The sequence below is a fragment of the Nocardioides sp. GCM10023255 genome, assembly GCF_042653125.1.
In the GTDB taxonomy this organism is placed as follows: domain Bacteria; phylum Actinomycetota; class Actinomycetes; order Propionibacteriales; family Nocardioidaceae; genus Nocardioides.
On the sequence record NZ_JBHSHU010000003.1, the window covers coordinates 111414 to 168361 of the forward strand.

General features: G+C 71.8%; 52 protein-coding genes and 1 pseudogene (2 of these 53 cut by a window edge). 23 read left to right on the forward strand and 30 right to left on the reverse strand.

What is annotated here, in order from left to right; genetic code table 11:
• Positions 1–105, forward strand: partial view of a DNA polymerase ligase N-terminal domain-containing protein gene (locus ACFO9I_RS04300; RefSeq protein ID WP_379178152.1) — the 3' end only. It extends 402 nt beyond the left edge of the window; only the last 105 of its 507 coding nucleotides appear in the window; its start codon lies off the left edge, out of view; it ends in the stop codon at positions 103–105.
• Positions 106–202: 97 nt separating this feature from the next.
• On the opposite strand, the gene ligD (ACFO9I_RS04305) is transcribed toward ACFO9I_RS04300, so the two are convergent.
• The 6 genes from ligD (ACFO9I_RS04305) to ACFO9I_RS04330 all read right to left on the reverse strand — a co-directional run bounded on the left by ligD (ACFO9I_RS04305) (position 203) and on the right by ACFO9I_RS04330 (position 5116).
• On the reverse strand, positions 203–1099 hold the full coding sequence (ligD, locus tag ACFO9I_RS04305; protein ID WP_379178154.1) for a non-homologous end-joining DNA ligase: 897 nt from the start codon (positions 1097–1099) through the stop codon (positions 203–205).
• Positions 1099–2037 carry a non-homologous end-joining DNA ligase gene (gene ligD / locus ACFO9I_RS04310; RefSeq protein ID WP_379178156.1) on the reverse strand — a complete coding sequence of 313 codons (939 nt, stop codon included), beginning with the start codon at positions 2035–2037 and terminating at the stop codon, positions 1099–1101. Before ligD (ACFO9I_RS04310) ends, ligD (ACFO9I_RS04305) begins: the two co-directional genes overlap by 1 nt.
• Before the next feature lie 70 nt (positions 2038–2107).
• Positions 2108–3061 (reverse strand): electron transfer flavoprotein subunit alpha/FixB family protein, encoded by a 954-nt coding sequence (locus ACFO9I_RS04315; RefSeq protein ID WP_379178158.1) that lies wholly within the window; start codon positions 3059–3061, stop codon positions 2108–2110.
• A 13-nt stretch (positions 3062–3074) separates the two neighbouring features.
• A complete protein-coding gene (locus ACFO9I_RS04320) occupies positions 3075–3845 on the reverse strand; it encodes an electron transfer flavoprotein subunit beta/FixA family protein (protein ID WP_379178160.1) in 771 nt (256 codons plus the stop codon).
• A gap of 144 nt (positions 3846–3989) precedes the next feature.
• Positions 3990–4337, reverse strand: coding sequence for a hypothetical protein (locus ACFO9I_RS04325; protein ID WP_379178162.1), 348 nt, complete (start codon positions 4335–4337; stop codon positions 3990–3992).
• Positions 4337–5116, reverse strand: a complete 780-nt coding sequence (locus ACFO9I_RS04330) for an enoyl-CoA hydratase/isomerase family protein (protein WP_379178164.1) — start codon at positions 5114–5116, stop codon at positions 4337–4339. Before ACFO9I_RS04330 ends, ACFO9I_RS04325 begins: the two co-directional genes overlap by 1 nt.
• Positions 5117–5244: 128 nt before the next feature.
• On the opposite strand from ACFO9I_RS04330, the gene glgX reads away from it, so the two are divergent.
• Complete coding sequence (gene glgX / locus ACFO9I_RS04335) at positions 5245–7398, forward strand: glycogen debranching protein GlgX (protein ID WP_379178166.1); 2154 nt, start codon at positions 5245–5247, stop codon at positions 7396–7398.
• 6 nt (positions 7399–7404) lie between these two features.
• Here the strand turns inward: glgX and ACFO9I_RS04340 are convergent, their stop codons facing one another.
• The gene (locus ACFO9I_RS04340; RefSeq protein ID WP_379178168.1) at positions 7405–8088 is read right to left on the reverse strand and encodes a response regulator; all 684 of its coding nucleotides are present in this window, start codon (positions 8086–8088) and stop codon (positions 7405–7407) included.
• Entirely contained in the window at positions 8085–9731 is a 1647-nt protein-coding gene (locus ACFO9I_RS04345) for an ATP-binding protein (protein WP_379178170.1), read from the reverse strand. Before ACFO9I_RS04345 ends, ACFO9I_RS04340 begins: the two co-directional genes overlap by 4 nt.
• Before the next feature lie 123 nt (positions 9732–9854).
• Here ACFO9I_RS04345 and ACFO9I_RS04350 point away from each other — a divergent pair, with 123 nt between their 5' ends.
• From ACFO9I_RS04350 to ACFO9I_RS04360, 3 genes are all read left to right on the forward strand, one after another.
• Positions 9855–10706, forward strand: coding sequence for an ABC transporter ATP-binding protein (locus ACFO9I_RS04350; RefSeq protein WP_379178172.1), 852 nt, complete (start codon positions 9855–9857; stop codon positions 10704–10706).
• Positions 10696–11571, forward strand: coding sequence for an ABC transporter permease (locus tag ACFO9I_RS04355; protein WP_379178174.1), 876 nt, complete (start codon positions 10696–10698; stop codon positions 11569–11571). The genes ACFO9I_RS04350 and ACFO9I_RS04355 overlap by 11 nt, the downstream gene beginning before the upstream one ends.
• A gap of 73 nt (positions 11572–11644) precedes the next feature.
• Positions 11645–12700, forward strand: a complete 1056-nt coding sequence (locus tag ACFO9I_RS04360) for an ABC transporter substrate-binding protein (protein WP_379178176.1) — start codon at positions 11645–11647, stop codon at positions 12698–12700.
• 141 nt (positions 12701–12841) lie between these two features.
• Here the strand turns inward: ACFO9I_RS04360 and glgP are convergent, their stop codons facing one another.
• On the reverse strand, positions 12842–15421 hold the full coding sequence (gene glgP / locus ACFO9I_RS04365) for an alpha-glucan family phosphorylase (RefSeq protein WP_379178178.1): 2580 nt from the start codon (positions 15419–15421) through the stop codon (positions 12842–12844).
• Positions 15422–15525: 104 nt separating this feature from the next.
• On the opposite strand from glgP, the gene ACFO9I_RS04370 reads away from it, so the two are divergent.
• The 7 genes from ACFO9I_RS04370 to ppdK all read left to right on the forward strand — a co-directional run bounded on the left by ACFO9I_RS04370 (position 15526) and on the right by ppdK (position 29941).
• A complete protein-coding gene (locus ACFO9I_RS04370; protein WP_379178180.1) occupies positions 15526–18936 on the forward strand; it encodes a M36 family metallopeptidase in 3411 nt (1136 codons plus the stop codon).
• 128 nt (positions 18937–19064) lie between these two features.
• Complete coding sequence (locus tag ACFO9I_RS04375; protein ID WP_379178182.1) at positions 19065–21053, forward strand: alpha-1,4-glucan--maltose-1-phosphate maltosyltransferase; 1989 nt, start codon at positions 19065–19067, stop codon at positions 21051–21053.
• 11 nt (positions 21054–21064) lie between these two features.
• Positions 21065–22801, forward strand: coding sequence for a maltose alpha-D-glucosyltransferase (gene treS, locus ACFO9I_RS04380; RefSeq protein ID WP_379179384.1), 1737 nt, complete (start codon positions 21065–21067; stop codon positions 22799–22801).
• Positions 22798–24210, forward strand: a complete 1413-nt coding sequence (locus tag ACFO9I_RS04385) for a maltokinase N-terminal cap-like domain-containing protein (RefSeq protein WP_379178184.1) — start codon at positions 22798–22800, stop codon at positions 24208–24210. Before treS ends, ACFO9I_RS04385 begins: the two co-directional genes overlap by 4 nt.
• Positions 24207–26402, forward strand: a complete 2196-nt coding sequence (gene glgB, locus ACFO9I_RS04390) for a 1,4-alpha-glucan branching protein GlgB (RefSeq protein ID WP_379178186.1) — start codon at positions 24207–24209, stop codon at positions 26400–26402. The genes ACFO9I_RS04385 and glgB overlap by 4 nt, the downstream gene beginning before the upstream one ends.
• Positions 26403–26444: 42 nt before the next feature.
• On the forward strand, positions 26445–27224 hold the full coding sequence (locus ACFO9I_RS04395) for an NUDIX domain-containing protein (RefSeq protein WP_379178188.1): 780 nt from the start codon (positions 26445–26447) through the stop codon (positions 27222–27224).
• Between the two features lie 47 nt (positions 27225–27271).
• Positions 27272–29941 carry a pyruvate, phosphate dikinase gene (gene ppdK / locus ACFO9I_RS04400; RefSeq protein WP_379178190.1) on the forward strand — a complete coding sequence of 890 codons (2670 nt, stop codon included), beginning with the start codon at positions 27272–27274 and terminating at the stop codon, positions 29939–29941.
• 102 nt (positions 29942–30043) lie between these two features.
• On the opposite strand, the pseudogene ACFO9I_RS04405 reads toward ppdK, so the two are convergent.
• Positions 30044–30946 (reverse strand): annotated as a pseudogene (locus tag ACFO9I_RS04405) (EamA family transporter); the annotation flags it as partial.
• Here ACFO9I_RS04405 and ACFO9I_RS04410 point away from each other — a divergent pair.
• Positions 30945–31832, forward strand: coding sequence for a LysR family transcriptional regulator (locus ACFO9I_RS04410; RefSeq protein ID WP_379178192.1), 888 nt, complete (start codon positions 30945–30947; stop codon positions 31830–31832). The pseudogene ACFO9I_RS04405 and the gene ACFO9I_RS04410 overlap by 2 nt on opposite strands.
• 75 nt (positions 31833–31907) lie before the next feature.
• On the opposite strand, the gene ACFO9I_RS04415 is transcribed toward ACFO9I_RS04410, so the two are convergent.
• The 8 genes from ACFO9I_RS04415 to ACFO9I_RS04450 are packed head-to-tail and all read right to left on the reverse strand — an operon-like array spanning position 31908 to position 37614.
• Positions 31908–32867 carry a co-chaperone YbbN gene (locus ACFO9I_RS04415; RefSeq protein WP_379178194.1) on the reverse strand — a complete coding sequence of 320 codons (960 nt, stop codon included), beginning with the start codon at positions 32865–32867 and terminating at the stop codon, positions 31908–31910.
• A 10-nt stretch (positions 32868–32877) separates the two neighbouring features.
• Positions 32878–34095 (reverse strand): acetyl-CoA hydrolase/transferase family protein, encoded by a 1218-nt coding sequence (locus ACFO9I_RS04420; RefSeq protein WP_379178196.1) that lies wholly within the window; start codon positions 34093–34095, stop codon positions 32878–32880.
• Positions 34096–34107: 12 nt separating this feature from the next.
• The gene (locus ACFO9I_RS04425; RefSeq protein ID WP_379178198.1) at positions 34108–35817 is read right to left on the reverse strand and encodes an acyl-CoA mutase large subunit family protein; all 1710 of its coding nucleotides are present in this window, start codon (positions 35815–35817) and stop codon (positions 34108–34110) included.
• A gap of 22 nt (positions 35818–35839) precedes the next feature.
• Complete coding sequence (locus ACFO9I_RS04430) at positions 35840–36175, reverse strand: hypothetical protein (RefSeq protein WP_379178200.1); 336 nt, start codon at positions 36173–36175, stop codon at positions 35840–35842.
• 51 nt (positions 36176–36226) lie between these two features.
• Positions 36227–36406, reverse strand: a complete 180-nt coding sequence (locus tag ACFO9I_RS04435; protein WP_379178202.1) for a hypothetical protein — start codon at positions 36404–36406, stop codon at positions 36227–36229.
• A 2-nt stretch (positions 36407–36408) separates the two neighbouring features.
• Positions 36409–36900, reverse strand: coding sequence for a MarR family winged helix-turn-helix transcriptional regulator (locus ACFO9I_RS04440; protein ID WP_379178204.1), 492 nt, complete (start codon positions 36898–36900; stop codon positions 36409–36411).
• A 9-nt stretch (positions 36901–36909) separates the two neighbouring features.
• On the reverse strand, positions 36910–37434 hold the full coding sequence (locus tag ACFO9I_RS04445) for a PH domain-containing protein (protein ID WP_379178206.1): 525 nt from the start codon (positions 37432–37434) through the stop codon (positions 36910–36912).
• A gap of 9 nt (positions 37435–37443) precedes the next feature.
• Entirely contained in the window at positions 37444–37614 is a 171-nt protein-coding gene (locus ACFO9I_RS04450; protein ID WP_379178208.1) for a hypothetical protein, read from the reverse strand.
• Between the two features lie 124 nt (positions 37615–37738).
• On the opposite strand from ACFO9I_RS04450, the gene ACFO9I_RS04455 reads away from it, so the two are divergent.
• Complete coding sequence (locus ACFO9I_RS04455) at positions 37739–38602, forward strand: alpha/beta hydrolase (RefSeq protein ID WP_379178210.1); 864 nt, start codon at positions 37739–37741, stop codon at positions 38600–38602.
• Here ACFO9I_RS04455 and meaB read toward each other — a convergent pair.
• Entirely contained in the window at positions 38592–39575 is a 984-nt protein-coding gene (gene meaB / locus ACFO9I_RS04460) for a methylmalonyl Co-A mutase-associated GTPase MeaB (RefSeq protein WP_379178212.1), read from the reverse strand. The genes ACFO9I_RS04455 and meaB overlap by 11 nt on opposite strands.
• 23 nt (positions 39576–39598) lie before the next feature.
• On the reverse strand, positions 39599–40792 hold the full coding sequence (locus ACFO9I_RS04465; RefSeq protein WP_379178214.1) for an acetyl-CoA C-acetyltransferase: 1194 nt from the start codon (positions 40790–40792) through the stop codon (positions 39599–39601).
• 173 nt (positions 40793–40965) lie between these two features.
• Between ACFO9I_RS04465 and mce the strand changes: the two genes are divergently transcribed.
• Positions 40966–41409, forward strand: a complete 444-nt coding sequence (mce, locus tag ACFO9I_RS04470) for a methylmalonyl-CoA epimerase (protein WP_379178216.1) — start codon at positions 40966–40968, stop codon at positions 41407–41409.
• A 105-nt stretch (positions 41410–41514) separates the two neighbouring features.
• On the forward strand, positions 41515–41763 hold the full coding sequence (locus tag ACFO9I_RS04475) for a hypothetical protein (protein WP_379178218.1): 249 nt from the start codon (positions 41515–41517) through the stop codon (positions 41761–41763).
• On the opposite strand, the gene ACFO9I_RS04480 is transcribed toward ACFO9I_RS04475, so the two are convergent.
• Positions 41750–42136, reverse strand: a complete 387-nt coding sequence (locus ACFO9I_RS04480) for a hypothetical protein (RefSeq protein WP_379178220.1) — start codon at positions 42134–42136, stop codon at positions 41750–41752. The two genes, ACFO9I_RS04475 and ACFO9I_RS04480, sit on opposite strands and share 14 nt — an antisense overlap.
• A 247-nt stretch (positions 42137–42383) precedes the next feature.
• Between ACFO9I_RS04480 and ccrA the strand changes: the two genes are divergently transcribed.
• From ccrA to ACFO9I_RS04495, 3 genes are all read left to right on the forward strand, one after another.
• Complete coding sequence (gene ccrA, locus ACFO9I_RS04485; RefSeq protein WP_379178222.1) at positions 42384–43724, forward strand: crotonyl-CoA carboxylase/reductase; 1341 nt, start codon at positions 42384–42386, stop codon at positions 43722–43724.
• 132 nt (positions 43725–43856) lie between these two features.
• Complete coding sequence (locus tag ACFO9I_RS04490; RefSeq protein ID WP_379178224.1) at positions 43857–45125, forward strand: hypothetical protein; 1269 nt, start codon at positions 43857–43859, stop codon at positions 45123–45125.
• Positions 45125–46324, forward strand: coding sequence for an AI-2E family transporter (locus ACFO9I_RS04495; protein WP_379178226.1), 1200 nt, complete (start codon positions 45125–45127; stop codon positions 46322–46324). Before ACFO9I_RS04490 ends, ACFO9I_RS04495 begins: the two co-directional genes overlap by 1 nt.
• On the opposite strand, the gene ACFO9I_RS04500 is transcribed toward ACFO9I_RS04495, so the two are convergent.
• Positions 46321–47271 carry an EamA family transporter gene (locus ACFO9I_RS04500; protein WP_379178228.1) on the reverse strand — a complete coding sequence of 317 codons (951 nt, stop codon included), beginning with the start codon at positions 47269–47271 and terminating at the stop codon, positions 46321–46323. The genes ACFO9I_RS04495 and ACFO9I_RS04500 overlap by 4 nt on opposite strands.
• Before the next feature lie 48 nt (positions 47272–47319).
• Here ACFO9I_RS04500 and ACFO9I_RS04505 point away from each other — a divergent pair, with 48 nt between their 5' ends.
• Both ACFO9I_RS04505 and ACFO9I_RS04510 read left to right on the forward strand, forming a co-directional pair.
• Positions 47320–47856 (forward strand): CGNR zinc finger domain-containing protein, encoded by a 537-nt coding sequence (locus ACFO9I_RS04505; RefSeq protein ID WP_379178230.1) that lies wholly within the window; start codon positions 47320–47322, stop codon positions 47854–47856.
• 154 nt (positions 47857–48010) lie between these two features.
• Complete coding sequence (locus tag ACFO9I_RS04510; protein ID WP_379178232.1) at positions 48011–49288, forward strand: M23 family metallopeptidase; 1278 nt, start codon at positions 48011–48013, stop codon at positions 49286–49288.
• Here ACFO9I_RS04510 and ACFO9I_RS04515 read toward each other — a convergent pair.
• From ACFO9I_RS04515 to ACFO9I_RS04525, 3 genes are all read right to left on the reverse strand, one after another.
• On the reverse strand, positions 49285–50103 hold the full coding sequence (locus ACFO9I_RS04515) for an alpha/beta hydrolase (RefSeq protein WP_379178234.1): 819 nt from the start codon (positions 50101–50103) through the stop codon (positions 49285–49287). The genes ACFO9I_RS04510 and ACFO9I_RS04515 overlap by 4 nt on opposite strands.
• A gap of 84 nt (positions 50104–50187) precedes the next feature.
• The gene (locus tag ACFO9I_RS04520) at positions 50188–50964 is read right to left on the reverse strand and encodes a hypothetical protein (RefSeq protein WP_379178236.1); all 777 of its coding nucleotides are present in this window, start codon (positions 50962–50964) and stop codon (positions 50188–50190) included.
• Positions 50965–50968: 4 nt separating this feature from the next.
• Positions 50969–51925, reverse strand: a complete 957-nt coding sequence (locus ACFO9I_RS04525; protein ID WP_379178238.1) for a helix-turn-helix transcriptional regulator — start codon at positions 51923–51925, stop codon at positions 50969–50971.
• Between the two features lie 61 nt (positions 51926–51986).
• Between ACFO9I_RS04525 and ACFO9I_RS04530 the strand changes: the two genes are divergently transcribed.
• Complete coding sequence (locus ACFO9I_RS04530; RefSeq protein WP_379178240.1) at positions 51987–52568, forward strand: DinB family protein; 582 nt, start codon at positions 51987–51989, stop codon at positions 52566–52568.
• 1 nt (position 52569) lies between these two features.
• Positions 52570–53169 (forward strand): DinB family protein, encoded by a 600-nt coding sequence (locus ACFO9I_RS04535; RefSeq protein ID WP_379178242.1) that lies wholly within the window; start codon positions 52570–52572, stop codon positions 53167–53169.
• On the opposite strand, the gene ACFO9I_RS04540 is transcribed toward ACFO9I_RS04535, so the two are convergent.
• From ACFO9I_RS04540 to ACFO9I_RS04560, 5 genes are all read right to left on the reverse strand, one after another.
• Positions 53166–53420: a hypothetical protein gene (locus ACFO9I_RS04540; RefSeq protein ID WP_379178244.1), complete on the reverse strand. Its 255-nt coding sequence runs from the start codon at positions 53418–53420 to the stop codon at positions 53166–53168. The two genes, ACFO9I_RS04535 and ACFO9I_RS04540, sit on opposite strands and share 4 nt — an antisense overlap.
• A gap of 12 nt (positions 53421–53432) precedes the next feature.
• A complete protein-coding gene (locus tag ACFO9I_RS04545) occupies positions 53433–54917 on the reverse strand; it encodes an MFS transporter (protein ID WP_379178246.1) in 1485 nt (494 codons plus the stop codon).
• A 156-nt stretch (positions 54918–55073) separates the two neighbouring features.
• The gene (locus ACFO9I_RS04550; protein ID WP_379178248.1) at positions 55074–55361 is read right to left on the reverse strand and encodes a hypothetical protein; all 288 of its coding nucleotides are present in this window, start codon (positions 55359–55361) and stop codon (positions 55074–55076) included.
• 337 nt (positions 55362–55698) lie between these two features.
• Positions 55699–56064, reverse strand: a complete 366-nt coding sequence (locus ACFO9I_RS04555) for a rhodanese-like domain-containing protein (protein WP_379178250.1) — start codon at positions 56062–56064, stop codon at positions 55699–55701.
• Positions 56065–56335: 271 nt separating this feature from the next.
• Positions 56336–56948, reverse strand: the 3' end of a protein-coding gene (locus ACFO9I_RS04560; protein WP_379178252.1) for a 3-hydroxyacyl-CoA dehydrogenase family protein. Its footprint extends 1202 nt past the window's final position; the window shows 613 of its 1815 coding nt (coding positions 1203–1815); its start codon lies beyond the right edge, outside the window; its stop codon occupies positions 56336–56338.

Here is a 56948-nt window from a genome sequence, read left to right on the forward strand (position 1 = left end):
CTGGTCAAGGTCGACGACGAGGGCGCCGACCGGCGCCGCAAGCCGGCCACCACGCAGCCCGAGTCCGTCCTGAGTGGGAGGACGAACGAGGACTTCGAGGAGTAGCAGGGGCGGGGCCCGGGCACGTGCGCGGGCGGTGAGCAGGCCACCGTCCCGCCCCCGACAACGGTGGCTCACTCACCGCCAGACCCCGGACACGCGTTCAGAGATGCCCCACCTTGCTCCGCGCCCTGCCGAGTCCCTGCGCGTGCCGCCGCACTCCTGCCCACGGATCGTCACGCTGGGCCAGTCGCCGACGGATCGAGACGATCGTGTGCTGGTCGGGCTCGACCCGAGACAGCTCGTCCCACTCGATCGGCGTCGAGACCGGCGCACCGGGGCGTCCACGGACGGCGTACGGCGGGACGGTGGTCTGCGCGTACGCGTTGCGCAGCACGTCGACGAAGACCCGCCGCCCACGCTTGTCCTTGCGCTGCTCGAGGGTGAGCAGGTCCGGCTCCCGCGCGACCAGCACCTCCGCCACCTGACGGGCGAAGCCGCGGACCTCGTCGAAGTCACCGTCCGGTCGCAGCGGCACCAGCACGTGGTAGCCCCGGGACCCGGTCGTCTTGACGTACGACGTGAGGCCGAGGTCGTCGAGGAGCTCGCCCACCAGCCGGGTCGCCCGGCGCACCCCGGCGAGGTCCTCGACCGAGGGGTCGAGGTCGAAGACCAGCTGGTCGGGCGTGTCGAGGGCGGCGTCCCGGCTCAGCCACGTGTGCGGGGTGATGCAGGCCTGCTGGGCGAGGTGGACGAGCGAGCGGGCGTCCTCGACCATCACCTGCCGCTGCGGCCCGTCGCCGGTGCCCACCTCCACGGTCGCGAACCAGTCGGGGAAGTGGGAGGGCACCTTCTTCTCGTAGAAGGCGTCGGCCTCGATCCCGTCGGGGAACCTCTGCATGTTGACGGGCCGCCCGCGCAGGTGCGGCAGCATCACGTCCGCGACCGCGGCGTAGTACTCCGCCAGGTCCCGCTTGGTGACCGCCGGTCCGCGGTCGCTCGCCGGGAACAGCACCTTGTCGGGGTTGGACACCTCCACCCCGGCGACCTCGACAGCCATCAGGCCTCCCTCACGACGTCGGCAGCATCCTTGTCGGTGCGCAGCCCGAGGTAGCGCGGGTGCCGCAGCTGGCCCGCGCTCGTCCACTCGGTGAAGGCCACCTCGGCGACCAGCTCGGGCCGCGCCCAGTGCACGCCGGCCGTCGGCAGCTTCCCGCGCGTGCACGGGGAGGAGTCGCGCTCCAGCCGGGTGAGTCGCGCGTGCAGGTCGCGGAGCTCCTTCTGGGAGAAGCCCGTGCCGACCTTGCCGGCGTACACGAGGTCGTCTCCGTCCCAGTGGCCCAGCAGCAGCGCCCCGAGCGCCACCCGGGAGCCCTCCGGGTCCGTCCAGCCCACCACGACCAGCTCCTGGTCCGCCTCGCACTTGAACTTCAGCCACCGGTCGGTGCGGCCGGAGACGTACGGCGCGTCCGCGCGCTTCGCGATCAGCCCCTCCCAGCCCCGGCGGCAGATGTCGGCGAAGTACTCCTCCCCGGCGTTCACCCGGTGCGGCGTCCACCGCACCGGGTCCGCCCAGGTGAGCAGTCCGCGCAGGCGCCGCTTGCGGTCCAGCAGGGGCAGGCCGGTGGTGTCCTCGCCATCGGCCCGCAGCACGTCGAAGGCGTAGAACCAGACCGCGACACCGGACCTGCGCGCCTTGGCCGCGCTGGAGACGTGGATGCGTGGCTGCAGGCGGGCGAAGCTGGTGCGCGACCCCTCGAAGGCCACGATCTCGCCGTCCACGACGAAGTCGGTGGACGCCTGCTGCTCGAGGGCCTCGGCGATCTCGGGGAAGGCGACCGTCACGTCACGACCGGACCGTGAGTAGAGCCGCGTCCCCCGCCCCGTGCGCACCGCCAGGCAGCGCTGGCCGTCGAGCTTGCGCTCGTAGATCCAGCCCGGTCTCCAGAAGCGTTCGTGGCTGAGGGTGGCCAGGGCCGGCGCTGGGACGTCGCTCACGACGGACCCGTACCCCGAAATGGCACCGACCCGCCCAGGTGTCCTGGACGGGTCGGCGTACGACGAAGGGTCAGCCCTTGCGCTTGTTGATCTCCTCGGTGGCGGCCGGGAGGACCTTGTGCAGGTCGCCCACGACACCGAAGTCGACGAGCTCGAAGATCGGGGCCTCCTCGTCCTTGTTGACGGCCACGATCGTCTTCGAGGTCTGCATGCCGGCGCGGTGCTGGATCGCACCGGAGATGCCGTTCGCGACGTAGAGCTGCGGCGAGACGGTCTTGCCGGTCTGGCCGACCTGGAAGCTGTGCGGCATCCAGCCCGAGTCGACGGCGGCGCGCGAGGCACCCACGGCCGCGCCGAGCGCGTCGGCGAGACCCTCGATCGGCTCGAAGTCACCACCGGTGCCACGACCACCGGAGACCACGATCGCGGCCTCGGTGAGCTCGGGACGGCCGGTCGCCTTGCGCGGCTGGGAGGCCACGATCTGCGCCTTCTTCGCGGCGTCGGAGATCGTCACGGCGAACTCCTCGACCGTGCCGGCACCGTCGGCCTCCTCGGGAGCGGCCGAGTTCGGCTTCACCGTGATGATCGGGGTGCCCTGGGTGACCTTGCCGGTGAGCGTGTAGTTGCCGGCGAAGACGCTCTGCGTCGCCACGCCGCCCTCCTGCACGTCGACGGCGTCGGTGATCAGGCCCGAGGAGAGCTTGATCGCGAGACGGGCGCCGATCTCCTTGCCCTCCGCGGAGGAGGGGATCAGGATCGCGGCGGGCGAGGCCTTCTCGGCCAGCTGCTGCAAGGCCTCGGCCTTGGGAGCCACCAGGTAGCCCTTGATCTGCGCGTCGTCGACGACGTAGACCTTCTCGGCGCCGTACTTCTTGACCTTCTCGGCGACGTCGGCGGCCTGGTCGCCCGCACCGATGAAGACCGCGGACGGCTCGCCGAGGCGCTTGGCGATGGTCAGGAGCTCGTACGTCGGCTTGCGGACCGCGCCGTCGACGTGGTCGATGAGAACCAGAACTTCAGACATGGGTCAGCGCTCCTCAGATGAACTTCTTGGAGGCGAGGAACTCGGTCAGCGCGGTGGCGCCGGAGCCGTCCTCGTCGGTCACGATCTCGCCGGCGGTACGCGGCGGACGGGCGGTCGTGTCCTCGACCGCGGTCCATGCGGCGTCGAGGCCGACCTCGCTCGCGTCGACCCCGATGTCGCTCAGCGACCAGGTCTCCAGCGGCTTCTTCTTCGCGGCCATGATCCCCTTGAACGAGGGGTAGCGCGCCTCGCCCGACTGGTCGGTGACCGACAGCACCAGCGGCAGCGTGCCACCGATGACCTCGGTCGCGGTGTCGCCGTCGCGCTTGATGCGGACCTGGTCGCCCTGGGCCTCCACCACCGAGGCCAGCGTGACCTGCGGGAGGTCGAGCCGCTCGGCGAGCATGGCGGGCACCACGCCACCGGAGGCGTCGGTCGAGGCCATGCCGCACATCACGACATCGGGCGAGCCGATCTTCTCGATGGCCTTCGCGAGCACCAGCGAGGTGGCGGCGTAGTCGGAGCCGGCGATGGCGTCGTCGCTGACGTGGACGGCCTTGTCGGCCCCCATCTGCAGCGCCTTGCGGACGGCGTCGACAGCCTTCTCCGGGCCGATGGTCAGCGCCGTGACCTCGGTGTCGTCGCCCAGCTTCTCCTTGAGCTGGAGCGCCTGCTCCACGGCGTACTCGTCGAGCTCCGACAGGAGCCCGTCGACGCCCACGCGGTCGACGGTGTTGTCCGACTCGAACTGCCGGTCGGCAGTGGCGTCGGGCACGTACTTCACACAGACAACAATGTTCATGGTGGTGTGGCCGTTACGGCCCCTCCTGTGCACTCGGTGTGTGTGGCGAGGTTACTAGCGAGTCACCCACCGGGGAACGGGTCCCCCGGTGGGGTCAGTCACAGCGTCGGATGGGTCACACGCCCCTCAGGGACGCACGAGCCGCTCCAGGACCCGACCGACGACGAGCCAGGCGATGGCGCCCAGGCCCCAGTTGACGAGGGCGTTCTTGGTGGCGGCGTCCTTGCCGGTGAACTCCTTGATCCCGTCGGAGCGGGAGAAGACGCCGAGGTCCAGCTTGTCGGCGGTCTCCAGGACGAACTTCACCAGCGCGTTGTCCTGGTTGGCGTCGAGGGCGACCAGCAGCGCGCCCACTGCGAGGAAGAGCGCGGCCAGCGCGCAGACGAGCCACAGGAGGCGGGCCACCTGCACCCGGACCTTCGCGACCGTGACCTTGCGGGTGGACGGTGAGTCCACCTCGGCTCTGCGCTTCATCAACGCCCCTTGAACTCGGCCTTGCCCGGACCGTTCTGGACGAAGGATTGCATACCGATGGTCCGGTCCTCGGTGGCGAACAGCCCGGCGAACTGCATGCGCTCGATCTCCAGCCCGGTCTCCAGGTCGACCTCGAGCCCGCGGTCGATGCACTCCTTGGCCGCCCGCAGCGCGTACGACGCGGCGCCGGCGAACTGGCGCGCCCAGGCGACCGCCTCGTCGTACACGGACCCGGCCGGGAAGAGCCGGTCGACCATCCCGATCGCCAGCGCCTCGTCGGCCTGCACGAAGCGGCCGGTGAAGATCAGGTCCTTGGCCTTGCTCGGGCCCACCAGCCGGGTCAGCCGCTGGGTGCCACCGGCGCCGGGGATGATGCCGAGCAGCACCTCGGGCTGGCCGAGCACCGCGTCGTCCGCGGCGAAGCGCAGGTCGGCGGCCAGCGCCAGCTCGCAGCCGCCGCCGAGGGCGTAGCCGGTCACCGCGGCCACGACCGGCTTGGGGATCCGCGCGACCGCGGTCACCGCGGACTGCAGCGGGCCGGAGCGCTTGACCATGTCGACGTGCGACATGTCGGCCATCTCCTTGACGTCGTTGCCGGCCGCGAAGACCCGCTCCCCGCCGTACAGCACGACAGCCTTGACGTCGTCACGCTCGGTGGCCTCGGCGGCCGCGGCCCGGAGCTCCTCCTGGACCTGCACCGAGATCGCGTTCATCTTGGGCCGGTCCAGCCGGATCGTGCCCACACCGTCAGCGACCTCGAGCCGCACGAATTCACCCATCGGGTCTTCCCACCTCATCGCTCGTCGGATCGGGCGCGCCGGGCGCGCCCACCCCGGCATTATTCACAGGTGGCCGTTCGGCGGGGACCCGGCCTCGATCGTGGAGAATGACCCGGGTGATACCGGGAATGTGGAGCCACCTGGGGCAGCAGGCGCTGGTGTGGCCCGGCCGCAACTACCCGCTGGGGTCGGACTGGTCGGAGGAGTCGACGAACTTCGCCGTCTACGCGCCGGCCGCGACGCAGGCCTGGGTCTGCCTGTTCGACGACGACGACGTCGAGACCCGCCACCAGCTCACCGAGCGGTCGCTGGGCATCTGGCACGGCGCGCTCCCGGGCATCGCACCGGGCACGCGCTACGGCTACCGGGTCGCCGGGCCGTGGCGACCCGACGAGGGGCTGCGGTTCAACCACCACAAGCTGCTGCTCGACCCCTACGGCCAGGCCGTCTCCGGGTCGTTCACCCCGCACCCCGCCGTCTTCGGCTACGTGCAGGGCAGCCCGAACGAGCCCAACCTCGAGGACTCCGCGCCGTACGTCCCCCGCAGCGTGGTCGTGCACGACTCGTTCGACTGGGGCGACGACACCCCGATGCGCCGTCGCTGGCGCGACACCGTGATCTACGAGATGCACGTCAAGGGCATGACCGCGCTGCACGACCGGGTGCCCGAGCACCTGCGCGGCACGTACGCCGGGCTGGCGACACCGGCGGTGACCGACTACCTGCGCGACCTCGGCGTCACCGCCGTCGAGCTGCTGCCCGTGCACCAGTTCGTGTCCGAGACCGCGCTCGTCGCGCGCGGCACCTCGAACTACTGGGGCTACAACTCGATCGGCTACTTCGCCCCGCACAACGCCTACTCCTCCTCGGGCGACCGCGGCCAGCAGGTCACCGAGTTCAAGCAGATGGTCAAGGCCTTCCACGAGGCCGGCCTCGAGGTGATCCTCGACGTCGTCTACAACCACACCGCCGAGGCCGGCGTCGAGGGTCCGACCCTATCGTTCCGGGGGCTCGACGATCGCGGCTTCTACCGTCGCGTCCTCCCCCAGCGCGACAAGAAGACCTCCGTCCTCGCCTTCGACGACACCTACTGGGACGTCACCGGCTGCGGCAACACCGTCGACACCTCCAACCCGCTCGCGCTGCGGATGATCCTCGACTCGCTGCGCTACTGGGTCACCGAGATGCACGTCGACGGCTTCCGCTTCGACCTGATGTCGGCGCTCACCCGCACCGGCTACGACATCGACATGCACTGCGCGCTGCTGGTGGCGATCGGCCAGGACCCGATCCTGCGGCACGTGAAGCTCGTCGCCGAGGCGTGGGACGCCTCGATGGACGGCTACCTCGTAGGCCGGATGCCGCCGCCGTGGGTCGAGTGGAACGACCAGTACCGCGACACCATCCGCGACTTCTGGCGCGGCCGCTCCTCCGGCATCCGCACGGTCGCGACCCGGCTCGCCGGCTCCTCGGACCTGTACGCCGACGACGGCCGGTCGGCGTACAACTCCGTGAACTTCGTGACCGCCCACGACGGCTTCACGCTGCGCGACCTGGTGTCCTACGACCACAAGCACAACGAGGCCAACGGCGAGGACAACCGCGACGGCACCGACAACAACCACTCGTGGAACCACGGGGTGGAGGGTGAGACCGACGATGCCGAGATCGTGTCGTTGCGGCGGCGCCAGGCCGCGAACCTGATGGCCACGCTGTGCCTGTCCAACGGCGTGCCGATGATCACCGCCGGCGACGAGCGCGGCCGCACCCAGCGCGGCAACAACAACGCCTACAGCCAGGACAACGAGGTCTCGTGGATCGACTGGCGCACCGACGACGCCTGGCTCGACGTCTACGAGGTCACCAAGGCCGCACTGCGGCTGCGCCGCGAGCACCCCGCGCTGCGCCAGCGGCACTGGTTCGAGGGGCGGCCCGCGATCCGGGGCGGCCCCAAGGACCTGGCCTGGCTGCACCCGTCGGGCCGGGAGATGACCGGTGACGACTGGCACGACGAGCAGCTCTCGGTGGTGTCGATGTTCGTGTCCGGGGCGCCGCTGCGCTCCCCCGGGCCGCGCGGCGAGCAGCAGGTGGACAAGTCGTTCCTGATCTACCTGAACTCCGGCGCCAGGCCGGTGCGCATCGAGATCCCCGAGCAGACCTGGGTGCAGTCCGGCGAGGTCGTGCTGTCCACCGACTTCAAGCTGCCGATCGGCACCGCGGTCAAGGTCGGCGACCGCTTCTCGCTCGGCTCGCGCTGCGTGCTGGTGCTCCGGGAGACCTGAGCGCTGTCAGTCGCGGCGGCCCAGCCACTCGAAGCAGTGCTCGGGACGGCCGGTGGTGCCGTAGCGCAGGCTCAGCCGGACGTGTCCGTCGCGGGCGAGGTCGGACAGGTAGCGCTGGGCGGTCGCCCGCGAGACCCCGGTCGCCTCGGCCACCTCGATCGCGGTGACCGCGTCGGTGGCGGCGCGCAGCACCTCGACGATCGCCTCGGACGTCACCGGGGAGCGGCCCTTGCGCGTCGAGGCCACCGGCGAGTCGGCCATCCGCAGCGCCTGGAGCGCCCGGTCGACGGCCGGCTGGTCGAGGTGGGCGCCGGCGCCCAGGAGGTTCCAGAACCGGGCGAACGCGACCAGCCGCTCGACCAGCACCGCGGGCGGAAAGGGCTTGAGCACGTAGTTGACGGCGCCCGCGGCCAGCGCGCGGCGCACCACCTCGGAGTCCTCGGCCGCGCTGACCATCAGCACCGCGGCGCCGAGGCGGCGCAGGATCTCCGAGCCGTTCGTGTCGGGGAGGTACTCGTCGAGCAGCACCAGGTCGGGCCGCAGCTCCTCGGACATGCGTACGGCGTCGGCCGCGGTGTGGGCCGTCCCGACGACCTCGAAGCCGTCGGCGGCCTCGACGTACGACGCGTGCAGCCGCGCGACCCGGAAGTCGTCGTCGACGACCAGCACCCGGATGGAACCTGTGCTCATGGGAGCCCTTCCTCTCGTGCCTCCCGGCCGGCGAGCGCCGAGGCCAGCCGGGCCTCGAACGCGGCCCCGTGGTCGTCGTTGCCGCCGTCGACCAGGCGCACGTCGCCGCCGTGCGCCCGTGCGGTGTGCCGGGCCAGCGCCAGGCCCAGGCCGTGCCCGGGCATGTCGCCGGGCCGGGTCGTGAAGCCGTGGTCGAACAGCTGGCCCGCGTGCGCCTCGGGGACGCCGTCGCCGCTGTCGACGACGTGGACGACCAGGTCGGCACCGTCGCCGAGCAGGGTCACCTCGACCCAGCGGGGGTGGCGCTCACCCTCGGCCGCGGCGCGGATCCCGTTGTCCAGCAGGTTGGCGACGACGGTCACCGTGTCCAGCGGGTGCGCCAGCCGCCCGTCCACCCAGCTGGCGTCGGACACCACGAGCGCCACGCCCGCCTCGGACGCAGCCGCGGACTTCGCCGCGAGCAGCCCGGCCAGGTAGGGGTCGTCGACCCCGGACACCCAGGTGCTGGCCTCGCTGAGGCCGGAGAGGTACTCCCCCGCTTCCGCGAGGTCGCCGTGGTGGAGCAGCCCGGTCAGCGTGTGCAGCCGGTTGCTGTGCTCGTGGGCCTGCGCGCGCAGCGCGTCGGTGAGCGCCCGGGTCGCCTCGAGCTCGCGACCCAGCTCGTCCAGGTCGGTGCGGTCGCGCAGCGTCAGGACCGTGCCGAGGTCGCGCCGGTCGCGGCGGACCGCCAGCCGGGTCACGAGCACGACCCGTCCGCCCAGCACCCGCAGCGCCCCCGTGGGTGGCGGTTCCTCGGCGAGGAGGGCGAGCACCTCGGGGCCGGCGCCGGTGTCGGTGAGCGCCGCCCCCCGGGGCAGGTCGCAGCCCAGCAGCCGGGCGGCCTCGGCGTTGGCCACGGTGATCCGGCCGGCCGGGTCGACGCCCAGGACGCCGTCCCGGACCCCGCCCAGCACCGCGGCGTGCTCACGCACGAGGTCGGCCATCTCCTCCGGCTCCAGCCCCAGGGTCGTCCGTCGCAACCGGCGGCCCAGCAGCACCGCGCCGGCCAGGCCGACCGCCAGCGGACCCAGCGCCACCAGCCCGAGCAGCACCACGAGCTTGTGCGTCTCCCGGTCCAGCTCCGAGATCGCGATGCCCACGCTGACCTCGCCGATCACGGCGCCGGCCTCGTCGCGCAGCGGCACCTTGCCCCGGGCGGAGTAGCCCAGCGTCCCCCGCTCGATCTTGACCACCTCGTGCCCCGCGAGCACCTCGTCCGGGCTGGTGCTGACCGGCTTCCCGATGTTGGCCAGCGTCGGGTGGCTGAACCGGATCCCCGCGTCGTCGGTGACGACGACGTAGAGCGCGCCCGTGGCGTTGCGGACCCGCTCGGCCTCGCGCTGGACCGGGCCCTCCACCGTGGGCCTGCCTCGCGCCACCCGCCGCGCCAGTCCCGGCGAGGACGCCATGCTGCGCGCGATCGCGAGCGCCCGTTGCTCGTACTGCTTCTCCAGGTCGTCGCGCAGCACCGCGGTCGACGCGGCCAGGGACCCCAGCACCACCACGACCAGCAGCAGCGCGAGCGCGACGATCGCCTGGGTGCTGAGGGCGAGCCGGGGGCGCCGGCGGAGCGCCTCGACGGGCGCTCGGAGGGGGCTGCGCACCCGGTCACTGTAGGACTCCCCGGACCGCGTGAGCACAACGCGCAGAACGTCGTTTGTGCGGGGATCGGCCACAAGCAGCACAAGGATGGTGACGGCCGTCACTCGCTCGTACGGTCCTGCGCCATGACCCAGATCACTTCGACGCCCCAACCCCCGAGCGGGGCGAGCGCAGGCCCGCCGGCGATCTCGCTGCGCGCCGCCACCAAGCGCTTCCCGACCAAGAGCGGCGGGGCGTTCACCGCCCTCCGCGACGTGACCCTCGACGTGGCGCCGGGCGAGTTCGTCTCGATCGTCGGCCCGACCGGCTGCGGCAAGTCCACGACCCTCTCCCTCGTGTCCGGGCTCGAGCCCGCCTCCCAGGGCACCGCCCACGTCCACGGGCGCCCGGTCGCCGGGATCCCCGACGGCGTCGGCTACATGTTCCAGGCCGACGCCGTGCTGCCGTGGAAGAACGTCCTCGACAACGTCGCGGTCGGGCTGCGTTACCGCGGCACCGCCAAGGCGGAGGCCAACGCCAGGGCCCGCGACTGGATCGAGCGCGTCGGGCTGGCCGGCTTCGAGGACCGGTTCCCCCACCAGCTCTCCGGCGGCATGCGCAAGCGCGTGGCGATGGCCCAGACGCTGATCACCGAGCCCTCCCTGCTGCTGCTCGACGAGCCGTTCGGCGCGTTGGACGTGCAGACCCGGGAGCTGATGCAGGACGAGCTGCTGCGGCTGTGGTCCGGCACCGGCGCCGCCTGCGTGTTCGTCACCCACGACCTCACCGAGGCGATCACGCTCGCCGACCGGGTGGTCGTCATGACGGCCGGACCCGCGACGGTCAAGGACGTCGTGGACATCGACCTGCCCCGCCCCCGCCGGGTCGAGGAGATCCGGCTGACCCCCGAGTTCATCGATCTCTACAAGCGGGTGTGGGACAGCCTGCGCGAGGAAGTCGAGATCACCCGCACGAGAGGAGCGTCCCGTGTCGCTTGACCTCCAGGCCCCCGCCGGGCCGGTCACCACCCCTGCGTCCGCCGAGACGCCCGCGCCGCGGCGACGTCGTACGTCGCGTCGCGCGCTGCTCACCCACGCCGTCCGGATCGCGCTCATCGTGGTCTGGCTCGGCTCCTGGGAGCTCACCGCCCGCACGGTGATCGACCCGTTCTACTACTCGATGCCCAGCCAGATCTGGGACAAGCTCGTCATCTGGTTCACCGAGGGCAGCTCGCAGGGCTCCATCTGGGGCACGATCGCGGTCACCCTCGAGGAGGCCGTGCTCGGCTTCGTGATCGGCACCCTCGCCGGTGTCGTGCTCGGCATCGTGCTCGGACGCAGCCGGTTCGTCGCCGACGTGCTCGCGCCGTTCATCAAGGGCGCGAACGCGATCCCGCGCATCGTCCTGGCCTCGCTGTTCGTCATCTGGTTCGGCCTCGGCATGTCGTCGAAGGTCGCGACCGCGTTCGTGCTGGTCTTCTTCGCGGTCTTCTTCAACGCCTTCCAGGGCGCCCGCGAGGTCGACAAGGTGCTGGTCGACAACGCCCGCATCCTCGGCGCCGGCCGCTGGGCGCTGATGCGCTCGGTGATCCTGCCCAGCGCCACCTCGTGGATCCTCGCCAGCATGCACGTGGCCTTCGGCTTCGCGCTGATCGGCGCGATCGTCGGTGAGTACACCGGCGCCGACAAGGGGCTGGGCCTGCTGATCAACCACTCGCAGGGCAACTTCGACGCCGCCGGCATCTACGCCGGGATGCTGATCACCACCGTGCTGGCCCTGGTCGCCGAGTGGCTGATCACCCAGCTCGAGGTGCGGCTGACCTCGTGGCGCCCGCCGGCGAGCGGCCAGGCCACCGGCCTCTGAAGGTCTCCACGCACGACCACCCCCACCCCCACATCCGTCCCTCCGGGCCCTGCCCGGGAAGGAGCACACCACCATGCAGCAGCACGCCCGACGCCTCGCCGTCGCCCTCACCACCGTCGCCCTCGCGTCCACCTCGCTCGCCGGCTGCCGCAGCAGCGGCGCCAGCGCCGAGAGCGGCGACCAGGCCAGCGGCCGTCCGAAGGTCACGATCATGGTCGGCGGCATCGACAAGGTCATCTACCTGCCCGCCATGCTCACCCAGCAGCTCGGCTACTTCGACGACGAGGGCGTCGACGTCAAGCTGCTCACCGAGCCCTCCGGCGCGAGCGCCGAGAACGTCCTGGTCGCCGGTCAGGTGCAGGGCGTCGTCGGGTTCTACGACCACACGATCACGCTCCAGGCCCAGGGCAAGTGCATCGAGAGCGTCGTCCAGCTGGCGAAGGTGCCGGGCGAGGCCGAGGTGGTCGCCACCGACGCCGCGAAGACGCTCACCGGCGCCGGGGACTTCGGCGGCAAGAAGCTGGGGGTCACCTCTCCCGGTTCGTCGACGGACTACCTGACGCAGTACCTCGCCACCAAGAACGGCCTCGAGACGTCGGACTACACGACCGTCACCGCGGGCGCCGGCTCGACGTTCCTCGCCGCACTGTCCAACGGGGGCATCGACGCCGGGATGACCACCGACCCGACCATCGCCACGGCGGTGTCCAAGGGCCTGGGCAAGGTGATCGTCGACATGCGCACCGAGGAGGGCACCCGCAAGGCGCTCGGCGGCCTCTACCCCGCGGCGTCGATGTACATGGACTGCGGCTACGTCGAGGAGAACCCCGAGACCGTGCAGAAGCTGGTCAACGCCTTCTCCCACACCATGACGTGGATCAGCGAGCACGACGCCGCCGACATCGCCGCGAAGATGCCGACCGACTACAACGGCGGCGACCCCGAGCTCTACGAGCAGTCGATCGAGGACTCCTCGCCGATGTTCACCACCGACGGCCGGATGCCCGAGGGCGGCCCCGAGACCGTGCTCGACGTGCTCGGCACGTTCAGCGACACGGTGAAGGCGAAGAAGGACGACATCGACCTGTCGAAGACCTACACCACGGAGTTCGTCGACAACGTCAGCTGACACCCGCAGACAGCGCAAGAGGCCGACAACCCCGAGGGGTTGTCGGCCTCTTCTGTTGCTTGTCGGCCGGTGCACTGGCCGACAAGCACAGGAGTCACCGGCCAGCCGGTGACTCCTGCACCACGATCACGCCACCACCAGCTACGGCAGGGCGATGACACCCAGCTCGGCGGGCGAGGTGAGCAGGTCGTTGCGCGGGATCACGCGCACCGTGTAGCCGAACGCGCCGCTGTGGTCGAGGACGACGTCACCGTCGAAGCGGTGCCGGCCGCCCTCGTAGCTCTCCGCGACGTGCAGGGTGTCCACGACGACGTCGGTGAGCCGGTCCTCGCTGTCGATGCGGCCGTGGACCAGCTGCACCGCCACGTCCTCGGGCGAGAGGTCGCCGAGCGCGATGAACGCACGCGCGCTCATCACGTCGCCGACCTCCGGAGCGTCGGTGACGCCGCTGCTCTCGACGTGCTCGACACGGACGCCCTCCCAGCCGCTGCGCACCTTCTTCTTCCAGGCGGCCAGCTCGGCGGCGCCGTGGTAGTCGGAGTTCAGCTGGCGCGCGATGCCGGCGGAGGGGGCGTAGAGCTGGCGCACGTAGTCACGCACCATGCGGGTCGCCAGGACCTTGGGGCCGAGCGACTTCAGGGTGTGGCGGACCATCTCCAGCCAGCGGGTCGGGACGCCCTCGCCGTCGGTGTCGTAGAAGCGCGGCGCGATCTCGTTCTCGATGAGGTCGTAGAGCGCGTTCGCCTCGAGGTCGTCGCGGTGGTCGGGGTCCTCGACGCCGTCGGCGGACGGGATCGCCCAGCCGTTGTTGCCGTCGTACCACTCGTCCCACCAGCCGTCGAGGATGGAGAGGTTCAGACCACCGTTGAGGGCGGCCTTCATGCCCGACGTGCCGCAGGCCTCGTAGGGACGCAGCGGGTTGTTGAGCCAGACGTCGCAACCGGGGTAGAGCGGCTGGGCCATCGCGATGTCGTAGTTGGGCAGGAAGACGATGCGGTGCCTGACCTCCGGGTCGTCGGCGAAGCGCACCATCTCCTGGATCAGCTTCTTGCCGCCGTCGTCGGCGGGGTGCGACTTCCCGGCGATCACCAGCTGCACCGGGCGCTCCGGGTCGAGCAGCAGCTTCTTGAGCCGGTCGGGGTGGCGCAGCATCAGCGTCAGGCGCTTGTACGACGGCACCCGGCGGGCGAACCCGATGGTGAGCACGTCGGGGTCGAGGGCGTTCTCGATCCAGCCGAGCTCGGCCTTGGCCGCCCCGCGCTTTTCCCAGGACCGGGCCAGGCGCTGGCGGGCGTCCTCGACCAGGCGCTCGCGGAGCTGGCGCTTGACCGCCCACACGTCCGCGCCGGGGATCTTGTCGACCGCGGCCCAGAAGCCGTCGGGGTCGTCGCTGTCGCGGTCCGCGCCGTGGGCCACGGCGAGGTCGATGACCTCGCGGGCGACCCAGGTCGGCGCGTGCACGCCGTTGGTGATCGACCCGATCGGCACCTCGGCCTCGTCGAAGGCCGGCCAGAGGCCGTTGAACATGCCGCGGCTGACGTGGCCGTGCAGCAGGGAGACGCCGTTCGCCCGCTGGGCGAGGCGGAATCCCATGACGGCCATGTTGAAGACCGACGCGTCGCCGCCGTTGTAGTCCTCGGAGCCGAGGGAGAGGATCCGGTCGATCGGGACGCCCGGGGTGGCACCGGCGTCGCTGAAGTACTGCTCGACGAGCGTCCGCGGGAACCGGTCGATGCCGGCCGGGACGGGCGTGTGGGTGGTGAAGACCGTGGAGGCACGGCTGACCTCGAGGGCGGTGTCGAAGTCGAGCTTCGGGCCACCCTCCTCCACGGTGAGCTCGCGGATCCGCTCGAGGCCGAGGAAGCCCGCGTGGCCCTCGTTGGTGTGGAACACCTCCGGAGCCGGGGCGCCGGTGATGCGGGAGTAGACGCGCAGCGCGCGCACGCCGCCGACGCCGAGCAGAAGCTCCTGGCGCAGGCGGTGCTCGCTGTTGCCGCCGTAGAGGCGGTCGGTCACGTCGCGGTAGTGGTCGGGGTTGCCCTCGACGTCGGAGTCGAGGAGCAGCAGCGGCACCCGGCCGACGCTGGCGACCCAGATGCGGGCCAGCAGGTCGGGACCGTCGGGCAGGGAGATGGAGATCAGGGCACGGGAGCCGTCCTTCTCGCGCAGCAGCGAGATCGGCAGGCCGTCGGGGTCGAGGACCGGGTAGGTCTCCTGCTGCCAGCCCTCACGCGAGAGGGCCTGCTCGAAGTAGCCGTGCCGGTAGAGGAGGCCGACACCGGTGATCGGCACGCCGAGGTCGCTGGCGGCCTTGAGGTGGTCGCCGGCGAGGATGCCGAGGCCGCCGGAGTACTGCGGCAGCACCGCGGTGATGCCGAACTCCGGGGAGAAGTAGGCGACCGCCCGCGGGCCCTCGTGCGCCTGGCGGCGCTGGAACCAGCGGTCACCGCTCAGGTACGCGTCGAGGTCCGCCTTGGCGGCGGCCAGCTGACCGAGGAAGGCCTGGTCGGAGGCCAGCTCCTCGAGCCGGCTCCGGCCGACGGCCCCCAGCAGCTTGACCGGGTCCCGCCCGGTCGACTCCCACAGCACCGGGTCGACGGCTGCGAAGACGTCCTGCGTCTCCGGGTGCCAGGACCACCTGAGATTGCCGGCCAGGTCCCCCAGGGCGGCGAGCGCCGCGGGGAGGACGGGCCGGACCGTGAATCGTCGAATTGCACGCACCCGAGGACGGTAGCGCTATTTCTTGGATCGATCCAAGCCTTGACGAAACCGTGACCAGGTGATGACGGCATAACGAACCCCACCCGAACAGCGTTGTCCGGCACATGACGACCCGCCCCGTGCGCCGCGGCCGACTCGCCGCCACCGTCGCCGTTGCGCTGACCGCCACCCTGGTCACCGGTCCGGCCCAGCTGCCCGCCCACGCGGCCGGACCCGCACCTGCGGCCGGCACGCCCACGCCGGTGACGCCCGGCGACCCGCTCCCCGGCCCCGCTGACCAGGACCTGCGGGGCACGGCGCTGCCGACGCTCGCCCAGCGCGCGGCGGTGTCGGAACTCGACGTCGTCGACGTCCGCTGGAACCAGTTCGGCACGCCCTCCTCGCTGCTGCCGGCGGACGGCAGCCTCGGCGCCGCCACCTCCGACGACCCGGTCGAGGCGGCCCGGTCGTGGCTCGCCGCGCACGCCGACGTGTTCGGCCTCACCGCGAGCGACCTCGGTGGTCTGGACCTGGTCAACGACCAGCGGCTCGCGCAGAGCGACGCGCACGCCGTCCTCTTCCGGCAGCGGTTCGGCGAGCTGACCCCCGCTCTCGACAGCATGGTCACCGTGGGCGTCGCCGACGGCCGGATCGCCTACGTCTCCTCGTCCCTGACGAGGACGACCGGCACCCCCGCCGCGGCGACCCTCAGCCCGCTCGAGGCCTGGCGCGCCGCGGCCGAGGCGGTGGACCTCCCCGTCGACGCCGGCGCCCTCGACGGTGTCGAGCCCGAGGTCGCCGGCGGCTGGACCCGGTTCTCCGTCCCCGGCCTGGCACAGGAGCAGCAGGTCCGGCTCCGCGCGCTCGCGATGGCCGACGGCTCGGTCCGGCCGGTGTTCGAGACCAACGTGCTCGACGTCGCGCAGGGCTCGGCCGTCGCCTGGACGGCGATGGTCGACGCCCGCGACGGCTCGGTCCTGCACCTGCAGGACCGCGTCGACAACGAGAACGACGTCCACCCGTTCCCCGGCGAGACCACCGCGACCGACTGCGGCCCGCGGCACGAGTTCGAGCTCGGCGACGACCGGACGCGGCGCCTCGACGCGGTCGCGGTGATGGCCAACGCCGCCGACGACGTCGTGGTCAAGCTGTTCGACCCGCAGGGCGAGCTGCTGGCGTCCGGCGACCTGGCCACCAGCCCCGAGACCGCGTCGTACACCACCGACGCCATCCCGGCCGGGAAGTACGCCGTCCAGGTCTGCCCGTTCGACGACCCGACCACTCCCCTGCTGCCGCCGTTCAACTACGCGGTCACGGTCACCTCGAGCGACGTCGCGACCCCCGGGGCCGACACCGCGCTCCCCGCCCCACTGTGGCGCTACTTCGCCACCAACCCGACCCTGGACTGGTCGCCCGACAGCACCCCCGGCAACAGCGTCGTCGGGTGCTGGACGGCGTCCGACACCTGCACGGCGCCGACCGGCCCCTTCGGGAACATCGCGGCCCCCGGACCGTGGGACACGGTCGTCAAGACCGGCCAGCCGACGCTCACGACGGTCGGCAACAACGCCAACACCCACGAGGCCTGGCTGAGCCCGGACAGCCCCGGCGGCACCCTGCAGGCGCCCGTCTCGCCGACCCGTGAGTACACCCAGGAGTTCACCGACGCCTGGAACAACTCCGGCTGCGACCCGACCCAGCTGCGGCCCGGGGGGAACGACATCAACCAGGCCGTGACCAACCTGTTCGTCGCGCACAACCGGATGCACGACTACTCCTACTACCTCGGCTTCACCGAGGCGAACTACAACCTGCAGCAGGACAACATGGGCCGGGGCGGGGTTGCCGGTGACTCGGAGACCGGCAACGCCCAGGCCGGCGCGATCGACGGAGGGGCCCCGTCCTACCTCGGCCGGGACAACGCCAACCAGATCACGCTGCAGGACGGCACCCCGGGCATCACCAACCAGTACCTCTTCCAGCCCATTGCCGGCGCGTTCTACTCGCCCTGCACCGACGGCGCCCTGGACATGAGCGTGGTCGGGCACGAGTACACCCACGCGATCAGCAACCGGATGATCGGCGGGCCCGACGAGGGGATCACCTCCGAACAGGGCGGCGCCATGGGCGAGTCCTGGGGCGACCTCACCGCCGCCGAGTACATGTTCAGCCACGGCTACTCCACCGGCACCAGCCCGTGGGTGGTCGGCCCGTACGCCACCGGGAACCGCAAGGCCGGCATCCGCGACTACCCGATCAACCGCAACCCGCTGAACTACTCCGACTACGGGTTCGACAGCACCGGCGTGGAGGTGCACGCGGACGGCGAGATCTGGAACGGCACCCAGTGGCAGGTGCGCCAGGCGCTGGTCCGGAAGTGGGACGCGAAGTACCCCTACGCCGACAAGCGGCTCCAGCTCCGGTGCGCGCAGGCCGGCGCCGGCCGCACCCCCCTCCCCCCGAACCAGTGCCCCGGCAACCGCCGGTGGATCCAGCTGGTGTTCGACGCCTTCCTGCTGCAGCAGGGCGCGACCTCCATGCTCGACGCCCGCGACGCCATGCTCGCGGCCGACCGGATGCGCTTCGGTGGGAAGGACCTGACGGTCATGTGGGACGCCTTCGCGCGGCGCGGCATGGGCCGCGGGGCCTCGACGCCGAACGCCGACTCGGGCGACCCGACGCCGAGCTTCGCCTCGCCGAGGGCACGCAACGCGACGGTCACCGTCAAGGCGCCCGGCCGCGGCAAGGTGTACGTCGGCCACTACGAGGCCCGGGCCACCCCGGTGGCGGACACCTCCCGGAGGACGAAGCTCGACGACACCGTGCGTCTCGTGCCCGGCCGTCACCAGCTGCTGTTCGCCTCCGCGAAGCGCGGCTTCCAGCGCTTCACGCTGACCGTGCGGCCCGGCGAGCACCGGACCGTGCGGGTGCCCGGCCCGAGGAACCTCGCGGCGGGCAAGGCGGGCGCGAAGGTGATCCGCTCGAGCCCCGGCTCGCTCAACCCCGGGGCCCTCATCGACGGCACCGAGCGGACCGCCTGGGGTGGGACGAGCGAGAGCAACGTCGACGCCACGCACCCGTACGTCGCCGTCGACCTGACCGGACGCGTCCACACGGTCCGGCGCGTGAACGTGAGCGCGATGCTCAACCCTGCGCCGGCGAGCCCCACCGACGTACCCCTCGCCGCCGACCCCGACTCCGGGTCGCGCTTCACGGCGCTGCGGAGGTTCGCCCTGGAGGCCTGCGTCCGGCACTGCCGGTCCACCCGGGCCACCTGGAAGCGGTTCTACACCTCCGGTCCCGCCGCCTTCCCGGCGATGCGGCCGCGGCCGGTGGCACCCGACCTTGCCCTGCGGTCCTTCGCGGTGCGGCCGACCAGGGCGGCCGCGATCCGGTTCGTCGCGCTGGAGAACCAGTGCACGGGCTTCGCGGGCTACGCCGGCGAGCAGGATGCCGACCCGCTCAACGACACCGACTGCAAGTCGGCCTCGGACCGCGGGTCGATCGTGCACGCCGCGGAGCTGCAGGTGTACTGACCGCGGTCGGCGGGTACGACCGCCCCGATCTCGACCAGCGGGTGGGCTCTCTCGGAGGAGTCCACCCGTTGGTCGTTCCGAACCCCGGTGGCTTGCGTCGTCAGGGGCGATTCCGAAAGTGTGGTGGCATGGTCGGTCGCATCCCCGTCATGAATGTCATGCCCGTCGTCGATCTGGGTCGACAGCCGGCGAAGGCCACGGTCGGCGAGCCCTTCCCGGTCTCCGCCACGGTCTTCCGCGAGGGTCATGACAGGCTCGGCGCCGAGGTGGTCCTGACCGGTCCCGACGGCCGTCGGCGACCGCCGGTGCGGATGGTCAAGCACGCCGACGTCCCGGACCGGTACGACGCCTGGGTCACCCCCGACGCCGAGGGTCCGTGGACCTTCGAGGTGCAGGCCTGGTCGGACCCGCTGGCGACCTGGGAGCACAACGCGGGCGTGAAGATCCCCGCGGGCGTGGACGTGGAGCTGATGTTCCTCGAGGGTCGGCTGCTGCTGGAGCGGGTCAAGGCCGACCTCGACCCCGCCGACCGGCACGGCCACGGCATCCTCGCCGGCGCCATCGAGGCGGCCGACGACCAGGACCGCCCCGCGGGCGCCCGGCTCGCCGCCCTCCAGTCGCCGGAGCTCGTCGACCTGCTGGCCGCCAACCCGCTGCGCGAGCTGGTCACGGTGGAGGGCCCCTACCCGGCGTACGCCGACCGCCAGCGCGCGCTCTACGGCAGCTGGTACGAGTTCTTCCCTCGCTCCGAGGGCGCGACCGCGGACCCGGTGACCGGCAAGGTCACCAGCGGCAGCTTCCGGACCGCCGCCAAGCGCCTCGACGCCGTCGCCGCGATGGGCTTCGACGTGATCTACCTGCCGCCGATCCACCCGATCGGCGAGGTCAACCGCAAGGGCCCGAACAACACCCTCACGCCCGGGCCCGAGGACACCGGGTCGCCGTGGGCGATCGGCTCGAAGCACGGCGGCCACGACGCCATCCACCCCGACCTCGGCGACTTCGACGACTTCGACGCGTTCGTCGACCGGGCCCGCTCCCTCGGGCTGGAGGTCGCGCTCGACCTCGCCCTGCAGGCGGCGCCCGACCACCCGTGGGTGACCTCGCACCCCGAGTGGTTCACGACCCGCGCCGACGGCTCCATCGCCTACGCGGAGAACCCGCCGAAGAAGTACCAGGACATCTACCCGATCAACTTCGACAACGACCCGACCGGCATCTGCCGCGAGGTGCTCCGCGTCGTACGCCTGTGGATGTCGCACGGCGTGCGGATCTTCCGCGTGGACAACCCGCACACCAAGCCGGTGGCCTTCTGGGAGTGGCTGCTCAAGGAGATCCGGCGCACCGATCCCGACGTGCTGTTCCTCGCCGAGGCGTTCACCCGCCCCCCGATGATGCGCGGCCTGGGCGCGATCGGCTTCCACCAGTCCTACACCTACTTCACCTGGCGCAACGCCAAGTGGGAGCTGGAGGAGTACCTCCGGGAGCTGGCCGCCGAGACCGACCACATGATGCGGCCGAACTTCTTCGTCAACACCCCCGACATCCTGCATGCCTACCTGCAGTACGGCGGCCCGGCGGCGTTCAAGATCCGGGCCGCGATCGCCGCCACGGGCTCGCCGAGCTGGGGTGTGTACGCCGGCTACGAGCTGTTCGAGCACGTCGCGGTCAAGCCCGGGAGCGAGGAGTACCTCGACTCGGAGAAGTACCAGATCCGGGTCCGGGACTGGGACGCCGCGGACCGCGAGGGCCGCACGCTCGCGCCGTACCTCACCCGGCTCAACGAGGTCCGACGCGCCCACCCCGCCCTGCAGCTGCTGCGGAACGTGCACATCCACCACAGCGACGACGAGAACATCCTCGTCTTCAGCAAGACGCACGTGCTGCCGGACGGCCACCGCGACACCGTCGTCGTCGTGGTCAACGTCGACCCGCACGCCGCCCGCGAGACGACGGTCCACCTCGACCTGCCGGCGCTGGGCATGTCGTGGGGTGACTCGTTCGTGGTCCACGACGAGATCACCCACGACGACTGGAGCTGGAGCCAGCACAACTACGTGCGGCTGGACCCGGCGCACGAACCCGCCCACATCCTGACCGTGAGGAGCCCCCGTTGACGGACCGCGAGATCGACCTCCACGACTCGACGGCACCAGACGGGGATCCCTTCCCGGACTCCGTCGGCAGCACCCCTGACTGGTTCAAGACCGCGGTCTTCTACGAGGTGCTGGTCCGGTCCTTCCGGGACTCCAACGGCGACGGCACCGGTGACTTCAAGGGGCTGACCGAGAAGCTCGACTACCTGCAGTGGCTGGGCGTCGACTGCCTGTGGATCCCGCCGTTCTTCTCCTCGCCGCTGCGCGACGGCGGGTACGACGTCGCCGACTACACCAACATCCTCCCCGAGTGCGGCACCGTCGAGGACTTCCACCACCTCCTCGACGAGGCCCACAAGCGCGACATCCGCGTGATCATCGACTTCGTCATGAACCACACCAGCGACCAGCACCCGTGGTTCCAGGCCAGCCGCGAGGACCCGGACGGTCCGTACGGCGACTTCTACGTCTGGTCCGACACCGACGAGCTCTACCAGGACGCGCGGATCATCTTCGTCGACACCGAGCCGTCGAACTGGACGTGGGACCCGGTGCGCCAGCAGTACTACTGGCACCGGTTCTTCTCCCACCAGCCGGACCTGAACTTCGACAACCCCAAGGTCCACGAGGCCATGCTCGACGCGATCTCGTTCTGGTTCGACATGGGGCTCGACGGCTTCCGCCTCGACGCCGTGCCGTACCTCTACGAGCGGCCGGGCACCAACGGCGAGAACCTGCCCGAGACGCACGCGTTCCTGAAGAAGGTCCGCAAGTTCGTCGACGACAAGTACCCCGGCAAGGTCCTGCTGGCCGAGGCCAACCAGTGGCCCGCGGACGTGGTCGACTACTTCGGCGACTTCGAGTCCGGTGGCGACGAGTGCCACATGTGCTTCCACTTCCCGGTCATGCCGCGCATCTTCATGGCGGTGCGCCGCGAGTCACGCTTCCCGATCTCGGAGATCCTCGAGCAGACCCCGCCGATCCCCTCGGGCTGCCAGTGGGGCATCTTCCTGCGCAACCACGACGAGCTCACGCTCGAGATGGTCAGCGACGAGGACCGCGACTACATGTGGGGCGAGTACGCCAAGGACCCGCGGATGAAGGCCAACATCGGCATCCGCCGCCGACTGGCGCCGCTGCTGGACAACGACATCAACCAGATCGAGCTGTTCACCGCGCTGCTGCTCTCGCTCCCGGGCTCCCCCGTCCTCTACTACGGCGACGAGATCGGGATGGGCGACAACATCTGGCTGGGCGACCGCGACGGCGTCCGCACCCCGATGCAGTGGACGCCCGACCGCAACGCGGGCTTCTCCTCCGCGACCCCCGGCAAGCTGCACCTGCCCGCGATCCAGGACCCCGTCTACGGCTACCAGAGCGTCAACGTCGAGGCGCAGCTGGAGAACTCCTCCTCGCTGCTGCACTGGACGCGCCGGATGATCCAGGCGCGGCGCCGACACGAGGCCTTCGGCCTCGGGTCGTTCGTCGACCTCGGCGGCTCGAACCCGACGGTGCTCTCCTACGCCCGTGAGCACGAGGGCGACGACGGCCGCCACGACGCCATCGTGTGCGTCAACAACCTCTCCCGTTTCCCGCAGCCGGTCGAGCTGGACCTGCGGCGCTGGGAGGGCATGGTCCCGGTCGAGCTGCTGGGCGGCGTGCCCTTCCCGGCCATCGGGGAGCTGCCGTATCTCCTGACGCTCGGCGGGTACGGCTTCTACTGGTTCCGACTGACCGCACCGGACACCGACGAGGGGATGACCCAGTGACCGAAGCAGCGCCTCAGGCGCACGAGGCCCTCAAGCCGTTCATCGAGAACGCCCGCTGGTTCGGCGGGAAGGGGCGCGAGTTCTCCATCACCGGAGGGCGGCGGCTCGGCGAGGTCCCCGGTCATGTCGCGGACGGCCCCCGGGTGGCCATCGACCTGGTGACCCTGTCCTACGAGGACGGCGGTGAGGACGAGTACTACCAGGTCCCGCTGTCGTTCTACCCCGGCGCACAGTCGCGCCTCGAGCACGCGCTGGTCGGCGTCTGGCACGACGAGGACTTCGGGACCAGCCACGTGTACGACGCGGTGCACGACCGCGAGGCGATGGCCTGCTGGCTGCGCTCCTTCGACTCGACGCCGGAGGGTCCGCTGGCCTTCCACCGGCTCCCCGGTCACGAGCTCGACCTCGAGGCCCACTCCACGCTCTTCAGCGGGGAGCAGTCCAACTCCTCGGTCGCCTTCGGCGAGGACTCGCTGCTCAAGGTCTTCCGCAAGATCACGCCAGGGGTCAACCCCGACATCGCCATCCACGAGGTGCTGACCCGGGCCGGCTCGCCGCACGTCGCCTCGCTCTACGGGTGGCTGGAGTGCCCGGCCCTGCTCGAGGAGGGCGACGACCGGGACGCCGTGCTGCAGCTGGCGATGCTCCAGCAGTTCCTGCGCACGGCCACCGACGGCTGGGACCTCGCGCTGGCGAGCGTGCGCAACCTGTTCGCGGAGGCCGACCTGCACGCCGACGAGGTCGGCGGCGACTTCGCCGGCGAGGCGGCCCGGTTGGGCCAGGCGCTGGCGGAGACCCACGTCGCCCTGGCCGGGCACTTCCCCGTCGAGGACCGCGACTCCGCGGCCCTGGGAGCGCTCGCCGACGCGATGAACCAACGGCTCGACGCCGCGCTCGAGGTGGTCGCGCCGCTGCGCCCGTACGCCGACGAACTGCGCCGCGCCTTCGACGCGCTGCGCGAGCTCCCCGGCGTGCGCGTCCAGCGGATCCACGGCGACCTCCACCTCGGCCAGACGCTGCGCACGGTGCGCGGCTGGAAGATCGTCGACTTCGAGGGCGAGCCGGCCAAGCCGCTCGCCGAGCGCTCGCTGCCCGACTCCCCCTGGCGCGACGTGGCCGGGATGCTCCGCTCCTTCGACTACGCCCCGCGGGTCGTCGAGCGGACCTGGGCCGGGGACCTGGAGGACGCCACCGAGCAGCGCGCCTACCGCGCGGCCGAGTGGTCCGCGCGCAACCGCGAGGCGTTCCTGTCCGCCTACGCCGGGCGCGACCTGACCGACGACGAGAGGACCCTGCTGGAGGCGTACGTCGCCGACAAGGCCGTCTACGAGACCGTGTACGAAACCCGCAACCGTCCGACCTGGGTGGCGATCCCGCTCGAGGCCGTGGCGAGGATCGGAGTGTCATGACCACACCCACCGCCAAGCCCGTCGACACGCACGAGCTCGACCAGATCGTCCGCGGCGAGCACGGGCACCCGCACGCCGTCCTCGGCGCCCACCCGCACGACGGCGGCGTCACCGTGCGCGTCCTCAAGCCCCTCGCGTCCGAGGTCGCCGTCCTGCACGGCGGCGGGCGCACCGAGCTGACCCACGAGCACGAGGGGATCTGGTGCGGGGTGCTCCCCGTCGCGGAGGTCCCCGACTACCGCGTCTCCGTCGCGTACGACGGCGCGCCCACCGAGCTCGACGACCCCTACCGCTTCCTGCCCACGCTCGGCGAGGTCGACCTGCACCTGATCAACGAGGGCAGGCACGAGCAGCTCTGGGACGTGCTCGGCGCGCACGTGCACCACTACACGACGCCGTTCGGCGACACGATCAGCGGCACCGCGTTCGCCGTCTGGGCACCGTCGGCGCGCGGCGTACGCGTCAAGGCCTCCTTCAACAACTGGGACGGCCGCGAGCACCCGATGCGCCAGCTCGGTACCTCCGGCGTCTGGGAGCTCTTCGTCCCGGGCGTCGGCAGCGGCACCGGCTACAAGTTCCTGATCCTCGGGTCCGACGGCCAGTGGCGCGAGAAGGCCGACCCGATGGCCTTCCACACCGAGGTCCCGCCGGCCACCTCCTCGGTCGTCTTCGAGTCGTCCTACACCTGGGGCGACGAGGAGTGGATGTCCGCGCGCGCCGGCAAGCAGCCCGTGCACGAGGCGATGTCGGTCTACGAGGTGCACCTCGGGTCCTGGAAGAAGCACCACGGCGGCGGGCTGTACTCCTACGCCGACCTCGCCGACCACCTCGTCCCCTACCTGACCGACCTCGGCTTCACCCACGTCGAGTTCCTGCCGGTGATGGAGCACCCGTTCGGCGGCTCGTGGGGCTACCAGGTGACGTCGTACTTCGCCCCGACCGCGCGCTTCGGCGACCCCGACGGCTTCCGCCACCTCGTCGACCGGCTGCACCAGGCCGGCATCGGCGTCATCGTCGACTGGGTGCCCGCGCACTTCCCGAAGGACGAGTTCGCGCTGTCCCGCTTCGACGGCACCCCGCTCTACGAGGACCCGAACCCCTCGCGCGGCGAGCACCCCGACTGGGGCACCTACGTCTTCGACTTCGGGCGTCGCGAGGTCCGCAACTTCCTGGTCGCCAACGCGCTCTACTGGCTCGAGGAGTTCCACATCGACGGGCTGCGCGTGGACGCGGTCGCCTCGATGCTCTACCTCGACTACTCGCGCGAGCCCGGCGAGTGGTCGCCCAACGTGCACGGCGGCCGGGAGAACCTCGAGGCCGTCCAGTTCCTGCAGGAGATGAACGGCACGGTCTACAAGCGGGTGCCCGGCGCGATCACCATCGCCGAGGAGTCCACCTCGTGGGAGGGCGTCACCCGCCCGACGTCCGACGGCGGCCTCGGCTTCGGCTTCAAGTGGAACATGGGCTGGATGCACGACTCGCTCGGCTACATGCAGCACGAGCCGGTGCACCGGTCCTACCACCACGGCGAGATGACGTTCTCGCTCGTCTACGCCTGGTCGGAGAACTACGTGCTCCCGATCAGCCACGACGAGGTCGTGCACGGCAAGGGCTCCCTGCTGCGCAAGATGCCGGGCGACCGGTGGCAGCAGCTGGCCAACCTGCGGGCCTACCTGGGCTTCATGTGGGCCCACCCCGGCAAGCAGCTGCTGTTCATGGGCGCGGAGATGGGCCAGGAGTCCGAGTGGGCCGAGGCCCGCGAGCTCGACTGGTGGCTGCTCGACCACCCCGAGCACCGAGGCGTCCAGTCGCTGGTGCGCGACCTGAACCGCGTGTACGCCGAGACGCCCGCCGCGTTCACCCGCGACAACGAGCCCGGCACGTTCCAGTGGATCGACGCCAACGACGCGAGCCGCAACGTCTTCTCGTTCATCCGCCGCGGCTCGGCCGGCCCGGACCTGGTCTGCGTGTCCAACTTCGCCGCCGTCCCGCACGACGGCTACCGGCTGGGGCTGCCCTCCGCCGGGGTGTGGGAGGAGGTGCTCAACACCGACGCGGACACCTACACCGGCTCGGGCGTGGGCAACATGGGCGCGATCAGCGCGGTCGACGGCGAGTGGTCCGGCCAGCCGGCGTACGCCGACATCGTGGTGCCGCCGCTGGCCACCGTCTGGTTCCGGCGCCGCGACTGAGGGTCGGGCGAAGCGGCACCATCCGGTCGCTAGGGTGGAGCCGTGCCCGACCAGACCACCACCACGACCGTCGCCGACGGCGTCGCACGGGTCGAGTGGGTGGCCGACCTGCACGACGCCGGTTTCTCGGCCGCCGTCGAGGTCGTACGCCGTGAGGTCGAGGACGCGCTCGCCACGCACGGGCGGGTGGAGGCACTGGTCTCCCCCGACGACGAGCTGGGGCAGCGGGTCGCCACCTGGTCGGGGCTGCGACGTGAGGGCGTGATGCGCGGCATCACCGTCGAGGGTGAGAGCGTCGACCGGATCGTCTACGCGCGACTGTCCACCGACGCCCCCGCGCACGAGCCCGACGGCTTCCGGGCCCTGCTCAACTCGTTCCTCCCCCGCAAGCGCGCGATCAGCCAGATGCTGATCCGCGACCACGAGGAGCGGGTGCTGCTGTGCCAGCTCACCTACAAGCAGGACTGGGACCTGCCCGGCGGCGTGGTCGAGGTCGGCGAGTCACCCCAGCTGGCCGTGGCCCGCGAGGTCGAGGAGGAGCTCGGGCTGCAGATCGAGGCGGCCGGCCTGCTGCTCACCGACTGGCTGCCCCCGTGGGGCGGCTGGGACGACGCGCTGTGCCTGGTCTTCGACGGCGGCCGGCACGCACCCACGATCCTCGAGTCGGTGGTCAAGCAGACCCGGGAGATCCGGTCCGCCGAGTTCTGCACCCTCGAGCAGGTGGAGAAACGGTGCGCCGACTTCACCGCACGGCGGGTCCGGGCCGCCCTCGACCAGGTCGCCGGCGGCGGCCCCTCGGCGTACACCGAGTCGGGTTTCTGACCCGTTGCCCCTGCCCATCGGGGCCGAAACGGGGTACAGATTGCCCTGTGACCACCTACGTCTTCGACTTCGCCCAGGGCAACAAGGACCAGAAGGACCTGCTCGGCGGCAAGGGGGCCAACCTCGCCGAGATGACCAACCTGGGCCTGCCGGTGCCGCCAGGGTTCACCATCACGACCGAGGCCTGCCGCGCCTTCCTCGAGCAGGGGGACCTGCCGGACACGCTCGGTGAGGAGGTCAGCACGCACCTCGCCGCGCTCGAGAAGGCGATGGGCCGCACGCTCGGCGACCCCCAGGACCCGCTGCTGGTGTCCGTGCGGTCGGGCGCCGCGCACTCGATGCCGGGCATGATGGAGACGGTCCTCAACATCGGCCTGAACGACGAGTCGGTGCACGGTCTCGCGACCCAGAGCGACGACGAGCGGTTCGCGATGGACTCCTACCGTCGGCTGCTGCAGATGTTCGGCACCACGGTCCTCGGCATCCACGACGAGGTCTTCTCCGAGGAGCTCGACCAGCTCAAGGAACGGCGCGGCACCACCGACGACGTGGCTCTCGAGGTGGGCGACCTGCGCGAGCTGGTGGCGACGTTCCAGAAGGCGATCGAGGAGCACGCCGGCCGACCGTTCCCCCAGGACCCGCGCGAGCAGATGGACCTCGCCGTGCGCGCGGTCTTCGAGTCGTGGAACACCGAGCGCGCGGTGCTGTACCGGCGCCAGGAGCAGATCCCGGAGGACGGCGGGACCGCGGTCAACATCCAGGCGATGGTGTTCGGCAACCGCGGCATGTCCTCGGGCTCGGGGGTCGCGTTCACCCGCGACCCCGCCTCGGGCAAGCAGGGCGAGTACGGCGACTACCTGCAGAACGCGCAGGGTGAGGACGTCGTCGCCGGCATCCGCAACACCGTCTCCCTCGCCGACCTCGGCGACATCGACAAGAAGTCGCACGACGAGCTGCTCGAGATCATGGCGACCCTCGAGAACCACTACCGCGACATGTGCGACATCGAGTTCACCATCGAGCAGGGCAAGCTCTGGATGCTGCAGACGCGGGTCGGCAAGCGCACCCCCGAGGCCGCCTTCCGGATCGCGGTGGACATGGCCGACGAGGGCCTGATCGACCTCGACCAGGCGCTGGGCCGGGTCACCGGCGCCCAGCTCGCCCAGCTGATGTTCCCGCGCTTCGACCCGAAGGCCGAGCGCACGCTGCTGGCCAAGGGCATGAACGCCTCTCCCGGCGCCGCCGTGGGCAAGGCGGTGTTCGACTGGGACACCGCGGTGGAGTGGGCCGAGCGCGGCGAGGACGTGATCCTGGTCCGCAAGGAGACCAGCCCCGACGACCTGCACGGGATGATGGTCGCGCGCGGCATCCTCACCAGCCGGGGCGGCAAGACCTCGCACGCCGCCGTCGTCGCCCGCGGCATGGGCCGCACCTGCGTCTGCGGCGCCGAGGCGCTCGAGGTCGACACCCGCAACGGCGAGTTCACGGTGCGCGGCGGCAAGACCGTCCGCGAGGGCGACGTGATCTCCATCGACGGCACCACCGGCGAGGTCTTCGACGGAGCCGTGCCCGTGGCCGACTCGCACGTCGTGCGCTACTTCGAGGGCGACGAGCAGACCGGCGACCCGGTGGTGACCGCCGTCGCCCGGCTGATGGAGCACGCCGACGCCGCGCGGCGGCTCGCGGTCCGCACGAACGCCGACACGGCCGGGGACGCCGCGCGCGCCCGGAGGTTCGGCGCCCAGGGCATCGGGCTGTGCCGCACCGAGCACATGTTCCTCGGGGAGCGACGCGAGCTGGTCGAGAACCTCATCGTCGCCGAGGGCGAGAAGGGGCAGGCGAAGGCGCTCGACGCCCTGCTCCCCCTCCAGCGCCAGGACTTCACCGAGATCCTCGAGGCCATGGACGGCCAGCCGGTCACGATCCGGCTGATCGACCCGCCGCTGCACGAGTTCCTGCCCGACTTCACCGAGCTGTCCGTCGCCATGGCGCTCGCCGACACCCGCGGGCACCGCAAGAAGCGGGAGCGCAAGCTGCTCGAAGCCGTCCGCCGCCTGCACGAGCAGAACCCCATGCTCGGCCTGCGCGGGGTGCGGCTCGGCATCGTGATCCCAGACCTGTTCACGATGCAGGCGCGAGCGATCCTGGAGGCCGCCGCGGCGCGGGTCCAGCAGGGCGGCGACCCACGGCCGGAGATCATGATCCCGCTGGTCGCCTCGGTGCGCGAGCTCGACCTGGTCAAGAAGCGGATCGTCGAGGTGGCCCGCACCGTCCAGGACGAGACCGGCGTCGACCTCGCGTTCAAGGTCGGGACCATGATCGAGCTGCCGAGGGCCGCCCTCACCGCCGACCAGATCGCCGGCTCGGCGGAGTTCTTCTCCTTCGGCACCAACGACCTGACCCAGATGACGTGGGGCTTCTCGCGTGACGACGTCGAGGCGTCGTTCTTCGGGACCTACCTCGAGCAGGGCGTCTTCCCCGTCTCGCCGTTCGAGTCCCTCGACACCGAGGGGGTCGGCTCACTGGTGCGGACCGCCGTGGGGCTCGGGCGCGAGGCACGCCCCGACCTCCACCTCGGCATCTGCGGCGAGCACGGGGGCGACCCCGCCTCGATCCACTTCTTCCACGAGGTGGGGCTCGACTACGTCTCCTGCTCGCCGTTCCGGGTCCCGGTGGCCCGGCTCGAGGCCGGCCGGGCCGCGCTGGCCGGCCGCTGAGGACGCCGCGCCGGCCCGCGGGACGTCATGCGATCTGGTCGCCGCCGCGACCCGTTCGTACGACGTCGCCCGTGAACGGCGCGCGGGCCGCAGGGCGACCAGGACGCCGAGCACCAGCACCAGGCCGCCGAACGTCTCGGCAGCGTTCGGGCGCTGGTCGAGCAGCAGCCACGCCGAGGCCATTGCGACGACCGGCGCGAGCAGCACCCAGGGGACGACCGCGGCAGACGGGTTGCGGGACAGCAGGCCGTTGAAGAGCCCGTAGCCGACGAGCGAGGCCAGCCCTGCGGTGTAGAGCGTCGAGACCACCGCCTGCCAGGAGAACGACGCCAGCGCCGAGGACACCGCGGCGGGGCCGTCCAGCGCGACCGACAGGAGCAGCAGGGGCACCGGGACGACGAGCGCGGACCACACCGTCAGCGACAGCCCACCGGCGACGCCCGAGGCGCGGGAGACCACGTTGCCGATGCCCCAGGACAGCGCGCCGAGCAGGCAGAGCGCGAGCGCGGACGCGGGGACGTGGCCACCGCGCCCCACCGCGACCACGAGCAGCCCGGCCGAGCCGAGCAGCACCCCGACCACCTGGGCCGCGGTCGGCCGCTCCCGGAGCACGCCCGCGGCGATCACGACCGTGAAGATGACCTGTGCCTGCAGCACGAGCGCGGCGAGCCCCGGCGGCATCCCCGCCGCCATCGAGACGTACAGGAAGCCGAACTGGCCCAGGGACATGAACGCCCCGACCGCCGCGACCGTGCGCCACGGGGCGTTCGGCCTGGGCACCAGCAGCACCGCGGGCACGACGACCGCGGCGAACCGGATCGCAGCGAAGAGCAGCGGCGGCACCCCGTGCATGCCCCAGTCGATCACCACGAAGTTGAAGCCCCAGATCGAGGCGACCAGGGCGGCCAGGAGGGAGTCGCGACGGTTCACGGGACCACCCTGCCGGGTCGCGACCATGAAGCACCAGCGATGATTTCTCAGCCTGTCCATGTAGCATCGCTGCATGATCGACCTTCCGGCGCTCGCCTCGCTGCGCGCCGTGGCCGCGCACGGCTCGGTGGTCGCCGCCGCCGAGGCGCTCGGCTACACCCCGAGCGCGGTCTCCCAGCAGGTCAAGCGCCTCGAGCGCCAGACCGGCGTACCCCTCCTCGAGCGGGTCGGCAGGGGCGTCGTGCTCACCGGCCACGGCCGGCACCTCGTCGACACGGGCGCGCGACTGCTCGCGGACCTCGAGGAGATGGAGGCCGGCCTGCACCGGCGGGCCGGGGCGGTCGCGGGTCAGCTGCGACTCACCGCCTTCTCCACCGCCATGCGCGGCCTGGTCGCCCCGGTCGCGCGCGACCTCCGCTCCGCCCACCCCGACCTCGCGCTGGTCCTGACCGAGCGCGAGCCGTGGGACACCATCGACCTGGTCGCCTCCGGTCAGAGCGACGTCGGCGTCGTGCACCGCTGGGGCGACGTGCCGCTGGCGGTCCCCGAGCACCTCGCGACGACCCACCTCGCCCGCGACGTGGCCGAGGTGGTGGTGCGCGTCGACCACCCGCTCGCACGCCGACGCCGGGTCAGCCCTCGCGACCTCGTGGACGAGGACTGGATCGCCACCCCGGAGGGCACGATCTGCCGGCAGTGGCTGACCCGGATGTACGCCGGCACCGGCCGGCTGCCCCGGATCGCGCACACCTCGATGGAGTTCGACTCACACCTCGCGCTGGTGCGCGCGGGGCTGGGCATCGCCCTGGTGCCCCGCCTCGGCCGTCAGCCGCTCGGCGAGGAGCTGGTGGGCGTGCCCGCCCACGACCCGGAGCCCACCCGCGACGTGATCGCGGTGCACCGCCGGTCGATGTCCGACTCCCCCGCGGTCAGCGCGGTCCTCGCCGCGCTGGCCCGCTGAGCAGTGGCCCGCTGAGCAGTGGCCCGCTGAGCGCCGGTCCGCTGGGCGCCGGTCCGCCGGGCGCCGGGCCGACGGTCAGAAGAGCGCCGAGGCGAGGTTCTGGCGCCCGCGCAGCACCCGCGGGTCGTCGTTGCCGACGGCGCCGAAGAGGCCGAGCAGGTGCTCGCGCGCCTGGTCGCGCTCGTCACCGCTGCTGCGGCGGACCAGGTCGATCAGCCGGGTGAACGCGTCGTCCACGTGACCACCGAGCATGTCGAGGTCGGCGACCAGGGTCTGGGCATCCACGTCGTCGGGGTTCGCCGCGGCGGCCTCGCGCGCCTGCTGGAGGTCGACGCCCCGGGTCCGCTGGAGCACCTTGGCCATCGCGAGACCCGCGGCGGCCTCGGCGTCGGCCGGGTTGGCGTCCACCAGCTTCTGGTACTCCGCGACGGCCCGGTCGATGTCACCCTCGCCCAGCGCCTCCTGGGCGGGCGCGTAGCGCGGGTCGACCTGCTCCTCGGCGCCGGCGTCAGCCGCCTCGGGGGCGGTGCCGGCGCGCGGCTGGTGGCGGCCGGTGATGCCCTGCGCGGTGAGCTGCTGCATCACCTGGTTCAGCGCGGTGCGCAGCTCCTCGAGCGGCAGCACGTCCTGGAACAGCGGGGCCGGGCGGCCGTCGAGCACCGCGACCACGAGCGGGATCGACGGGATCTGCATGGCCTGCGCGATGCCGGGCGCGGCGTCGATGTCGACGAGGCCGAGCAGGAAGCGGCCCTCGAACTCGGCGGAGAGCGTCTGGAGGTCGTCGGCGAGCTGGCCGCTCTCCGGCATCCGGGCCCGGGAGTAGAACACCAGGATGATCGGCGCGGTCATCGACGCCTCGACGGTCGCCTGGAAGTTCTCCTCGGAGATCTCCACGGCGTACGGCGAGCCGCCGGCCGGCGCGCCGGCCGCACCGGCACCCGTGGGGGCACCCGCCGGGGGCGGGGTCGGCTGAGCGGGGCGCTTGAGGGCCGAGAGGTCGATCGCTCCGGGGCGGCTGAACGGCTGCTGCGTCATGCGGCCAATCCTAGAGAGCCGCGGCGAGGCCGAGCGCCACGGCCTCCTCGCGCAGCTCCTCGCGCACGTCGGGGTGGGCGGCGTTGTCGATGATCTGCCGGGCCTGCTCCTGCTGGTCGCGGCCGAACACCTCGGCGGCCCCCTGCTCCGTGACGATCGCGCTCATCTGGAACGACGTGACCGGCTCGTCCACGAGGGGGACGACGGTCGAGCAGTCGGCCTTGGGGTGCCAGGACCGCAGCGCCATCAGCGCCTGGCCCCCGCTGCTGTGCAGCGCCCCGACGATGAAGTCGGTCTGGCCACCGAAGCCGGAGTGGATGCGGGCCCGGATCCGCGACGCGTTCGCCTGGCCGAACAGGTCCACCTGGAGCGCGGTGTTGACGCTGACCATGGCCGGGTTCGCGGAGATCCGGGCAGGGTCGTTGGTGACCTCCGTGCGGACCATCTCCACCCGCTCGTTCCCGTCGACCCACTCCACCAGCTCCGGCGACCCGAAGAGGAACGAGGAGCGGACGGGCACGTCCACGTCGAGCGCCCCGGCCCGTTCGAGGGCCAGCACGCTGTCGGAGAACATCTCGGTCCAGATCCGCAGCCCGCGCCGCCCGACGAGGCCGCGCATGGTGGCGTCGGGCACGGCACCGATGCCGGCCTGCAGCGTGGCACCGTCACCGACCCGCTGCGCCACCAGGTCGCCGATCTGCGCCGACGCCTCGTCGATCGCCGCCACCGGCGCGTGCGCCAGCGGCTCGTCGGCCTCAACCATCAGGTCGATGGCGTCGGTGGGCACGAGAGCGTCGCCGAAGGTCCACGGCATGTGCCGGTTGACCTGGGCCACCACCCGCCCACCGCGACGCCGCACGGCCTCGAGGGCGGCGGGCAGCACGTTGACCTCGGTGCCGAGGGAGACCTGACCGCCACGGGGTGGGGTGGTGTGCACCAGCACCAGGTCCGGCGCCAGGGAGGTCTCGAACAGCCGGGGCACCAGCGACAGCCGCGACGGCACGTAGCTCAGCCGCGGGCTGCGTCGCATGCCGGGACCGACGAACGAGGTCTCGAGCACGACCCCGTCCCGGTCGGGCAGGCCGGCCTGCCCGTTGAGCGCCCAGAGCCGGTACGACGGCAGCGCCCCGTCGACCAGGGACAGGGTGTGCCAGGGCGTCGCGTGGTTGCCGGACACCACGACGCGCGGGTGGTCCGGCAGCCCGGCGAGCAGGCGGGTGGGGTTCACCCGACGATCACATCAGAACCGCGCGGGTTCGCGGTACTCCCCCCACTCGGCGCGCAGCGCGTCGCAGATCTCGCCCAGCGTGGCCTCGGCGCGCACGGCCTCGAGCATGGACTCGATGATGTTCTCGTCGGTGCGCGACACCTCGACCATCCGGTCGACCGCGGCCCGGGCCGCGGCCTCGTCCCGGCCCTGCCGGCGGGCGGCGAGCTCGCGGACCTGTTCGACCTCGACCTCGTGCGAGACCCGCAGGATCTCCAGGTCGTGGGTGACCGAGTCGGTGTGGCAGTTCACCCCGACGATCCGCTTCTCGCCCTTCTCGAGGGCCACCTGGTACTGGAACGCCGCCTCGGCGATCTCGCCCATGAACCAGCCCTCCTCGATGCCGCGCAGGAGGCCGCGGGTCACCGGCCACTCGGCGGCGTCGGCCGCGCCGGTGGACGCGCGCATCTTCTCCGCGAGCTGCTCGGTGTCGGCGTGGGTGAGCGTGGAGCCGCCCATGGCCAGGATCTTGTCGAAGATCGCGTTGGCCTCGGCCTCGATCCGGTCGGTGAGCGCCTCGACGTACCACGAGCCACCGAGCGGGTCGGCGACGTTGACGACGCCGGTCTCCTCCATGATCACCTGCTGGGTGCGCAGCGCGATCTCCGCGGCCTGCTCGGAGGGCAGGGCCAGCGTCTCGTCGAGCGCGTTGGTGTGCAGCGAGTTCGTGCCACCGAGGACCGCGGAGAGCGCCTCGATGCCGGTGCGCACCACGTTGTTGTAGGGCTGCTGCGCCGTCAGCGAGACACCGGCGGTCTGCGTGTGGAACCGCAGCCACTGGGCCTTCTCGGTCCTCGCGCCGTAGACGTCGCGCATCCAGCGCGCCCAGATCCGGCGGGCCGCGCGGAACTTCGCGATCTCCTCGAAGAAGTCGACGTGCGCGTCGAAGAAGAAGGACAGGCCGGGGGCGAACACGTCGACGTCGAGCCCGCGGGAGAGCCCGAGCTCGACGTACCCGAACCCGTCGGCGAGCGTGAACGCGAGCTCCTGAGCGGCCGTCGAGCCGGCCTCGCGGATGTGGTAGCCGGAGACCGAGAGGGGCTTGTAGGCCGGGATCTTCTCGGCGCAGTACTCCATCAGGTCGCCGATCAGGCGCAGGTGCGGCTCGGGGCCGAACAGCCACTCCTTCTGGGCGATGTACTCCTTGAAGATGTCGGTCTGCAGGGTGCCGTTGAGCTTGCCCGTGTCGACGCCCGCGCGCTCGGCGGCGACGATCATCATGCAGAACACCGGGACCGCCGGGCCGCTGATCGTCATCGACGTGGTGACGTCGCCGAGGTCGATCCCGTCGAACAGGATCTCCATGTCGGCGGCGCTGTCGATCGCGACGCCGCAGTGGCCGACCTCGCCGAGGGACTTGGGGTCGTCGGAGTCGCGGCCCATCAGCGTGGGCATGTCGAAGGCGACCGAGAGCCCGCCACCGCCGCGGCCGAGGATCATCTTGTAGCGCTCGTTGGTCTGCTGGGCGTTGCCGAACCCGGCGAACTGTCGGATCGTCCACGTGCGGCCGCGGTAGCCGGTGGGGTAGAGCCCGCGCGTGAACGGGAACTCGCCCGGCCACTCCGAGGTCTCGGTGCCGTACGCCGGCTCCACCTCGAGCCCGCTGAGCGTCGTGAAGTCGGCCTCACGCACCCGGGACTGCTCGTAGCGGGACTGCCAGCGGACGCGTGCGTTCTCGGTCATGGACAAATAGTAGGACGCCCTACTAATTCCGTGAAGTCGTCAGCGCACCCAGCGGCGCACCTGCCCGTCGAGGACCTCCACCCGCGCGGGCGGCCGCGGCGTCGGACCCGCTGCGCAGGTGCTCCAGCACCCGGGCGCGCCCACGCAGCCGCAGCGGCCCGTCCGACCACTCGACGTCGGGGTGCAGCAGCGTCCGCAGCCCGTCCCACTCCCCCGCGTCCATCGCCGCCCACGCCGCCGCGGTCGGCGCCGGCAGCTCCGGGAGGTCGTGCAGCATCGCCGGCGTGCACATCCGCCAGGCGTCGGTCACCAGCTCGCGCATCTCCTCGGGGTCCAGCCGGTCCAGGTGGGCACACACCCACTGGTAGCGCAGGTCCGAGGCCGGCGGGAGGAAGAACGTCCCGGGGTCCTAGGCGACCAGCCCGTCCCGCTCGGCCCGCGGGAAGCCGAACCCCATCGACGTCTCGTCGGCCGAGAACGCCACGAACACGATCTGGCGCACCTTGAGCTTCCAACGCCCCCGGACCAGCTGCTCGTACGCGCGCGGCAGCGCCAGCCCGACGCGGCGTACCTCGTCGGACGTGACCACGACTAGAAGTCGCCCGCTGCGTGCCGCACGGGCGCCAGCAGCTCGGACAGCGAGCGGAGCTCGTCGTCGGAGAGTGCCCCGAGCGCGAAGTCGGAGTCGACCAGGTCACCGGTGGCGGTCTCGACCAGCGCCCGGCCGGCGTCGGTGATCTCGGCCAGCACGGCCCGACCGTCCTCGGGGTGCGGGCGACGCACCACCAGCCCGGAGGCCTCCAGCCGCTGCACGATCGAGGTGACCGACGTGGGGTGCACCTGGAGCCGCTCGCCCATCTTGCCCAGGGGCAGCGACCCGCGCGAGGAGAACACGAGCAGCACCAGCGCCTCGTAGCGGGCGAAGGTCAGCCCGTGCGGCTTGAGGATCGCGTCGAGCCGTCCGATCACCAGCTGCTGCACGCGCATCAGCGACGTGACCGCGTGCATCGCGGGGACCCCCGGCCACCGCTGCGCCCACTGCCGGGCAGCCTCGTCGATCGGGTCGAAGGGCAGGCGCGACATGCGCGCACCCTAGTTCACCCGCTTCGGCCCCCGCAGGCCCGAGCGCTGCACCACCCGCTGGATGGAGAGGTCGCGCTCGTCGGGCCTCCCGACGTAGCGGATGTCGCGCAGCCCCTGCTCCTGCGCGGCGGACTCGAAGACGAAGTGCCCGAAGCCCAGGATCCGTCCGTGCAGCGGCTTGACCACGGTGATGTCGAGGATCCGGCTCAGCGGCATCGTCGCGAGGTTCGAGGAGAGGACGCCGTGCACCCGGAAGACCCGCATGTTCGTGATGACGAACCGGTCGCGGCGCTCGCGCGCTGCGCCCCACGCCGCGTGCGCGAACAGCGCCAGCGCGACGACGAACGGCACCGTGGACACCTGCACGGGGACCACCGACGTCGCCCCCAGCATCAGCACCGCGAGCGCGCTCTCGAGGACGGGGACGGTGTACGCCGCCCAGTGGTGGTGGACGATGTCGACGATCACCTCGCCCTCGTCACGCAGCAGGTGTCGACCGATGTCGGCGTCGGTCGGCCGGGCCAGCCTCACCACGACGTCGGCTCAGCTCATCTCGCCGATGAACCGGATCACGCCGCGGAACACCACCGTCAGCGCGTCCCACGAGCCGGCGCCGGCCGACTTGGCCGAGACTGCGAAGCCGTGCGGGTCCTGGAACATCCAGAAGCCCAGAAACAGCACCAGCAGGCCGAGGACCACTTTCTTGCCGTTCATCCCGAGAAAACTCCGTCCACTACCCCCGAAAGCACTGGTCCAGACGTGTCTAGCAGGGTCGGCGCGGCGGGTGCGCCAGGCGCGCCTGCGACACCGATGATGTGATCTGGGCCACCATGTGGACGTGCCCCCTGAGCCGATGTCCTTCTACTCCCCCACCGGCACCCTGCACGCGCTGCGCTTCGGCAGCGGCCCCCGCACGGTCCTGGCGGTCCACGGGATCACCGCCTCCGCGATGGCGTGGCCGGCGGTGGCCGCGGCCCTGCCCGACGACTGGAGCCTCGTCGCGCTCGACCTGCGCGGACGTGGCGCCTCGCGGGACCTGCGGGGTCCGTTCGGCCTCGGCGGCCACGTGACGGACGTGGCGACCGTCGCCGCTGCGCTCGGCGGTGACGTCGTGCTGCTCGGTCACTCGATGGGCGCCTACGTCTCGGTGCTGGTCGCCGCCGAGAGACCGGACCTCTTCACCCGGGTGGTGCTCGTGGACGGCGGCGTGCCACTGCCGCTCCCCGAGGGCGCGGACCCGGACGAGCTGCTGGCCGCCACCCTGGGGCCGGCCCTCGAGCGGCTCCACACGACGTACCCCTCGGTGACGTCGTACGTCGACTTCTTCCGCGCCCATCCCGCGCTCGGGCCCTCCTGGGACGCCACCATCGAGGCCTACGTCCGCTACGACGCGCTCGAGACGCCCGACGGCGTCCGCTCCCGTGCGGTCGAGGAGGCCGTGCGGGCCGACGGTCGCGACCTGCTCCTGTCGGCGCCGGCCATCGACCGCGCGCTGCGTGGCGCGACCCTGCCCACCACGCTGCTGGTGGCACCGCGCGGCATGTTCGGGGAGCCGCCGGGACTGCTGCCCGCCGAGGCCGTGGCGGCGTACGCCGAGGCTGTGCCGGTGCTGAGCGTCGAGACGATCGACAACACGAACCACTACACGATCCTGTTCGACCCGGGCGCGGCCCGGCGTGTGGCGGAGGCGGTCAGTCGGTGAAGGCGTCCAGCAGCTCGTCGGCGGCCGAGTAGGGGTCGGACTTCCCGGCGGCGACGGCCGCGGCCAGGTCGTCCAGCTCGGAGCGTCCGTGGACGTCGCCCCAGCGCTCGCGCAGCGCGGTGACGGCGATCGCCTCGATCTCGTCGCGGGCGCGGCGGGTGCGCCGATTCTCGAGCTCGCCCGAGGACTCCAGCCACGCGTGGTGGGCGTCCATCTGCTCGACCACCTCGTCGAGTCCCTCACCACGCTGCGCGACGGTCTTGACGATCGGCGGCTTCCACGCACCTTCGGGACGGTCCGCGAGCGCGAGCATCGACCGCAGGTCGCGACGGACCTGGTCGGCGCCGTCCCGGTCGGCCTTGTTCACGACGTAGAGGTCGCCGATCTCGAGGATGCCGGCCTTCGCGGCCTGGATCCCGTCCCCCATGCCGGGTGCGAGCAGCACCATCGTGGTGTCCGCGAGCCCGGCGATCTCGACCTCGCTCTGACCCACGCCCACGGTCTCGATGAGGATCACGTCGCAGCCGGCGGCATCGAGCACGCGCAGCGCCTGCGGGGTCGTCCAGGACAGCCCGCCGAGGTGGCCGCGCGAGGCCATCGAGCGGATGTAGACCTCACGGTCCAGGGCGTGGTCCTGCATCCGCACCCGGTCCCCGAGGAGGGCGCCGCCGGAGAACGGCGACGAGGGGTCGACCGCGAGCACCCCGACGCGCTTGCCGTGGCGGCGCAGCTCGGTGACCAGGGCGCTGGTCGAGGTCGACTTGCCGACGCCGGGCGAGCCGGTGATGCCGACGATCTGGGCGTGACCCGTGTGGGGGGCCAGCGCCGCCATCACCTCGCGGAGCAGCGGCGACTCGTCCTCGACCAACGAGATCAGCCGGGCGACCGCGCGCGCGTCCCCCTCCCGGGCCCGGGAGACCAGGTCGGGGACCGACGCCGCCCCTCGTCCTGCGGGGCGGCGCCGGCCGCCCACCGGCGCGCCTCCCGCGCTCGTGCTCAGGCCGGGACCCGGATGATCAGGGCGTCGCCCTGCCCGCCGCCGCCGCACAGGGCAGCAGCGCCCGTGCCGCCACCGCGCCGCTTCAGCTCGAGCGCGAGGTGCAGCACGATGCGGGCGCCGGACATGCCCACGGGGTGGCCGAGGGCGATCGCCCCACCGTTGACGTTGACCTTGTCCTGCGAGACACCGAGCTGGCGCGCGGACTCGATGCCGACGGCGGCGAACGCCTCGTTGAGCTCGAACAGGTCGATGTCGGAGACGGCGATGCCCTCCTTGGCCGCCGCGGCCTCGATGGCGCGCGCGGGCTGCAGCTGCAGCGTCGAGTCGGGGCCGGCGACCTGGCCCGAGGCGCCGATCTCGGCGAGCCAGGTCAGCCCCAGCTCCTCGGCCTTCGCCTTGCTCATGACGACCACGGCGCAGGCGCCGTCGGAGATCTGCGAGGCCGAACCGGCGGTGATCGTGCCGTCCTTGGCGACCGGGCGGAGGCCGGCGAGCGACTCCACGGTGGTGTCGCCGCGGACGCCCTCGTCCTGACTGACGGTGATGTCGCCCTTGCGGGACGGGATGGTGACGGGCACGACCTCGTCGTCGAACAGGCCGTTCTTCCACGCCGCGGCCGCACGCTGGTGCGACTGCGCCGAGAACGCGTCCTGCTCCTCGCGGGTGAGGTTCTTCCCGGCGGCGTTGCAGCTCTCCGTCAGGTTGATCATCGCCTGGTCGGTGAACTGGTCGTGGAGCGCGTCGTAGGCCATCGAGTCGACCAGCTTGGTGTCGCCGTACTTGAAGCCCTCGCGGGACTTCGGCAGCAGGTGCGGCGCCTGGGTCATCGACTCCATGCCACCGGCCACCACGATCTCGTGCTCCCCGGCGCGGATCAGCTGGTCGGCCATCGCGATCGCGTTGATGCCCGAGAGGCACACCTTGTTGATCGTGATCGAGGGGACGGTCATCGGGATGCCGCCCTTGACCGCGGCCTGGCGGGCGGTGATCTGCCCGGCGCCGGCCTGGATGACCTGGCCCATGATCACGTAGTCCACCTGGTCGCCGGCGACGCCGGCCTTCTCCAGCGCGCCCTTGATGGCGACACCGCCCAGGTCGGCGGCGGACTGGCCCTTGAGCCCGCCGAGCAGGCGTCCGATCGGGGTGCGAGCCCCGGCCACGATCACGGATCCGCCGGTCTTTGCTGCCATGGGAGGTGCCTCCATCGATGCGTCAACGGTGGGCCCTGAGGGCGCTGCAGGGCGCTCACGGGCTGATGAGTGCGACGATACCCACACCCGCGAGCGGCGAGGCAGTGGGCGGCCGGTGAGGAAAACCTCACACGCCCTCGCGAGCACTCCCCCGTCGTACGACGATGTGCGCCATGACCTCCGCACCCCAGATCCCCGCGCACCTCTTCACCGCCATCGACCACGTCGGCATCGCGGTTCCCGACCTCGACGAGGCGATCGCCTTCTACCGGGACACCTACGGCATGCGGCTGGCCCACCAGGAGACCAACGAGGAGCAGGGCGTCCGCGAGGCGATGATGGCCGTCGGCGAGTCCGGGTCCTGCATCCAGCTGCTCGCGCCGCTCTCGCCGGAGTCGACGATCGCGAAGTTCCTCGACCGGTCCGGTCCCGGCATCCAGCAGATGGCCTACCGGGTGACCGACGTGGAGGCGGTCAGCGCGATCCTCCGCGAGCGCGGGCTGCGCCTGCTGTACGACGAGCCCCGGCGCGGCACCTCGGACTCGCGGATCAACTTCATCCACCCCAAGGACGCGGGCGGGGTCCTCGTGGAGCTCGTCGAACCGGCGGCAAGGTAAAACCTTCGGCGTGCGCTCGTGCCCGGCGGCCCGGACGGGTACGGACCTGCCTGGACACCGTCAACAGCGTCCGCGGCGACGCCGCGGTCCTTGGGGGGACGACGCATGTCGACCGACACCGGCCCGAACGAGGTCGTGCCCGACCTCCGGGCCCAGCTCATGGACGTCACCATGGACGTCTCACGCGCACACCTGCTGCTCAGCGGCACGCTCGACTGGGTCCCACGCACGGTCCGGCCGCACACCGACGAGGCGATGCGGATCCTGGAGGACTCGCTGCGGGAGCTGCGCGACATAGCGGTGGCGCTCCACGAGGAGCACCACCGCGCGGGCGACGACCTCAGTCCGCCGTAGGACGATCGCTCTGCACCGGAGCCATCGCGGCCAGCGAGGACCAGTGGTGGATGCTCGCCAGGTCGCCCATGACGTCGTGGATGTTCTCGTAGGCCGCTCGCAGCTCGGGGTCCTGGGAGTCGCGCAGCGGGGCCAGCAGCAGCATCGCCCGGCACACCCGACGCGATGCCTCGTGCAGGCTGCTGTCGACGCGCCGCGAGGCGAGGTCGGCCAGCGGCGTGCCCGGGGACATCGGTTTCGGTCGGACGGCTCGCCGGGACGAGGCCGCCAGCGTCGTTCGGGTGCGCGGCCTCCACAGCCCGGACAGGGCGGTTGCGTAGTCACGAGCGGACTGCAGCAGCCGCTCACGAGGGTGTGCCTGTGTGCTCGCCATGAGTGATCCCCCCTGGACTGTCGATGGCGTTCGCGCCTGACGCTAGGCGGACGTCGGCCTGTCCAGACAGGGACCAAAGACCTTCGCGGCATGACCCGTTCGGGCAGGACGACGCGAGACAGGTCACACGCGGCTGACACCCGTGGCTACCCATGAGTAGATTGCGACGCCACGACCGGCAGGCCTCCCGCCTCGCGCCGCGGGGCGGTCCGTGGTCGCGCCGACCCCTAATCGAGCAGGAGTCCTCGTGAAGCAGATCCTCGACGCCATCCTCGCCGGTGACACCTCCGCCGAGGAGTACGCCGCCCTTCCGCTGCCCGAGTCCTACCGCGCCGTCACGGTGCACAAGGACGAGGTCGACATGTTCGAGGGCCAGGCCAGCCGTGACAAGGACCCCCGCAGGTCGCTGCACGTGGAGGACGTCGCGCTGCCCGAGCTCGGCCCGGGCGAGGCGCTCGTGGCCGTGATGGCCTCGGCGATCAACTACAACACCGTGTGGACCTCGATCTTCGAGCCGGTCTCGACGTTCGGGTTCCTCGAGCGGTACGGCCGCCTCTCGCCGCTGGCCAAGCGGCACGACCTGCCCTACCACGTGGTCGGCTCCGACCTCGCCGGCGTCGTGCTGCAGACCGGCCCGGGCGTCCACTCGTGGAAGCCCGGCGCCGAGGTGGTCGCGCACTGCCTCTCGGTCGAGCTGGAGGGGCCCGACGGCCACAACGACACGATGCTCGACCCGGAGCAGCGGATCTGGGGCTTCGAGACCAACTTCGGCGGTCTCGCGCACATCGCGCTGGTCAAGGCCAACCAGCTGATGCCCAAGCCCGACCACCTCACCTGGGAGGAGGCCGCCTCCCCCGGTCTGGTGAACTGCACGGCGTACCGCCAGCTGGTCTCCAAGAACGGCGGCGACATGAAGCAGGGCGACAACGTGCTCATCTGGGGCGCCTCCGGCGGCCTGGGCGGCTTCGCGACGCAGTACGCCCTCAACGGCGGCGCCACCCCGATCTGCGTGGTCTCCAACGAGGAGAAGGCCGCCATCGCCCGGTCCATGGGCGCCGAGCTGATCATCAACCGCTCCGAGGAGGACTACCGCTTCTGGAACGAGGAGGGCACCGAGCAGAACCCGCGGGAGTGGAAGCGCTTCGGCGCCAAGATCCGCGAGCTGACCGGCGGCGAGGACATCGACATCGTCTTCGAGCACCCCGGCCGCGAGACGTTCGGCGCCTCGGTCTACGTCACCCGCAAGGGCGGCACCATCACCACCTGCGCCTCGACCTCGGGCTACATGCACGAGTACGACAACCGCTACCTGTGGATGAACCTCAAGCGGATCATCTCCTCCCACTTCGCCAACTACCGCGAGTCGTGGGAGGCCAACCGGCTCATCGCCAAGGGCAAGATCCACCCGACGCTGTCGAAGACGTACAGCCTCGACGAGGTCGGCCAGGCGGCGCTCGACGTCCACAAGAACGCCCACCAGGGCAAGGTGGGTGTGCTCTGCCTGGCCCCCGAGGAGGGGCTCGGCGTCCGGAATCCGGAGCTCCGGGAGAAGCACCTGGCCGAGATCAACCGGTTCCGCGGGGTCTGAAGCCCCGATCGCGCCACTTCCACCCCGGTTCGCGGATTTTGGTCCGCGAGCCGGGGTGGGTTGTTCCCGGGTGATCGGGGAGACTGGGCGCCAACGCCGGCAACACGACACTTCTGGGAGAGGTACCCACACATGAGCGACGAGGGTCTGTCCATCTTCGACAACGAGCCGGAGGCCACCGACACGTCCGTCGACGACGAGGCGACCCAGGTGATCCCCACGGTCAAGAAGTCCACGACTCCCCCGGCTGCCGCGAGCAAGCCCGCGGGCGGCCAGCCCGCGACGGGCGCCCCGGCGGCCTCGAAGCCCGGGCCGGTGCTGCCTCCGGCCGCCCCGGCCACGAGCCGACCGACGACCACCCCGGCCGCCGCAGCCACGCCGGCCGCCCCCGCCTCCTCCGGCGCGGTGACCGGCTTCCCGGTCGTGCGACGGGGCGGCTACGACCGGGACGCCGTCGACGCCCGCGTGCGCCAGCTCGCGTCCGAGCGGTCCGGCCTCAGCAGCGACCTCACGGCCGCCCAGCGCCGGGTCTCCGAGCTCGAGACCGCCCTCGAGGCGGCCCGGCAGGAGCTCGCCGAGAACCAGAACCCGTCGTACGCCGGCCTCGGTGGCCGCGCCAGCGCGATGCTGCGCCTCGCCGAGGAGGAGGCGGCCGAGGTGCGCGCCACCGCCCAGCGGGACGCGGCCGAGATCCGCCAGCAGGCCGCACGGGACGCGAAGGCGATCCGCGCCGAGGCCTCCAGCGAGGCCGAGGACATGCGGATGGTGCAGCTCAAGGAGCTCGACGAGAGCCGCAGCCGCCTGATGGCCGATGCCGAGCAGGAGCGGTCGATGGCCCGCGCCGAGTCCGAGGACATGCTGGCCTCGGCCAAGCGTGAGGCCGACCAGATCCGCCTCGCCGCCCAGCAGGAGACCAACGAGCTGCGCACCTCCGCCAAGCGCGAGTCGGAGCAGGCCCGGGCCGCCGCCGACCGTGAGGTCCAGGAGGCCCGCCGCACGCTCGCGGTCGAGAAGGAGCGGCTGGCCCGCGAGGCCACCGACCACCACACCAACGCGGTGGCCGAGACCCGTCGCCTCGTCGAGGAGGCCGAGCAGCGCGCGGCCGCGGCGGAGCAGCGGGCCCGCGAGGCGTCGAACCAGGCCAACGAGCTGCGGCACCAGACGCAGAAGGAGGCCGAGGCGCTGCTGGTCCGCGCCCGGCGTGAGGCCGAGCAGATCGTGGCCTCGGCCCGGACCCAGGCCGACTCGATCACGTCGGCGGGCAACGCCGAGCAGGAGAGGGAGCTCGCAGCCGTGCGCGCCGAGGTCGACCGCATGACCAAGCGCCGCGACGCGATCAGCGCCCAGCTGGCCTCCCTGCGCGACGTGGTCGCCGGATTCGGCGACGACGAGGACAAGTAGTGGCAGGCGACTCGGCTCCTGCCGCCGACGAGGCGGCAGGAGCGGGTCCCACGTCCCCGCCCGACGGGGACGGCGCGGCCGCCGGGACCGAGGAGGACTCCACCAGGGAGCCCGGGGCGGGCACCTGGGAGTCCGACGGGGAGCGTGACCTCGGCGAGCCCGGCAAGCCGTTCTCGAGGCGCTCGCCGTTCCTGATCGGGCTCTTCGCCGGGCTCGGTCTCTTCCTGGCCTGGTGGCTGGGCGGGCTGATCGTCGGCGTCAGCTCGGTGCTGATCCAGATCGTCGTGGCGCTCTTCCTGGCAGCCGGGCTGAACCCGGTCGTCGAGTGGCTCGAGCGGCGCGGGATGCGACGCTCCTTCGCCGTGGTCACGGTGATCATCGGCGTGGTCGCGGCCCTGGCCCTCTTCCTGGTGGCCTTCGTCCCGGTCATCACCGACCAGGTGACGGCGCTCGGCAAGAACGCCCCCGACTGGCTCGACTCCCTCCAGCACAACCGGTGGGTCCGCGACGTCGACCGGCAGTACGACGTCGTCGACAAGGCCAAGGCCTACGTCTCCGACGGCAAGTTCGTCAGCGGGCTCTTCGGCGGCGTGCTCGGCATCGGCCTGGCGGTGCTGTCGGTGCTGCTCAACGCCTTCGTGGTCGTCGTCCTCACCCTGTACTTCCTCTCGTCCCTGGAGAAGACCAAGCACGCGCTCTACCGCCTCGCGCCCGCCTCGCGCCGCGAGCGGGTGAGCAAGCTCGGCGACGAGATCATCCGCGGGGTCGGGGGCTACGTCTCCGGTGCGTTCGTCGTCGCCCTCTGCGCCGGGATCTCCTCGCTGGTCTTCCTGTTCGTGGTGGGCCTGAGCGAGTACGCAGTGGCCCTCGCGTTCGTCGTCGCTCTGCTCGACGTGATCCCGATGATCGGGGCCACGATCGGCGCCGTGATCGTCACGGCGATCGCGTTCGCGACAGACCCGAAGATCGGGCTGATCTGCATCGTGTTCTACGTCGTCTACCAGCAGCTGGAGAACTACGTCATCTACCCGCGGGTCATGTCGAAGTCCGTGGACATCCCCGGCGCGGTGACGGTGATCGCCGCGCTCATCGGGGCGGCGCTGCTCGGCGTGGTCGGTGCCCTGCTGGCGATCCCCACCGCGGCCGCGATCCTGCTGATCATCCGCGAGGTGTTCGTGCCACGGCAGGACGCGCGCTAACGGGCGGTCGTGCCCCGCTCGCCGAGCTTCACCACCACCACGCCGACCAGGATCAGCGCGCCACCGGCGACCTGGACCGCGCGGGGCAGCTCGCCGAGCAGCAGCCAGGCGAAGACGAGGGCGAACAGCACCTCGAGCAGTGCCACGAACGAGGCCAGCCGGGAGCCGAGCCGGCGGCCGGCGGCGATACCGGTGACGTAGGCGAGCGCGGCGGTGACCACGCCGAGCCCCAGCAGCGGGAGCCACCACGCGACCCGGACACCGTCGTAGGACACCGGGTCGGTGGCCGCGTGCATCGGCACGACGCCGACGGCGCCGGCCACGAGGAGGGCGACCGCCCCCAGCGTGAGCCCGGCCGCGGCGAGGACCAGGGGCGGCAGGCCGTTGCTCTCGCTCGCGGACAGCACGAAGTAGGTCGCGGCGCCGACCATCGCGCCGAGCGCCCAGACCACGCCGGGGACGCTGAGGTCGGCCCCCGAGAGCAGGTCGAGCACGAGCACCAGGCCGACGGCGGCGACCAGGGCACCGGCCAGGGTCAGCAGCCCCGGGTGGTGGCCGTGCCGAAGCCACATCCAGCCGATCACCGCGACGGGCGCGGTGTACTCGATGAGCAGGGCGACGCCGACCTGCATGTGGACGACGGCGTTGAAGTAGGCGAGCTGGCAGCCCGCGACCGCGACCAGCCCGTAGCCGGCCACAAGGCCCGCGTTGCGGCGCAGCAGCCACCAGCGCCCCCGCAACGAGACGACCGCGGGCACGGCGAGCACAAGGGCGGCGACGACCACCCTGACGGTGACGGCGGCTCCCGCGCTCCAGCCCGAGTCGAGCAGCCCCTTGGCCAGCGACCCCGACAGGCCGAACGACATGGCCGACAGCACCGCGAAGCCCAGGCCGGGCAGCAGTCGCGATGCCGGAGCAGTCAGGCCCCGGTCAACGTCATCAGTCATTGTCGTCATGACTCATGACAGTAGGCCTGGGTGCGGTAACCTGTCAACATGCCTTTCGCTCATGACACCGAGGCCTCGCTGCTCGCCGCGGTCGCGCTGGTCAACTCCGCCGAGGAGCCGGACACGCTGACGACGCTCGAGGAGCTGGACGCGTTCTACGTCGAGCACGGCTACACCGGTGGGCGCGCGCACGACCGGTCGGAGCTGGAGGAGGTGCGGGCGCTCCGCGCTCCCCTGCGCACCCTGCTCACCAGCACCCGGGACCAGGCCGTGCCGCTGGTGAACCGGATGCTGGCCGAGCACCGGGCGGTCCCCCAGCTGGTGCGTCACGACGGGGAGGACTGGCACCTGCACGCCACCGACCACGACGCACCGTTCGCGACCCGCATCGCCGTGGAGACCGCGATGGCGATGGTGGATGTCGTGCGCGCGGACGAGATGTCCCGCCTCGGGGTCTGCGCCGACGACGAGTGCGGCGGCGTCGTCCTCGACCTCTCCCGCAACCGCTCCCGGCGCTTCTGCAGCACCGCCTGCGGGAACCGCAACGCGGTGGCCGCCTACCGGGCCCGGCAGGCGGCCACCTAGGCCCGGGGGGGTCCCCAAATCTGAGGACCACTCCCCCATATCGGCGGCCGCCCGCGGCTCCGCGCCGTTTGGTTGCCGCATGGAAACGGGCTGGGGGGCACGGAGGGATCGACCACGCACGCACCACGGTCGCCGACTGCTGTCGGCGGTCGTCGTGGCGGGCGTCGTGGTCACGGGCGGCGTGACGTCGGCGAGCGCAGCGCCGCCGGACGGCACCGTCCCAGGGGTCACGTTCGCCGCTCGCCTCGACAGCCCGCACGACGGCGCCGGACGTCACGCGGCTGGCCGGTCATCGACCCGCGGCCCCGGGCACGGCACCGACGAACACGTCGACCGGCGCAACCGCGCGGAGGCGAAGGCCGAGCGGGACGTCGCCCTGGCCTCCACCTGGCACCTCGACCCCGGCCTGCTCGTGCCGCTGCCCACCGACAGCAGCGCGACCACCGCGGCGCGCCAGCAGCTCGGTGAGATCGACGGCCGGATGCAGGCGGCGCTGCACGCCTACGACGACGCGAGGGACGCGGCCGACGCCGCCTCGCTGCGCGCCCACGAGGCGCGCACCGCCTTGGCGGCCGCCCGGGCCGCGCAACAGGCGGCGGCCGCGCGCTACCGCGCCGACCGGGAGCTGATGATGTCGGTGGTCACCGAGGCCTACAGCACCAGCCAGGTCGGTGCGCTGAACCTGCTGCTGACCGCAGACTCCGACGAGGACCTCGTCCAGGGGCTCACGGTCCTGCAGGAGATGGGTCGGACCCAGGCCGACGCGGTCGAGGCCGCGGAGCGGTCACGCGACCGGTTGCGGGAGGCCACCGCGGCCGTGGCGGCGGCCGAGCAGGAGGCCGAGACGCAGCTGGCGGCGGCCCGTACGACGCTCGCCGCCGCCGCGGTCGCCCGCAACCGCGTCCTGGGCGAGGTGCGAGCGGCACGCGACCTGCTCGAGAGCTCGGTGATCGCCGACCAGGCGGTGCGCGACTCGGCGGCCGACGGCTACCGCGGGGCCATCTCCTTCCCGCTGCCCGACGGAACGTCGTTCGTGGACCAGCACAACTTCGGGCACCGCAGCCACCACTGGGCCAGCGTGCACACCGGTGACGACTTCTCCGCCGGTTGCGGCACCCCGGTCCTGGCGGTCACGGACGGCACCGTGCTGGTCCGCACCGACCAGGGCTGGTCGGGGCGCTGGCTCGTGATGGTCAGCACCGGCCCGGGCCGGCTCACCACGTGGTACGCCCACATGCAGGCGCTGACGGTCGCCCCGGGACAACAGGTGCAGGCCGGCCAGCAGATCGGCGTCGTCGGCCAGCAGGGCAACGCCACCGGGTGCCACCTGCACCTGGAGGTCCACCCGAGCGGCGGCTCGATCTACCAGGACGACATCGACCCCTCCTCCTGGCTGACCACGGTGGGGGCCTACGAGGGGCAGTCGTCCTAGCTGCCCGCAGCCCCGTCGCGCTGGGCCGGCCCGGGCACCGGCTTGTCCTTGTAGGCCGCGAGGTTGTGCGCGTTGTAGGCACTGGTGTCAGCGGTCTCCATCGGCCCGTCCCACTCGGTGGGCAGGGGTACCGGGACCCCCGGGGCGACCCGGCGCACGATCTCGTCGAGGACCCGCTCGGCGTCGCCGACCCACAGGTGCTTGCTGCCCTCGAACGGCACCACCTCGGCCTGCGGGATCGCTGCGAACCGCTCGCGCGCCTCGACCGGCCGCAGGTAGTCGTCGTGCTCGGGAACGAACGCGCTCACCGGCTTGCCGGAGTCGGCCCACTGCGCGAGGTGCTCGGGGTCGCTGAAACGCAGCGGCGGGCTGAGCAGGATGGCGCCCTTCACCAGCGGGTCGTGGCCGTGCATCAGCGCCAGGTCGGTGCCGAACGACCACCCCACCAGCCAGACGTTCGGCAGGTCGTGGAACTCGGCGTACTCGATGGCCGCGGCGACGTCGTACTGCTCGCCCACCGCGTTGTCGAACGAGCCCTCGCTGGTCCCCTGCTCGCTCCACGTGCCCCGGGTGTTGAACCGGAGCACCGCCACCCCGGCGAGCGCGGGCAGCCGGAACGCCGCCTTGCGGTAGACGTGGCTGTCCATCATCCCGCCGTGGGTGGGCAGCGGGTGCAGGCAGATGATCGTCGCCACCGGGTCACGGTCCTGCGGCACGGCGAGCTCGGCGACGAGCTCCAGGCCGTCCGCGGTCTCGAGCGTCACCGGCTCGCGACGGGCGGGCAGGACGGAGTTGGCGCGGATCTTCTGGCTCACGCGAGCAGGCTACCGAGCCGTGGACAGCAGACTCGTGCGGGTCACGGTGCGGCACGGCGCACCCCTGGCCGCACGAGTCCCGGCTCAGAAGTCGAACATGTCCCCGACGTCACCGAACATGTCGCCGACGCCGTCGCCGATCGAGCCGATGCCGTCGCCGATCCCGTCACCCAGGGCTCCGATGCCGTCGCCGAGGGCGTCGAAGCCGCCCAGGCCGCCGAAGAGCATGCCCATGAACATCATGTCCATGACCCCGGTGCGGCCGAAGTACCCGGCGGCGTACGGCTGGTAGGCCCGGCCGCCCTGCCAGTAGGGCACCCGCTGGGCGCCGACCATCACCTGGCGCACGTCGGGCTCGGCGCCAGCCCGGACCCGCTCCGCGTCGAGAGCGCAGGCCGGGACGTCGCGGGGCGCGCCGCCCGGCGGCGCCCAGGAGACGTCGGTGACGGAGAGGCCGTGGCGCGGGTCGAAGAAGCACGGCGGGCGACGGGTCGGCAGCGGCTGGCCGTCGACGCGGGCGCGCACGCAGGCCATGGCGTAGCGCCCGTCCTCGAGGATCTCGGTGACGTGCCGGATGTCCTCCGGCTGGGCGATGCGCTCGCCGGCCGTCTTCGCGGACTCGTAGGCGTCCAGGGCCCGCTGGTAGTCAGCGTGGGCACCCGGGTCGAGCTGGCGGCCGGCAAGATCCAGGTCGAGCGACTGGAGCTGCTCACCCAGGGCGGTGATGTCCTCGAAGGCGAGCTTCTTGACCGGCTCGAGCTCCGCCTGCCGCTGCGCGAGAGCACGCTCCTTGCTCCTGCGGTTGGACACGACGAAGGCGGTCACCAGCGCGACCAGGAGCAGCAGTACGACCCATCCCATGAGGTCAGGATACGGAGGCGCGGGTGAAGCGCTCGGCCAGCACGGCCACGGCGTCGCGCAGCTCCGGCGGATCGAGCACGTCGAAGTCCCAGCCGAGCAGGCCCAGGTGCAGCGCCAGCGCGTGCAGGCTGCCCGCTCCGCTGAGCAGCAGGCAGCTCTGCTCGTCGATCGGCTCGAGCGTCACGGATGCGGGCGTGGTGACCGCCCGCACCTCCTCGACCGGGGCGTGGATCCGCACGCGGGCGCGGTGGGGGTAGGCCGAGACGGTCACCGACCTCTGGACGTACGACGCCGGGTCGGGGTGGTCGCGCCGGGCGAACCGCCACGTCGTGGGCCGCACCTCGCTCATCCGGTCCAGCCGGAAGGAGCGCCAGTCGTCACGGTCGAGGTCGAAGGCCATGAGGTACCACCGGCGACCGGTCGCGACGAGCTGGTAGGGCTCGACCCGGCGGGCACCGGGCTCGGCCCCCAGAGCGACGTAGGTGAACTCGACGCGCACCGTGTCCCGCGTGGCCCGCGCCAGCGTCAGCAGCGCGTCGGCGTCGACCTCGATCCGGCTCCCCTCGAGGGTCACGATCGCGTCGTGCAGGGCGCGCACCTCCGCCCGCAGCCGGGCCGGCAGCACCTGGTCGAGCTTGGCCAAGGTCCGCACCGCCGCCTCGCTCGCGCCCGCCACCGTGCCACCTGCGGCCAGCCGCAGCGACACCGCCGTGGCGATGGCCTCCTCGTCGTCGAGCAGCAGCGGCGGGAGAGCCTTCCCCGCCCCGAGCCGGTAGCCGCCGCCAGAGCCCTGCGTGGCGTTGACGGGGTAGCCCAGCGCACGCAGCCGCTCGACGTCGCGACGGATGCTGCGGGTCGTCACGCCGAGCCGCTCGGCGAGCTCGGTGCCGGTCCACACGGGACGCTGCTGGAGCAGCGCGAGCAGCTGCAGGACGCGCTCGGTCGTGCCGGTCTCGGACATGCCGCGATTCTCGCACCAGAAGCGGACCGATCCTGTCCTAGTTGAGGTCGAGACTGACGGCATGACGACGACCACCGCCCTGACCTGGAACCCCCTGCTGCTCGACCAGCTCGAGCTCCACTGGCGGACCGCGCTGCGTCCCCGCCTCGAGGGGATGACCGACGACGAGTACCTCTGGGAGCCGACACCAGGTTCGTGGAGCGTGCGCCCGCGAGGCAGCTCGTCGGCCCCGGTCCAGGCCGGCCTCGGCGACTTCACGATCGACTTCGCGTTCCCCCAGCCCGAGCCGGCCCCGTTCACGACCATCGCCTGGCGGCTCGGGCACGTGATCGTGGGGTGCCTGGCGATGCGCAACGCGTCCCACTTCGGTGGAGGGGCGACGGACTACGAGAGCTGGACCTATGCCGGCTCCGCGGACGAGGCGCTCGCCCAGCTCGACGAGCAGCACGCCGCATGGTGCGCCGGGGTGCGCTCGCTCGGCGAGGAGGGACTGGCCCGGCCCTGCGGCCCGAGCGAGGGGCCGTACGCCGACCTGACGATGGCCACGCTCGTGCTGCACATCCACCGTGAGGTCATCCACCACGGCGCCGAGATCTGCCTGCTCCGCGACCTCTACCTGCACACCCACCGGAAGGACTCCTGACATGCCCGCCCAGGCCCCGCCCGTGACCGACGAGCGCTCGGCGCTCACGGCCTACCTCGTCCAGCAGCAGGACGCGTTCCGCTGTGCCGCCTTCGGCCTCACCGACGAGCAGGCCGGCCGAGCCGCCTCGCCCCCGAGCACCCTGACCATCGGCTCCCTGGTCAAGCACGTCACCCAGACCCAGGCGCACTGGCTCTCGGTCGCCGTCGCCGCCCCGGCGCGACCTGTGGACGACCGGACCATGGAGCAGAAGTACGCCGACCACCAGGACGGCTGGACCTGGCACCCGCACGACACGCTCGAGGCCGCGCTCGCGGCGTACGACGTCGTCTGCGCGCGCGTGCTCGACGCCGTGGCCGACCTGGACCTGGACACTGTGGTCCCGGTCCCGCCGGCGCCCTGGAACCCCACCGACATCGACGGCTGGTCGGTGCGCTGGGTGTGGTTCCACCTGATCGAGGAGCTGGCCCGGCACGCCGGCCACGCGGACCTGGTCCGCGAGGCGGTGGACGGCGCGACCATGTACGAGCTGGTGGCGGGCCGCGAGGGCTGGCCGGAGACCGACTGGCTCAAGCCCTGGCGACCCGCCGCCGCTCGTTAGGCCGTGGTGACGGTCGAGCTGGTGGCGACGGTGCCGTCGGCGCTGCGGTGCACGACGCCGTCGGTCACCGCGAAGGCCAGCGCCGCCTCGAAGCGGCCGGGCTCCCAGTAGTCGGCTCCCACGATGGCGCCCAGGGCGCCGGGCTGCAGCGGGCCGTTGACGGCGAGCGCCCGGGTGATCTGGCCGATCTCGTGGGCGACGTGGCGGTCACGGTGACCCTCGGTCGAGGGCCTGGGGGGTGGCATCGGCATGACGGTCTCCTCTCAGGCGGGCTGCGGGGCCGTACGGCCGTCGCCCGCGTCGCTGGTGCTGTCCTCCGCGGTCAGGGGCTGGGCGATGCTCTCGAGCGAGCGGCCCTCGGCCCGCACCCCGAGGAACGCTGCGACGACGCCGCCGGCGATCATCAGCGCGGCGCCGAGGAAGTAGCCCGGGGCGATGCCGGTGATGTCACCGCTGGCGGCCGCGTTGTCGATGAGCTTGCCGAACAGCAGCGGGCCGGTGATGCCGCCCGCGGCGGTGCCGATGGCGTAGAAGAACGCGATGCACAGCGCCCGCGTCTCCATCGGGAAGACCTCGCTCGCGGTGAGGTACGCCGCGCTCGCGCCCGCCGAGGCGAAGAAGAAGATGATCGCGCCCATGAGGGTCAGGGTCACGGCGGTGACGCTGCCCAGGTAGAAGCCGGTGGCCCCGAGCAGCACGCCCGAGATCACGTAGGTGGCAGAGATCATCTTGACCCGGCCGATCGTGTCGAAGAGCCGGCTGAGCAGCAGGGCGCCCAGGAAGTTGCTGACCGCGAAGACGGCGATGTACCACCCGGTCTGCTTCACGCCGAGGAACGTCGTGAGGCTGTCGCCGTAGGTGAAGAAGAACGCGTTGTACAGGAACGCCTGGCCCACGAAGAGCGAGAAGCACAGCGCCGTGCGCTTGGGATACATCGTGAAGACGGTCTTCGCGATCAGGACCAGGCTGATCGACTTGCGCTGCCGGATCGTGATCGAGTCGGACACGTCGTGCAGCTCGGCGTGCGACTCACGGGAGACCTTGTCCTCGATGCCGCGGACGATCTCCTCGGCCCGGTCCTCCTGACCGTGGATGAAGAGCCAGCGCGGGCTCTCCGGCACGTTGCGGCGTACGACGAGGATGCCGACGGCGAGGATCGCGCCGAGGCCGAACGCGAGGCGCCAGCCCCACTGCTGGTCGATCACGGTGGGGTCGAGCAGCGGGATCGTCAGGATCGCACCCCCGGCGGCGCCGACCCAGAACGACCCGTTGATGGCCACGTCGACGCGACCGCGGTACTTCGCGGGGATGAGCTCGTCGATGGCCGAGTTGATGGCGGCGTACTCACCGCCGATGCCGGTGCCGGTCAGGAAGCGCGCGGCGAGGTACCACGTGGGGTTCATCGAGAAGGCCGTGAGCACCGTGGCGAAGGTGTAGACCGCAAGGGTGATCAGGAACAGCTTCTTGCGCCCGAGCCGGTCGGTGAGCTGTCCGAAGAACAGCGCACCGAGGCAGGCGCCGGCCACGTAGACCGCGCCGGCGAGGCCGACCTGGTAGCTGCTCATGCCGAGCCCGGTCGTCGGGTCGGCGAGTGCCGTCGACATCGACCCGACGATGGTGACCTCGAGACCGTCGAGGATCCACACGGTCCCCAGGCCGATCACGACCAGCCAGTGCCACCGCGCCCAGGGCAACCGGTCCAACCGGGCTGGAATGTTGGTGGTGATGCGTCCTGTCTCGACTGACATAGCGTCGTCGCCTCCCTCGTCACGTCGCGCGGTGGAGGCCGGCCGGGGGTGTGGCGGCGCGCCTGCGCGAGCTCTGCCGGATCTCGTACCCCGCGTTCGCGCAGGTCAATCCTCGACCTCGTCGCGCTGCGTGCTCGGCCTGCTGCCGGCCCGGGCTCAGTGCCCGCCGAGGGCCTCGCCGACGGCCAAGGTCACGACGAGCAGGAACGTGATGGACGCGGCCACGATCACGATCACCGAGCGCTCCTTCGCCCGGAAGACGGCCAGGCCTGCAACGACGAGCGACGCGACGGCGAGCCCCATGACGGCCACGACGATCGCGATGCTCAGCGCCCGCCACGAGTCGGGGATGACGAGATAGACAGGAAACAGCAGGTAGAGCAGCACGGGCAGCAGGAGCCACAGTGCGCGACGACCCATCGGGGTGCGGGGCATGGCGTACATCCCGACCCCTCCTGTCCGACCGACGATGGGCCCTTCGTGCCGAGACCTGGCTCGAGCCAACCGCGGGATCGAGCGGCGCGGCAGAGGCCGAGGTCAGCGGTCGGCCGGGACGAACGCACTGACCGGCTGCCGGCCGCGCAGTCGCGCGTGCAACGGGTCAGGGCCCACCCGGTGAGGCCGCGGATCAGCGGATCCCCTCCACAGGGGCCTCGAGGAGCTCGAGCGGATCAAGTCCGCCGCAGCAGCCGCGCAGGCCCGCATCACCGACGCGCCGGACCGTCGGCGGTCCGTCGGGCAGCCGGTGCCCGAGACGGCCGCACTCGTCGCCATGGAGCGGTCACGCCCGATCTTCTGGCGTACGTCGCAGCGCGAGCAGCGCCTGGTAGCCCCCGACGAGGTCGGTGGCCCGGTGCAGCCCGAGCTCGCGCAGGGTCGCCGCGGCGAGGCTCGAGGCGTAGCCCTCGTTGCAGACGATCACGTAACGGGTGGCCCGGTCTCCTGCCCCGGCCAGGTGGTACGGGCAGGTCGGGTCGAGCCGCCACTCCAGGACGTTGCGATCGATGACCAGAGCCCCGGGGAGTTCTCCGTCCCTGGCCCGCTGCTCGACAGGTCGGATGTCGACGAGCACGGCGCCGGCCGCCACCTCGTCGGCGAGCCGCTCCGGATCGACCCGGTCGAGTCCTGCGCGAGCACGCTCCAGCAACGATTCGACGGACGCCGGCCCGGTCTTTCCCGGCCGGTCAGAAGGAGGCCCCACCGGACCGGAACCCGCGGGGCGGCTCGTCCTCCGGTCGGTGGATGGCGGTGTCGTTCACGCCACCGGACCGCCCGGACCTGGACCGCAGGGCCCAGGCAACGGCGAGGACGACGACCACTCCGAGAACGATCCACCACAGCATGGCGGCTCCTCACGACGAAGGTGCCACCAGCGTACGCCGATCCGCAGTGCTCGGCCCCGCCGCCGAAGCCCCCTGTCAGCGGCGCGAGTAGTCCCGGAACCCGCGCCCGGCCTTGCGACCGAGGTAGCCGGCGGTGACCAGGTGCTCGAGCAACGGCGCCGGCGCGAAGCCGGGCTCGCGGAACTCGAGGTAGAGCTCGCGCTGGATCGCGAGCGAGACGTCGTTGCCGACCACGTCGAGCAGCTCGAAGGGACCCATCGGCAGCGCACAGCCCTGCTTCATCGCCACGTCGATGTCGTCGGCCGTCGCGTAGTGGGCCTCGAGCATCTTGACCGCGTCGTTGAGGTAGGGGAACAGCAGCGCGTTGACGATGAACCCGGCCCGGTCGCCGCAGGAGACGGCCACCTTGCCGACTGATCCGCACAGCGCCCGGACCGTCTCGGTGACCTCGTCGGAGGTCGTCACCGTGGACACCACCTCGACCAGCTTCATGATCGTGGCCGGGTTGAAGAAGTGCATGCCGATGACGTCCTGCGGGCGCTTGGTCACGCGGGCCATCTCGATGATCGGGAGGCTCGAGGTGGTGGTCGCCAGGATGGCGCCGGGCTTGCAGATCTCGTCGAGGTTCTCGAACAGCGTGGTCTTGACGTTGAGGTCCTCGGCGATGGCCTCCACCACGATGTCGACG

What these genes read in the sequence shown, in the direction of transcription:
- ACFO9I_RS04550 (WP_379178248.1), bottom strand. Translation starts at nt 55,361, where the DNA reads ATGTACGCCATGCCCCGCACCCCGATGGGTCGTCGCGCACTGTGGCTC.
- ACFO9I_RS04525 (WP_379178238.1), bottom strand. Translation starts at nt 51,925, where the DNA reads ATGTCCGAGACCGGCACGACCGAGCGCGTCCTGCAGCTGCTCGCGCTG.
- ACFO9I_RS04340 (WP_379178168.1), bottom strand. Translation starts at nt 8,088, where the DNA reads ATGAGCACAGGTTCCATCCGGGTGCTGGTCGTCGACGACGACTTCCGG.
- ACFO9I_RS04520 (WP_379178236.1), bottom strand. Translation starts at nt 50,964, where the DNA reads ATGGGATGGGTCGTACTGCTGCTCCTGGTCGCGCTGGTGACCGCCTTC.
- ACFO9I_RS04450 (WP_379178208.1), bottom strand. Translation starts at nt 37,614, where the DNA reads ATGAACGGCAAGAAAGTGGTCCTCGGCCTGCTGGTGCTGTTTCTGGGC.
- ACFO9I_RS04490 (WP_379178224.1), top strand. Translation starts at nt 43,857, where the DNA reads ATGAGCGACGAGGGTCTGTCCATCTTCGACAACGAGCCGGAGGCCACC.
- ACFO9I_RS04330 (WP_379178164.1), bottom strand. Translation starts at nt 5,116, where the DNA reads ATGGGTGAATTCGTGCGGCTCGAGGTCGCTGACGGTGTGGGCACGATC.
- ACFO9I_RS04480 (WP_379178220.1), bottom strand. Translation starts at nt 42,136, where the DNA reads ATGGCGAGCACACAGGCACACCCTCGTGAGCGGCTGCTGCAGTCCGCT.
- ACFO9I_RS04425 (WP_379178198.1), bottom strand. Translation starts at nt 35,817, where the DNA reads ATGACCGAGAACGCACGCGTCCGCTGGCAGTCCCGCTACGAGCAGTCC.
- ACFO9I_RS04360 (WP_379178176.1), top strand. Translation starts at nt 11,645, where the DNA reads ATGCAGCAGCACGCCCGACGCCTCGCCGTCGCCCTCACCACCGTCGCC.
- ACFO9I_RS04375 (WP_379178182.1), top strand. Translation starts at nt 19,065, where the DNA reads ATGGTCGGTCGCATCCCCGTCATGAATGTCATGCCCGTCGTCGATCTG.
- ACFO9I_RS04325 (WP_379178162.1), bottom strand. Translation starts at nt 4,337, where the DNA reads ATGAAGCGCAGAGCCGAGGTGGACTCACCGTCCACCCGCAAGGTCACG.
- ACFO9I_RS04545 (WP_379178246.1), bottom strand. Translation starts at nt 54,917, where the DNA reads ATGTCAGTCGAGACAGGACGCATCACCACCAACATTCCAGCCCGGTTG.
- ACFO9I_RS04505 (WP_379178230.1), top strand. Translation starts at nt 47,320, where the DNA reads ATGCCTTTCGCTCATGACACCGAGGCCTCGCTGCTCGCCGCGGTCGCG.
- ACFO9I_RS04475 (WP_379178218.1), top strand. Translation starts at nt 41,515, where the DNA reads ATGTCGACCGACACCGGCCCGAACGAGGTCGTGCCCGACCTCCGGGCC.
- ACFO9I_RS04370 (WP_379178180.1), top strand. Translation starts at nt 15,526, where the DNA reads ATGACGACCCGCCCCGTGCGCCGCGGCCGACTCGCCGCCACCGTCGCC.
- mce (WP_379178216.1), top strand. Translation starts at nt 40,966, where the DNA reads ATGACCTCCGCACCCCAGATCCCCGCGCACCTCTTCACCGCCATCGAC.
- glgX (WP_379178166.1), top strand. Translation starts at nt 5,245, where the DNA reads ATGTGGAGCCACCTGGGGCAGCAGGCGCTGGTGTGGCCCGGCCGCAAC.
- ACFO9I_RS04315 (WP_379178158.1), bottom strand. Translation starts at nt 3,061, where the DNA reads ATGTCTGAAGTTCTGGTTCTCATCGACCACGTCGACGGCGCGGTCCGC.
- ACFO9I_RS04540 (WP_379178244.1), bottom strand. Translation starts at nt 53,420, where the DNA reads ATGCCGATGCCACCCCCCAGGCCCTCGACCGAGGGTCACCGTGACCGC.
- ACFO9I_RS04410 (WP_379178192.1), top strand. Translation starts at nt 30,945, where the DNA reads ATGATCGACCTTCCGGCGCTCGCCTCGCTGCGCGCCGTGGCCGCGCAC.
- ACFO9I_RS04350 (WP_379178172.1), top strand. Translation starts at nt 9,855, where the DNA reads ATGACCCAGATCACTTCGACGCCCCAACCCCCGAGCGGGGCGAGCGCA.
- ACFO9I_RS04440 (WP_379178204.1), bottom strand. Translation starts at nt 36,900, where the DNA reads ATGTCGCGCCTGCCCTTCGACCCGATCGACGAGGCTGCCCGGCAGTGG.
- glgB (WP_379178186.1), top strand. Translation starts at nt 24,207, where the DNA reads ATGACCACACCCACCGCCAAGCCCGTCGACACGCACGAGCTCGACCAG.
- ACFO9I_RS04530 (WP_379178240.1), top strand. Translation starts at nt 51,987, where the DNA reads ATGACGACGACCACCGCCCTGACCTGGAACCCCCTGCTGCTCGACCAG.
- ACFO9I_RS04500 (WP_379178228.1), bottom strand. Translation starts at nt 47,271, where the DNA reads ATGACTGATGACGTTGACCGGGGCCTGACTGCTCCGGCATCGCGACTG.
- ligD (WP_379178154.1), bottom strand. Translation starts at nt 1,099, where the DNA reads ATGGCTGTCGAGGTCGCCGGGGTGGAGGTGTCCAACCCCGACAAGGTG.
- ACFO9I_RS04415 (WP_379178194.1), bottom strand. Translation starts at nt 32,867, where the DNA reads ATGACGCAGCAGCCGTTCAGCCGCCCCGGAGCGATCGACCTCTCGGCC.
- ACFO9I_RS04535 (WP_379178242.1), top strand. Translation starts at nt 52,570, where the DNA reads ATGCCCGCCCAGGCCCCGCCCGTGACCGACGAGCGCTCGGCGCTCACG.
- ACFO9I_RS04465 (WP_379178214.1), bottom strand. Translation starts at nt 40,792, where the DNA reads ATGGCAGCAAAGACCGGCGGATCCGTGATCGTGGCCGGGGCTCGCACC.